Genomic DNA, 55,687 nt, shown 5'->3' with positions numbered 1-55,687 from the left:
GATCCCCGAGGGGGTGTACGTGCAGGTGCTGACGCAGGCGCGCGAGGATCTGATCCAGAAGACCTTCGCCGCGCTGGAGGGCGCGCCGCGCGCGGTGGTGCACGTGTACAACTCCACCAACCCGGCGCAGCGCGAGCAGGTCTTCCGCATGGACCGTGCCGGCATCCGCGGCATCGCCGAGAACGGCGCGCGCTGGGTGCGTGACTATGCGGCGAAGTATCCGCAGACGGACTGGATCTTCCAGTATTCGCCGGAGAGCTTCTCTACCACCGAGCTGGACTACGCGGTCGAGGTCGTGGATGCCGTGAACGCGATCTGGCGCCCGGACCAGGGCCAGAAGGTCGTGATCAACCTGCCGGCCACGGTCGAGTCGGCCACGCCCAACGTCTTTGCCGACCAGGTCGAGTGGTTCTGCGACCACGTGCAGTACCGCGAGCACTTCTGCGTGTCGCTGCATACGCACAATGACCGCGGTACCGGCGTGGCCGCGGCCGAGCTGGGCCTGCTGGCCGGGGCCGACCGCCTGGAGGGCACGCTGTTCGGCAACGGCGAGCGCACCGGCAACATGGACCTGGTCACCGTCGGGATGAACCTGTACTCGCAGGGGATCGACCCGACCATCGACCTGTCCGACATGGAACGGCTGATGGACGTGTACAAGGAGTGCACCGACATGCCCGTCCACCCGCGCCATCCGTGGGCCGGCGAGCTGGTCTACACCGCGTTCTCCGGCAGCCATCAGGATGCGATCCGCAAGGGGCTTGCGCACTACAAGGAACAGGGCGGCCACTGGAACGTGCCGTACCTGCCGATCGACCCGAGCGATCTGGGCCGGCGCTACGAGGAGGTCGTGCGCATCAACAGCCAGTCCGGCAAGGGCGGCGTGGCGCATGTGCTGGAGCGCGATTACGGTATCGAGGTGCCGCGCTGGCTGGCGATCGAGTTTGCCCGCATCGTGCAGAAAGATGCCGAGACCTCGCAGATCGAGGTCTCCTCGAAGCGTATCCACGAGCTGTTCGAGCAGCACTACCTGACGCCGGTCGCCGGCTGGGATCTGGTGCGCTACGAGATCGAGAAGGAAGGCCCGGTGGTGCGGCTGGACGCGACCATGGGCCCGCCCGGGCGCGAGTCGCGCCTGAAGGGCGAGGGCCACGGCGCGGTCGAGGCCCTGACCGCCGCGATGAAGGCCGACCGGGGCGTCGAGGTCAAGGTGAGCCACTTTGACGAGCACGCGATGGAGTCGGGCACCGAGGCGCGCGCCATGGCCGCGGTGGACGTGCAGGTCGACGGCGAGCGCTCCGTCGGTGTCGCGCTGGGCGAGGACACGACCGCCGCTACGCTGCAGGCCGTGCTCAATGCGACCGGCCGCCGCCTGGGCGAACGCGCCGCCGAGCCGGCCGCCGCCAGCGCCTGATCCAGCGGCCCCTGCGCGTTCGAGGACGCGTAGGGTGCGTTGAGCCTCGCGAAACGCACCGGTCGCAGGCGCGACGCGGCTGATCTCATGGGACCCGGGGGGCATATCCCCCCTGTGGGAGCGTGCTCGCACGCGAATCTCGCATGCGTCACCCTCCCCGTCGGCCGCTACTTCACCCGCTTCTCCAGCATGCTCTGCATGCGGATGAGGCGTTCCTGAAGCTTGACCGTCTCCTGCTGTAGCTCGTGGATCTCCGAGTGCAGCGCCTTGTTCTCCTCGTGCACGCTGTCATGGATCATCTGCTGCTCGATCTCGATTGCGCGATCATGCATGCGCTGCATCGCGTCCACGATGATCGCGATGAACAGGTTCAGCACGGTGAAGGTGGCGATCAGGATGAATGGCACAAAAAACGCCCAAGCCCAGGGGTAGATCTCCATCACCGGGCGTGCGATGTCTTCGGACCAGCCTTCCAGTGTCATTACCTGGAACAGGCTGTACATCGAGGCCCCGAGCGTCCCGAATTTTTGCGGGAACGAGTCGCTGAACAGCCCGGTCGCGATGATCGCGAACACGTAGAAGATCAGCACCAGCAGGCCCATGATCGACACGATCCCGGGGATGGCCCGCAGGAGCGCCTCCACGATAAAGCGCAGTTTGGGCACCATCGATACCAGGCGCAGCAGTCGTAGCACGCGCAATACCGAGAACGGTCCGGAGGCCGGGATGAGTGCGATCCCCACCACGAAGAAGTCGAAGACATTCCAGGGGTTGCGCCAGAAACTCAGGCGATAGACAAACAGCTTGGCCAGTACCTCGGCCGTAAAGATCGACAGGATGACGGCGTCTGCCGTGAGGATCACCGGGCCCATCCAGCCCATTACGGTATCGGACGTCTCCAACCCCAGCGTCACGGCGTTCAGCAGGATCAGCGCGATGATTGCGCGCTGGGTGAGACGGGCTTCGATAAAATGCTCGAGGCGCTGGCGTAGCGAGGTCGGTGCGCTCATGGCGGTTCTGGACTCTGGTGGTTCGCTGGTGGTTCGACATTTCGGCGGCGCGGCGGGCTCGCCGTGGACCAGTCCGGAAAGGCGTGCAAGAGTAGGCGAAACTCCGCTTTCCGGCAATTGGCTGGCAGCCGCGAACCCGCCCACAAAGTGGGTGTCCTGTCGGTCGAAGTGGGTGTCCCTTAGCTGCGCAGGGCAGGTGCTCGCCCACAAAGTGGGTGCCTACAAAGTGGGTGTCCTGCACATACTTGAGGGCAAGGAACCAACGGGTGGAGTCGATTGATGTGGGATGAACGGTACGCCACGGATGAGTATGTCTACGGTACTCGGCCGAACGATTTCCTGGCCGAGCAGATCTCGGGGGTTCCGCCTGGGAAAGCTCTTTGCCTGGCCGAAGGTGAGGGACGAAACGCGGTCTTTCTGGCCGAACGTGGGTTCGATGTGCTGGCGGTGGATAGTTCGTCAGTAGGTCTGGAGAAGGCCGAGCGTCTTGCGACGCAACGTCATGTCGCGATCCGGACGGAAGTCGCGGATCTGACCGACTACAGTATCCAGCCGAACCGTTGGGACCTTGTCGTCTCGATTTTCTGCCATCTGCCGCCCGATACTCGGCGTCGGCTACATCGGGAGGCGGTCGCTGGCTTGAGGCCTGGCGGGCGTTTCATTCTGGAGGGGTATACGCCGGCGCAACTGGCCCTGGGAACCGGGGGACCGCCTACCGAGGCGCTCATGATGAATCTGCCAGAGCTGCGTGATGAACTGACCGGCCTTGAGTTCATTCATGCGGTCGAGGTCGAGCGTGACGTGGTTGAAGGTGTTTTTCATACGGGCCGTGGTGCTGTCGTGCAGATTCACGCATGCAAGCCCGCCGAGCCGGGTTGATCCACCGCGGAGGCCTGGGCCTTGGGTTGGGCGCCCCGCAAAGTCCCTGTGCAACTGCTGACGCCCTTTCAGTGACGGTGACTCCGGTTTAGTGTCTATCCACATCTATGGGCAACGGCTTCCGGGGCAATGCGCCAGGCACGTCGCTGCCATGTCCGTCGCCGCACTCTCCCCTGATTCTTCAGCAGAGCTAGGTTAAGCGCATTGCCTGGTGTTCAGCCTGCAATCGAAAGATAAAACAATCGTTGCTCTGTTAGAGGAAGTACCGCTCAGTCGGCGCATAGGGCCGTTCGACGAAAAACGGGAAATACATCTAGAAATTGGCAAACGATGTGCTACTTTCAACCGCGAAGGCAGGGATGCCTTCGCTAGAGCCGCCCAGGAACGGAAGCCCGGGTGGCTCTTTCTTTTGGGGCCCACGCGAGCCCCACTAAGGCCTAACTAGCCAACAGTGCCGCGGAACAACGTGGATCGAACCGGCCGCGAGCGGCCCAAACAACCGAAATTCATCCATGCCAAGTCGACGTCCTGCGCTCGGGTTCAAGCAGCAGGGCGGGCGAACAGCACCCGCGCCATGGAGATTCCTCGGAGGTAGCGGCACTGCCGACGTTCGGCGAGGCTCACCAACTGCTCCGGTGCGCCAATGGCCGAGCCGAACGCGCGCAATAGATGGCTGGATCGCCGGATAAAGGCTTCGGCATCCATGCCCAGCTGGTCGAGCAGGCGAGGGCGGTGCGCGGGAATCGATCCTCGTTTCGTCGGATGTACGCAGCGCCCCAATGCGTCCGTCAGCTCCAGGTAATCCTCGAACGCAAATGGGATCGCCGGTTCGAACTGGCCGCTTGCATCAAACGGCATCAGTGGCGCTCGGGGAAGCGATCGCAGCTCAATTTCGGGGCGTAGCGTCCCCGGTGCACTACATGCCCCGGGACGGTGGGAAATGTTGCTGGGCGCGCACGCCGAATCATCCTCGGCCTCCGGGCGGATACGCCGTTTCAGCGAAGTGTGATCACACTCGTGCAAGGCTTCGGCCATCCCGGCACGGACCGGATTCAAGTCCACGTAGCTCATGGCCGCCAGCACGGCTGCGTCATCCAGCAGGGCCTGACTCTTGAAGCGCCCCTCCCAGAATCGTCCCTTGACGCCTTCCTCCTCGTTGGCCTGTCGTGCGATGGATTCATTCAGCACACGCATGAACCACGACAGATCTGCCAGCCGGTTCCGATACGTTTGGGCGTACTCCTCGACCCGGCGTAACTGTGCGTCGCACATCGCCTTCCGTCGCGGCGACAGATACTGTCTGACCAGTTCGGGGCCAGAGAACAGGCGCGTCCAGCGAAGCAGGACGGACTCGGTGTCCAGTGAGGCTGCGCGTTCAGGGTCCAGCCGTACCACCACATGGTAGTGATTGCTCATCACGGCATAGGCAGCCACATCGATGGCGAAGATCGCGGCCAGCTCCAGGATCCGCGTCTCGATCCATTCGCGGCGATGCTCGAAGTTGTGTCCGGACACGCGATCCTCGCCGCAGAGAAAGGCGCGCCGAACGCAGCGTGAAACGACGTGGTACCAGGGCGTGTCCTCGACGGAGACGAGGGACGAGCGGGGTTGGGTCATTGTGGACTCCTTCCATGGAATCGGACGTTTCAGAACCTAGATGCGATCAGCCGCGATAGCAAGGGCCTGTCTTGAGAAAGTGGGTGTCCTACGATGCCGCAGTTTATTCCATCCAAAAGTACCGCCTATGGCGCAAAAACGACCGTTCGGCGGCCTCTTCGGTGTGTAGCTGGAAATCCACGAGGCTCGTGCTAGATTGTGCCCTGGGGCAAGGAAGCCCCTAAAGGGTCGTCCGGGAAGGGAATCCGCGGGCGGCCCTTTTGCGTTCTGTGCCCCGGCAATATCTGGTCACAAGCCTGGAGCCCCTGGGAGCACCGCAAAGCGGTGTCGTCGTAGTCTCGGTGCCCCGCGAGCGATCGTCTCTGATCATTTCCTGAAGGAGTTGCATCCAGTAGCCATCCCGGAAAGCGCGCAGCGGTTATCCGGGGCCTGAGCGAGGGGCCGTGTAGCGGTGGGGGGAAAGTGGGTGTGCCGCAGATGCCACCGCGATGTCAGTTGGTCATACCATACCGCGGCCGGAGCCGCAGCCGGGCACTAACGACTATTAGACGTCGGGCTATGTTCCTTGAGCCAGTCCTTCAAAGCCGAGTCCATTCGCGTTTGCCAGCCCTTTCCTGTAGCGCGGAATGCCTCCACGACGTCGGGCGACAGACGGATCGTGATGCGCTCTTTAGTCACAGGTAGAGGCGGGCGACCCACGCGTCGCAGGGCTTTCGTCTCGTCTTCGGAAGGTTCCCGGGTCTCTGGGCCCGCATCGATTCCGGCCTGAATGGACGACTCTTCGTCGGCGTCGTTCAAGACGACCCGACGACCGCTACGTAGCGTTAGTGATTTGGACATAACGCACAATCTCCCGGTTGTTGGCTTTGCGCAGGCTGATGATCCGCCGCACGGATGATCGATCGGTGAATACGACGCAATACAAGCGTTCGCCCATCAAGGCGTACCCGAACGTTCGCCGTTCGCCGTAGCTTTTCCGTCGGTCTTCCATGGCCAGGAGCGTATCCCATTCGAGCCCGAGGGCATCGCCGAGTGAGACCCCGTGTTTCGCCAGGTTCGCAGCGTCCTTGTCTGCGTCAAACTCGATCCCTATCAAATTATTGTATGTGCATTAAATTGCGAGTGCATTTGGCGAGGTGGATTAGCCGCGGACCCTCGGGCTATCCCGGTCGTCTGGCAAGGCATAACACGCCACGGCGAACACACCGGCGGAAGGCTTGTGGCCCTAGGGGGAGGGGGCGGAGTGGGAGTATGGAGCCTACCGCCAGTTAGTTGTGTCGCTGGTGTCGGCGAATCGGGCTTATGACAACTGGGAGGAAAGTGGGTGTCCCACGGGTCTGTTCACGGTTTCTCCTAACAAAGTGGGTGTCCCGCAGATATCGGTGGGGAGGAAAGTGGGTGTCCCACAGATGGGTGCACCGCGAAAAAAAAAGCCCCGGCACAAGGCCGGGGCTCGGTACTAACTGGGTGTCCTTACCCGCTTTAACCCGTTACTCGCGGCACCCGCCCGGGAGACGATTTGCAGGAGTCTCGTCATCCCAAGAGCAGACCCAACCTTGAATGCGCTGGTCACCGTCGGCGAAAGTGCCGTCCGAACCCTGCGGAGTTAGAAGCATCACGCCTCCGTTCAGAGCAGAGTCCGCAGTGAAGGTGATCTCGATATCACTACTGTCAGTGAAATCTACCGACGCGACGTATCGTCCAGCGAAGTCATCGGTACCATCATGGCGGGTATCGAACGGGTACTCGTCCAAGTCTCGGCCTTCGGTTACCCACTCGCCGATATCGGTGCGCAGCCCTGCGGTCACAGAGAGCCCCTCAGACGCCTGAGCCCGCGCCGTATAATCCTGATAAGCCGGCAACGCAATCGCCGCCAAAATCCCGATGATCGCAACCACGATCATCAGTTCGATAAGCGTAAAACCCTGTTGGGTGGTTTTCTTCTGCATCTTGTTACTCCCTGGTGTGTGACGGAAGACGGAGCGCCGCCCAGCGGCATCCGTCCTAGCCGATGCAAGGCGGATGCCAACTCGTCCGATTTCATGAAAAGCCCCGTAGTCAGGCGGGTTTGGTCCGCCTGATGCTTTGAGTATGACGGGTTTGGTCACTGTGTGACAGGACGCATGTGACCATTTTTGTCATGTGAACTGACGCACGTTGTCACTTCTGGGGTCTTGCGTTCTGTTGTGTCGGGTGAGTAAGCGCTGGGTTTCTGTTGGGGGTGGAGATCCCGGCTCTTCGCTTCGCTGCGGACGGGATGACTGGGGCCGGCGTTCCGTTCGGAGATGGCCGCGGCCCCTGTGGGGCCTCGCCATGACGGGGTGGGGGCGTGGTGTTGCCCTCGCGGCTGCTAACCGATTTGTAGGGTGCGTTGAGCCGGGCGAAACGCACCATTCCCGCGGCGGGGATAATCCTGATGCGATTCGCTGCGCTCATCGGCATCCTACGGGGGCCGATGAGCGTATCCGTTGGGTGTCAGAGGCCGAGCATGGCGACGGCGACGCCGAAGTAGATCAGGATGCCGACGATGTCGATTACGGAGGTGATCAGCGGGGCGCTGGCCACGGCCGGGTCGATGCCGAAGCGGGTCAGGGCGAACGGCAGGAGCATGCCGAACAGCGAGCCGAAGACGATCACGAAGAACATGCCCAGGGCGATCGCGTTGGCGACCTCGACGGTGCCCAGCCAGTTGCCGGAGACCCAGATGGCGGCGGCGAGGGTGACACCCAGTGCGGTGGCGACCAGGACCTCCTTGCCGCCGAGGCGCCACCAGTCGCGTAGCTGTATGTCGTTCACCGCCAGTGATCGCACGACCAGTGTGGCGGCCTGGGCGCCGGCGTTGCCGCCGGAGGCGATGACCATGGGCAGGAAGAAGACCAGCGCGACCACGGCCTCGATCGCGGCCTCGTAGTAGCCGATGGCGATGCCGGCGAAGATGTTGACCGCGACCAGGATCAGCAGCCAGCCGATGCGCTTGCGGTAGAGCAGGCTCATGCTGGCGTCGCGCAGGGAGAGCACCATGTCGCCGACCGCCGCCATGCGGTGGAAGTCCTCGGTGGTCTCCGCGCGCAGCACGTCCATCACGTCGTCGACGGTGATGATGCCGAGCAGATGGCCGTTGTCGTCGACCACGGGGAGGACGTCGAGGTCGTAATGCCCGATGCGGTGGGCCGCCTCTTCGCGGTCTTCCTCGGCCGCGATGCTGACGACATCGGTGTGCATGCGTTCGCGCACGCTGGTGGTGGGGCGCGACAGCAGCAGTTCCTTCAGGCGCACCCAGCCCAGCAGTTCGCCCTCCGGCGTGGTCACGAAGATGGTGTTGAGGGTCTCCGCCAGTTCGTGGTGTTCGCGCAGGTGGTCCATTGCCTCGCCCACGGACCAGTCCGGCTGCACGGTGGCGTACTCGGGCGTCATCAGGCGCCCGGCGCTTTCTTCCGGGAAGCCGAGCAGGGTCTCCAGCGCCTCCTGGTCGTCGTCCGGCATGGTCTCGAGCAGGGATTCGGCGTGGTCGTCGTGCAGGCCTTCCAGGACCGAGGCGGCATCGTCGTAGGACAGCGCTGACATCAGCCGGCTGGCATGGTCTTCGTCGAGCGCGTGCAGCACGCGCGTCTGGTGGTCGGGCTCCAGGTGCGCGTAGACATCGGCGGTGCAGGACACGTCGAGACGCCGGAAGAAGTCCAGCATGCGGTCTTCCGGCAGGGCCTCCAGCGCGTCCGACAGGTCGGCGCCCGCATGGGCGTCGCAAAGCCCCTGGAGCGCGTCTTCCGTGGGCTGGTCCAGCGCGGTCTTGAGCGTCTGCGGCAGGGTCTGGATGTCGTCGTCGGTCGGGCTCATCGGTCAGTCCCCTACGGAGTCGCCAGGCCGAGCATCGCCACGGCCAGGGAGAAATAGATCATGATGCCGCCGAGGTCCGCGATGGCGGTGATCAGCGGCACGCTGGCGGTGGCCGGGTCCAGCTTCAGGCGGCTGAGGATGAACGGCAGCAGCATGCCCACCATGCTGGCGAACGCGACGATCAGCGTCATCGCGATCGCCACCAGCAGGGCGATATCGGCCCCGCCGCGCCACAGGCCGAGGAGCGATACCGCCAGGCCCATGGTCACGCCGATCCCGACGGCCACGCCGAGCTCCTTGCCCCACAACCGCAGCCAGTCCTTGGACGTGACCTCGCCGGTGGCCAGGGCGCGCACCATCAGCGTGGCGCTCTGGGCACCCGCGTTGCCGCCGGAGTCGATAATCAGCGGCAGGAAGAACACCAGCACCACCAACGCCTCAATGGCCTCCTCGTACTGCGAGATCATCAGCGCGCCGATGGTGTTGAACGCGACCAGACCGATCAGCCAGCCCACGCGCTTGCGGTACAAAAGGAACGGGCTCGCATCCTGTGGCGAAAGCGGGAGGGTCCCGACCGCCCCGATCTTGTGGAAGTCCTCGGTGGACTCCGCCTCCAGCACGTCCATCACGTCGTCGACCGTGATCACCCCCAGTAGCTCGCCATTCTCCCCGACCACTGGGAGGGTCTCGAGGTCGTAGTGCTGGATCTTGCGGGCGGCCTCCACGGCCGACTCGGATACCCCGATGGTGATCGGATCGGATTCGCCCAGCAGTTCGCGCACCGGGCTGTCTGCCGAGGCGCGCAGGAAGTGCCGGATCGGCACTGCGGCGAGCAGTACGCGGTCCTGATCGACCACGAAGATCACGTTGTTCGAGTGTTCGTCCGCGTTGCGGCGGATGAAGGCCAGCGCGCGCTTGAGCGTCCAGTCGGGGTCTACCGCGACGACGTCCGGGGACATCACGCGACCGGCGGAGTCCTCCGGGTAGTTGAGCTGCTTGAGGGCGCGGCGGATGGCGCGAAACGGCAGCAACCGCAGGTAGCTACGCAGAGTCTCCGGATCCAGGGTCTGGAGCAGGCCGGTGAGGTCGTCGGCCTCCATCTCGGAGAGGATGAAGCGGGCGTCGTCCTTCGGCGAGGCCTCGAGCAGCCGGATCTGGTGCGGGGTGTCGAGGTAGGAGAAGACATCCGCCTTGCGCCCGGGCTCCAGCAGGTTGAACACCGCGCACAGGTCGTCGTCGTTCAGCTCCATCAGCGCATGCGCGATGTCCTGCACACGCGTGTAGTCGAGCAGTTCCTGGATGCCGTCGCGGTCGTCCAGACGCAGCAGCTCCTTCAGCTCGATGATGGATTGTTCCAGATGCAAATCCATGCCCTACTCCCGGCTGTCATCCGCGGGCCAGGGGGCTGAATACACAGCCTCACAAGGCGCCGCATGGATGAGGTGTCTTGGTCCGGTCGGGATCGGGCTGGGGCCCGGCCGCTCCCGGCACTCTAGTACTTAGAGGCCCAGCGGGAAGCGTCCGGTTCGGGAAGGAGGCGCTTACCGCGAGGCGCAGATAGATCGACTGCGTGATCGGCGTTTCAAGGCGCGTTCCCGTGTGTGGAGATGCGACTTATTCTAACGGATGTCGGGCCGCAATCAACCGCTTGGGGGCTGTTTTGAAACATTCCTCTCCCGTCAGGGGTCTGTGCAGACACCATGAACGGCCGTGGTTACGGTGGTGTGAACGCCCCTTGAGTGGGAAGTGCGGTGGCTCTTCCGGCAACCAGTGGTAATCGACAAGGAAAACCCGATGCAGGATCAGACGATGCATCCCCAGCGACCGCTCGGCAGCCCGGTGCTCGCCATGAGTGGAGTGGCCTTCGGCTACCCCGGCGAGGGTCGCGTGCTGCATGACGTGGAGCTGGCGCTGGCACCCGGCGAGCGCGTGGCGATCGTCGGCGAGAGTGGCTCCGGCAAATCCACGCTGTTGCACCTGGCGGCCGGGCTGGAGCCGGCCGACACCGGCACGGTGGAACTGGCCGGTCAGGCGCTGGCGGGGCTGGACGAGGCGGCGCGTACGCGGCTGCGCCGAGCGCAGGTTGGGATCGTGTTTCAGTCGTTTCATCTGATCCCGACGCTCACGGCGCTGGAGAACGTGATGCTGCCGCTGGAGCTGGCGACGGATCTGGATGCCGCGCAGCGCCGTGAGCGGGCTGCGGCGCAGCTGGCAGCCGTGGGGCTCGCGGACAAGGGCGGGCGCGAACCGGAGCAGCTATCCGGCGGCGAGCAGCAGCGCGTGGCGATCGCACGGGCGCTGGTGCACCGGCCGGCGCTGATCCTGGCCGACGAGCCGACCGGCAACCTCGACTCGCGCACCGGAGAGGCGGTGTTCGGCCTGCTGCTGGAACAGGTGCGTGCGACCGGCTGCGCGCTGTTGCTGGTTACGCATAGCGATGACCTGGCCGGGCGTCTGGACCGGGTGCTGCGCATGCAGGACGGCCACCTGCAGGATCTCGCCGCGGAAGCCTCGGCGACGTGAGCTCGCTGCTGGTAAAGGCCTGGCTGCGCGACTGGCGCAGGCGCCCGCTGCAGCGGCTGCTGACGCTGGTGGGCGTGGTGATCGCCGTGGCCGTGGTGCTGGCGGTGGATCTGGCCAACCAGTCGGCGCAGCGCGCGTTCGACCGTTCGATGGACGAGGTGGCGGGCACGGCCACGCACCAGATTCTGGGGCCGGCCCGGGGTTTCGACGAGACACATTACCGTGATCTGCGGCTGGCCGGCTGGCGCGATACCGCGCCGATCGTGGAGGGACCCGCGCGGCTGCCGGACGGGCGCACGATCTATGTGCTGGGCGTCGATCCGCTGGCCGAGGGCCCGTTCCGCGGGGCGGCCTCGGATATCGGGGATGCCCCGGTGCAGCGGCTGGTGACCGAGCCGGGCACGATCCTGCCGCCGAGTGGCTGGTGGGTGGGCTCCGGGATGGCGCATGAGGACCGCCTGGCGCTCGAGACCGCCGCCGGGCGCTTCGAGGTCACGCTGCTCGAACGCGAGGCGGAGCGTGACGAACCGGCGGCCGAGTCAGACGACGAGGGTGGCTCGCTGTGGGTCACGGATATCGCCACCGCACAGACGTTGCTCGGCCGGCCGGGACGGCTCGATCGTGTCGACGTACGCCTCGATGATGCCGACATCGGCGCCTTCGCGGAGCGATTGCCGAATGGTCTGGAACTCGTGCCAGTGGCGGCGCGCGACCAGGCCTCGCGCGAGCTGGCGCAGGCCTTCCGCATCAACCTGACGGCGATGAGCCTGCTGGCGCTGCTGATTGCAGCCTTCCTGATCTACAACACCCAGACCTTTGCGGTGCTGCGCCGACGCGAGGTGCTGGCGAGCCTGCGCCTGGTGGGGGCCGGTCGGCGGGCGCTGTTCGGCGTGGTGATGCTGGAGGCCTTGCTGGTCGGTGTGATCGGCACGCTGCTGGGGGTGCTGGTCGGGATCGGTCTGGCGCAGGTGCTGGTCGGCCAGGTCGCGCAGACGGTGACGGATCATTTCTTTGTGGTGGCGGTGACTGAGGTGACGCCGCGCCCGCTGGCGCTGCTGGCGGTGATCGCTTTGGGGGTGGGGCTGTCGCTGCTGGCGGCGCTGGCCCCGGCCTGGGAGGCGGCACGGGCGGCCAGCCCTGGCAGCTTTGGGCGCGGGCGGCTGGAGCGCTGGGCACGGCGCGGCCTGCGCGGCCTGGCCTTGGCGGCGGTCGTGCTGCTGGCGGCGGGTGGCGTGATGCTGCTGCTCGGGACCGGGGGGCTGGTGGGCAGCTTCGTCGCGCTGTTCCTGCTGATCACTGGCTTTGTGCTGCTGCTCCCGCTGGTGCTGGCCGGGGTCCTGCGCGGTCTGGCGCGGCTGGGTCGCGGGCAGACGCTCCCGCGCATCGGGGTGCGCAGTCTGGAGCGGAGCCTGTCGCGCAGCGCGCCGGCGACCTCCGCGCTGACGCTGGCCCTGGCGGCCGCGATCAGCGTGTCGGTAATGGTCGGGAGCTTTCGCGACAGCGTGGAGCAGTGGCTGGGGCAGGCGCTTACCTCGGATGTGTACGTGGTGCCGGTGGCGCCGGCCGCGGCGCGCAGTGGGGCGCGCCTCCCCGCGGACTGGGGGGAGACGCTCGCCCGGATCGCGGAGGCGGAGTCGGTCAGCACCGGCTCCAGCCAGGACACACCGAGTGACGTCGGGATGATCGATCTCTACGTGGTCGAGCCGCACCCGGTCTGGCTGGAGTACCTGCCGCTGCTGGAGGCCGAGGCCACGGGCGAAGCACTCGACCGGCGCCTGCGCGAGACCGATGCGGTACTGGTCACCGAGCCCTTTGCGGCCCATCACGACGTGGGTGTGGGCGACCGGCTGGAGATCCGCGTGGAGGGCGGACGGCGGATGTTCCAGGTGGCGGGCGTGTATCGCGACTACGGCAGTCCGCAGGGCACGGTGCTGATGCTGGGTGAGCGGTTCTACGCGGGCACGCCCGGCGCCGAGGAGGTGGGTTCGTTTGGGCTGCGCCTGCCCGAGGGCGCGGATGCCGACGCGGTGATCGAGCGCCTGGAGACTTGGCTGGCCGAGCGCGAGATGGCGGCCATGGTCACGCGCCCCGGCGATATCGAGCAGGAGTCGATGGCGATCTTCGACCGTACCTTTGCGATCACGCATCTGCTGCGGGTGATCACGCTGCTGGTCGCGTTCATCGCGATCCTCGGGGCGCTGATGGCCCTGCAGATGGAACGCGCGCGTGAATTCGCCACGCTGCGCAGCCTTGGCCTTCTGCCCGGCGGGGTGCGCGGACTGGTGGTGTTTCAGGGCGCGGTGCTGGGCGCCTTCGCAGCGCTGGCCGCGATCCCGTTGGGGCTGGGCATGGGCTGGCTGCTGATCGAGGTGATCAACCGCGAGGCCTTCGGCTGGGGCATGGACCTGCGCTGGGCAGGCCGCGAGATTGCCGAGACCGTCGCCCTGGGCGTGGGGGCCGCGCTGCTGGCGGCGCTGATCCCGGCCTGGCGCATGGCACGCATGCGGCTGGTGCCCGCTTTGCGGGAGGTGCCGTGATGACCTGGTTGAAGGCTGTGGGAGCGGGCATTGTGGGAGCGGGCTTGCCCGCGAAGCCCCTGCCTGCGTCAGGCCCTGGCAAGGTCCTTTCGCGGGCAAGCCCGCTCCCACAGGCACTCTTATGCCAGGTCCTGCGCCTGTTGGTGCTGGTTGGGCTCGTGGTATTGCTGGCGGCCTGTGGCGGGTCGGAGCCGCCGGATGCGCGCGAGGCCGAGGTGTCGGGGCTGCGGGTGGGCGAGGCCCTGGGCGGGGAGGAGACGGAGGGGTTCCGGCGTGCGGATGCGCCGCGGGTGTTCGAGTTTCCGCGTGATCACGGGCCGCACCCGGGGTTTCGTAACGAGTGGTGGTATGTGACCGGCAATCTCGACGGGCCGGAGGGCGAGCGGCTGGGCTTTCACATCACCTTCTTCCGCGTCGGGCTGGCGCCGGAGCTGGCGGGGGACGCCCGCTGGCACGATTCGGCCTGGGCCAGCCCGGATATCTGGATGGCGCATACGGCGGTGGTCGACCGCGAGGCCGGGTACCACGCCTCCGAGGAGCGCTTCGTGCGCGACGGGGCGGGGCTGGCGGGTGCGTCCGATCCGGTCGGTCGGGTGTGGGCCGAGGACTGGCAGCTCGCGGATCTGGACCGGAATCGCTGGACGCTGGACTTCAGCGTGGACGACTACCGGCTGGCGCTGGAACTGGAGCCCCTGCGCGGCCCGGTGCTCCAGGGCGAGGCGGGGCTCAGCCAGAAGGGCCCGGAGCCGGGCAATGCCTCCTATTACTACTCCATGCCCCGCATCGCGGTGAGCGGGGAGGTGGAGCGCGCGGAGCATGGGCCGCTGACAGTGACCGGTCAGGCCTGGATGGACCGCGAGTGGAGCACCAGTGCGCTGTCCGAGGATCAGGTGGGCTGGGACTGGTTCGCGCTGCAGTTCGACGACGGGCTGGACGTGATGTACTACCAGCTGCGCAAGGAGGACGGGGAGCCGCACCCGCTGTCCAAGGGCCGCTGGATGCCGGCAGATGCCGACGACCGATTGCTGGAACCCGACCAGGTCGAACTGGAGCCCCGGCGCTGGGCCACGCAGCCCTCCGGCAACCGCTACCCGGTGGAATGGGCGATGCGCATCGCGCCGCCGGACGGCTCGGGCCCACGCGAATTCACCGTGCGCGCCATCCGCGATGAACAGGAGATGGATACCGTAATCCGCTATTGGGAAGGCGCGGTGGACATCCTGGATAGCGAGGGCCAACCCGTTGGGCGCGGCTTCGTGGAACTGACCGGCTACGACGACGAGTAGGCGGGGGCTTGGGCGGCACATCCTGCGTTGATGCGTTTCGCGGGGCTCAACGCATCCTACGAAGGGGAGGGGATAGCTGTAGGATCTGATGAGCGAAGCGAATCGCATCATTCCGCAACAACGTTGAAGACCATGAACCCAGGGAAGGGGGCTATGGATGACGGACTATCGCCGCGTATACGTGCCCGGCGGCACGTATTTTTTTACCGTGAACGCCGCCTGGCGTCGCAACACCACCCTGCTGACCGATCATATTGATGCCCTGAGGGACGCATTTCGCGAGGTACGGCGACGGCACCCGTTCGTCATAGACGCAATGGTGGTGCTGCCCGAGCACCTGCACTGCATCTGGCGGTTGCCGGAGGGCGATACCGATTTCAGTCGGAGATGGCGACTGATCAAGGCACGCTTTTCGCGTTCGATTGCGCCGATCGAAACCCGAACATACAGCCGGGCTCGGCGAGGCGAGCGCGGCATCTGGCAGCGCCGGTTCTGGGAACGTTGCATACGTGACGAGCGGGATTGGGCGCGGCATGTCGATTACATCCATTACAACCCGGTCAGGCACGGCTGGGTTCGGGCCGTGGCGGATTGGCCATATTCCAGCTTCCACCGGTTCGTGCGGGCCGGGGTGTATCCGGCGGACTGGGGCGGGGTGCCCGAGATGGAGAATTGGCCTTTGGGGGAGAGGGATTGGAGATTCAGGGATTGATGCGATTCGCTTTGCTCATCGCATCCTACGAGGCTACCCCTGCCGCCCCTCGTAGGATGCGTTGAGCCCCGCGAAACGCATCGTTGATAAACGCAGGGTGGCCCATATGGGCCACCCTTCTTTTGGCTACCAGTCCAGTGGGTCGCTGGCGTGGTCGAGGTCGAAGTCGTCCTGCAGGTGGGCGCGCAGGGCGCGTTCTTCCATCATGCGTTCGAGGGCACGGCGGGCGGCGTGTTTGCTCGGGCCGCGGTCGTTGACGAGCGGGTTCTCGAACAGGCCGGTGAGGTCTTCGGTGCTGTCGAAACCGGTATCGAGATTGAGGTCCATGCGGGGTCTCCAGGTATGCCGGCCGGGCCACCCCGGTACTGCGGCATCAGGAAAGCCTTATATAGCGACGGCGGCCGCGCGCAAGCAGAAAATTCTTATGCCTTGTCGCGTTTCCTTATTGTCCACAGTCGGAGCATGACAGCGGCAAAAGTGCCAGGGTTTTCGAACTTGGCGACGGGTTACCGGTCCATCCCGAAGGAGACACTTGGACAGGCACCTGCGGTGCCGCCCTGCAGGGAATGGACTGGCGGTCCGGTTGGTCCCGAATGGTCGAGATGCGAGGTTGTTCATGCTGATTCGTACGCGGCGGCGTTCCGATCCCGCCCGCAGCGAAATTACCCCGAAGGCAATCTACCAGCGACGGCGGGAATTCCTGCGCGCGGGTGTAGGGCTGGGTGCCGGTCTGGCCCTGGGCGGGCTGGGCATGGCGGTCCCGGCGACGGCTGCTTTGCGCGGCTTTGAGCTTGATTTCGAGCCCAGTGATTACTCCACCGACGAGTTGAAGACGCCGTACGAGGAGATCACCAGCTACAACAACTTCTTCGAGATGGGGCCGGGCAAGGGCGATCCCAAGACCTATGCCGACCAGCTGAAGACGGATCCCTGGACCATCAAGGTGGATGGGCTGTGCGACAACCCGGGTGAGTACGCGGTGGAGGACTTCATCAGTCCCTGGTCGCTGGAGGAGCGGATCTACCGCATGCGTTGTGTCGAGGGCTGGTCGATGGTGATCCCGTGGATCGGCTTCGAGCTGAACCGCATCATCGACAAGGCCGAGCCCCGGGGCGATGCCCGCTATGTGGCCTTCGAGAGTATTTACGACCCGGACAACCTGCGCGGCCAGCGCCGACGCCGCGGCAGTGGCGGGCTGCAGTGGCCTTATACCGAGGGCCTGCGCATGGACGAGGCGATGCACCCGCTGACGATCCTCGCCGTAGGGCTGTACGACGAGGTGCTGCCGAACCAGAACGGGGCGCCGATCCGTCTGGTCGTGCCCTGGAAGTATGGTTTCAAGAGCATCAAGTCCATCAAACACATCCGCTTCGTCGAGGACGAGCCGCCGACCCTGTGGAATCAGGCGCAGCCCGATGAATACGGCTTCTACAGCAACGTGAACCCGGACGTGGATCACCCGCGCTGGTCGCAGCGCACCGAGCGGCGCATTGGCGAGTTTCGCCGTCGGCGCACGGAGATGTTCAACGGGTATGGGGATGAAGTCGCCTCGATGTACGAGGGGATGGACCTGACCGAGTATTTCTGACGGGTTCGGCGTGGCGACGACTCAACGCCGCAGAGGGCAGCCCCCGCGAGGCGTCTGGACGGGCGTGCTGCTGCTCTCGCTCGTGCCCGCGGTCTGGATTGGCCTGCGCGCGCTCGGATGGTTCGGCGGGCTGGGGGCGAACCCCATCGAGAAGCTGCTGGAGCTCTCCGGCACCCACGCGATGATCGCGCTGCTGATCGCGCTGGCCGTGACCCCGCTGCGGCAGATGACGGGGCTGGCCTGGATTACCCGGTTGCGCCGGATGCTGGGGCTGGTGGCGTTCGGCTATGTCACCGCGCATGCCCTGACCTGGCTGGGGCTGGACCTGTTCTTCGACTGGGAGCTGGTGCTCTACGACCTGACCGAGCGGCCGTTCGTGATGGTCGGCTTTGCCGCCTGGGTGATCCTGCTCGCCCTGGCGGTAACCTCCACCGACGGGGCACAGCGCTGGCTCCGCAAGAAATGGGTCTGGCTGCACCGCGGGGTGTACGTGGCCGGGGTGCTGGCGATCCTGCATTTTCTCTGGCTGGCGCGGGCGGACTATGGCGAGGTCGCGCTGTACGCCGCGATCCTGGCCTTCCTGCTCGGCTGGCGGGCGGTCCATTCCTGGATCTCGGCGCGAACGGTGCGGGCACGCAGGGCCGCCACCGCTTCCTGAAGCCCCGTCCATAAGCGTCTCCCCAGGCGCGCCGCGATGCTACACTACGCAGGATTTGCGGGCCGCGTGTCCGCCCCATTCCGACCGGAACCACATCATGCACGAGATCGAGACCCTGGAAGGCGAGTTCACGGATGCCGCCAACCATCGCTACGGCCTGCTGCTGGCGCGCTTCAACAGCCTGATCGTCGAGCGCCTGCTGGAAGGCGCGGTCGACACCCTGAAGCGCCACGGCGTGGCGGAGAAGAACCTGACCATCGCACGCGTGCCCGGCGCCTACGAGCTGCCGCTGGCGGCGCAGGCGATGGCGCGCTCCGGCCGTTATGACGCGGTGATCGCGCTGGGCTGCGTGATCCGGGGCTCGACCCCGCACTTTGACTATGTCGCGGGCGAGGCCGCCAAGGGCCTGGCCCAGGTGCAGATGGCCGAGGACCTGCCGATCAGCTTTGGCGTGCTGACGACCGACTCCATCGAGCAGGCCATCGAACGCGCCGGCACCAAGGCCGGCAACAAGGGCGCGGATGCCGCAATGGGCGCGATCGAGATGGTCAGCCTGATGCGCAAGCTGCGCGCCGACTCCTAAGGGAAACACTGATCCATGTACACACTCGCGTTGACACCCCAGGTTTTCCGAGATAAGGCGCGTCGTGCAGCGGGTAGTGGTTCTACCCGCAAGCGGCGCAACGCAAGATCGGGGAACCTGGGGTGCCAACCCCGAAGGGGCTCGGCCGCTTTTGCGCGCGCACGGCGTTGCGGTTCCCTTGTGCAGAATGACTGCACGGCAGTCACCGCGCCTTGTTCGCACGCAAAAGCGACTCGAGCGCGAGCGTGTCCATGGATCAGTGTTTCCCTAAGCGAGTGGGTGCCGTACACGCCGTGAGTGAATCCCATAACCCTTCGCAGCCCGCAGGCAAGAACCCGCGCCAGGGCGGGCGGGGCAAACGCCCGCACAGTACGCCCGAGCAGCGTGCCCGCCACGCACGCTCGGTTGCGCGCCGCCGTGCCATGCAGGCCCTGTATTCCTGGCAGATGACGGCGGCCGAGCCCAAGGACATCCTGGCCGAGTTTCGCGACGACGAGGAACACGCCAAGGCCGACGCCGAATACTTCCGCGAGATCCTGATCGGTGTGACACGCAACCGCGAGGCCCTGGATGCCCGTATGGAGCCGTACCTGGGCCGTCCGCTGGATCAGCTCGACCCGGTCGAGCGGGCCCTGCTGTGGCTCGGCCAGTGGGAGCTCGCCGAGCGCATCGATGTGCCCTATCGCGTAGTGATCAACGAGGCGGTGGACCTGGCCAAGCGTTTCGGCGCCGAGCAGTCGCACCGCTACATCAACGGGGTGCTGGATCGGCTCTCTGCCGACCTGCGCGGCCCCGAGCGTTCCGTTCAACGCTGATTCCGATGGGCCGCCTCTCGCCATGACCGGTCCCGACTCCGAATTCGATCTGATCCGGCGCTACTTTGCCGAACCTGCCGGGACCAGCCCGGACGTGCGCCTGGGCATTGGCGATGACGCCGCGCTGCTTGGGGTGCAGGCCGGCCACGAGCTGGTCGTCAGCGTGGATACGATGGTCGAGGGGACGCACTACTTCCCCGACCACCCGCCGGCCAGCCTGGGGCACAAGGCCCTGGCCGCCAACCTGAGCGATCTTGCTGCGATGGGGGCCGATCCGCTTGGGGCGGTCCTGTCCCTGACCCTGCCTTCCGTCGACCATGACTGGCTGGCGGCCTTCAGCCGCGGCTTTCTGGCATTGGCCGAACAGGCCTCGGTTCCGCTGGTCGGTGGCGATACGACGCGTGGCCCCGGGGCAATCAGCGTGACTGTGCTGGGTCAGGTCCCGGCCGGGCAGGCCCTGCGGCGCGCCGGTGCCCGCCCCGGTGACCGCCTGGTAGTCAGCGGCGCACTGGGCGGGGCGGCCGCGGGCCTCGCCTTTGAGAAGCAGCGCCGGGCGCAGGGCCGGCCACCGGACGAGGAGTCCCCGGACTGCGCCCGCCTGTTCTGGCCGAGTGCGCGCCTGGCACTGGGGCGTGGCTTGCGCAATCGGGCGCGCGCCGTCATCGATATCTCGGACGGGCTGTTGGCGGACCTCGGCCATCTGGCCGCGGCATGCGGCTGCGGTGCCCGGGTCGACTGGTCGCAGCTGCCGGTCGATCCGTTGCTGGAAGGGCAGCCCGAGGAAATGGTTCGCGATTGTGTGCTCGCCGGTGGCGAGGACTACGAACTGCTGTTTGCCTTGCCGCCCACCGAGCCGCTGGAGCTGCTGAGCCTGAGCGTGCGCACCTCGCTGACCGTGATCGGCGAGTTCACCAGCGGCAGCGATATCGAGGTGGTGGACGCCCATGGCGCGCGGCTGGACGTCGCGCGCCGGGGCCACGATCATTTCGCGGGCTAGCCAGAAACACAAAAACAAAAGAACAAAGCCAAGGGACGTCATGGCCAGGAAGAAGACCGGCGCCGGTGCGGCGCCCGCCCAAAGCGCAAAGCCGAAGATGCCGTCGGCGAAGACGGTGTTCACTGATCCGATCCACCTGCTGGCCTTCGGGTTCGGGAGTGGGCTGTCGCGCTGGGCACCGGGGACCACCGGATCGCTCGGGGCGCTGGTGCTCTACTTCGCGATCATGAACTTCCCGGAGTGGGCTTATCTGGCCGTCACCGTGCTCGTGGTGATGGCCGGGTTCCACATCTGCGGGGAGAGCGCACGCCGTCTGGGCGTGCACGACCATCCCGGGATCGTCTGGGACGAATGGGCGGGCATGCTGATTACCCTGGCGTTCGCACCTGCGGGGCTCGTCTGGATCGTGATCGGCTTCCTGCTGTTCCGGCTGTTCGACATCCTCAAGCCGTGGCCGGCCAACTACTTTGACGCCAAGTGGAAGGACGGGCACGGGATCATGATGGATGACGTGGTCGCGGGGCTCTACGCCGGGTTTGCGCTGGTGATTCTCGCGGCGCTGTTCCAGCAGTTCTTCGTGCAGTAGCCGGCTTTCGGTTGTTAAAGCCCTTTGATGGGATTCGCGTTGCTCATCCCATCCTACGAGGTCGGTGGTGCGCTGTAGGATGGGATGAGCCAAGCGAATCCCATCAGCCCTGACGCCGGGTAAAGAGAGGCAATTCGTGGCGCCGCGCATTGGCCGCGATGAAGGTCCCGCGGCCCCCCTGTTCCGTGTCCAGACCGGCGCGTTCGGTCGACGCCTCGCCCAGAATCGTGGCAAGAAACACCTCCAGCTCGCGGCCGTCCACGCGTAGCTCTCCATAGGGTCCGCCATCGGTGGCCGGATACCAGAAAAGACGCGGCTGCCAGTTGCAGCCCTGGATCTTCGGATGCTCGTAGAGCGCGATCAGGCGCTGTTCGAGGGTGTCGCTCATGGGAACCTCTGGCGGGTCAGGGGGACGAAAAACGTACACCACCCCATTTCGGCTATTGCCCGTGGTGCCGGAAAAGGCGCTACTGTAGTGCAAACCGTTCCCCGCGTCAGAGGACCCGACGTATGGCGATTGACTGGAAGCAATACGACCCCAAGCCCTTCTTTGATGAACTGATTGCCAAGCCTGGCAAGCCGCGCAAGCCGGCGAAACCCCTGACCGATTACCTCAGCAGCCTGGACGACGCCGAGATCCAGAGCCGCAAGGCCGCGGCCGACAGCGCGATCCTGGAAATGGGTATCAGCTTCACGGTCTACACCGAAGGCGAGAACATCGACCGCGCCTGGCCGTTCGACATCATCCCGCGGGTGATCACCAAAGCCGAATGGGAGCGGGTGTCGGAGGGGCTGGAGCAGCGCCTGACGGCGCTCAACATGTTCATCAACGATATCTACAACAAGCAGCAGATCTTCAAAGACAAGATCATCCCGCGCTACGTACTGAAACAGTCGAAGAACTTCCGCGAGCAGTGCGTGGGGATCACCCCACCGCACGGCGTCTGGGCGCACATCTGCGGCACCGACCTGGTACGCGACGGCAAGGGCGACTTCTACGTGCTGGAGGACAACCTGCGTGTGCCCTCTGGCGTCTCCTACATGCTGGAAAATCGGCAGGTGACCAAGCGCGTGTTCCCGGAGCTGTTCGAGAACTCGAGCATCCTCCCGGTGGACGAGTACCCGACCCAGCTGTTCGACATGCTGGCCTCGATCTCGCCCCGCCCACAGGACTACCCGGAGATCGCGGTACTGACCCCGGGGATCTACAACTCGGCCTATTTCGAGCACTCGTTCCTGGCCCAGCGCATGGGGGCCGAACTGGTCGAGGGCGCGGACCTGGTGGTCGGTGATGACGACTGCGTGTACATGCGCACCATCGACGGTCTGGAACGGGTGGACGTGATCTACCGCCGGATCGACGACGAGTTCATCGATCCGGAGGTGTTCAATCCGGACTCGATGCTCGGCGTGCCCGGCCTGATGCGCGCCTGGCGCAAGGGCAATGTCGGGCTCGCCAATGCCCCCGGGGCCGGGGTCGCCGACGACAAGGTGATGTACGCCTTTGTACCCGAGGTGATCCGCTACTACCTCGACGAGGAGCCGATCCTGCCCAATGTGCCGACCTACCTGTGCGTGGACGACAAGGACCGCGAGTACGTGCTCGATCACCTGGACGAGCTGGTGGTGAAGCCGGCCAACGAGTCCGGGGGCTACGGGATGCTGGTCGGCCCGCACGCCACCAAGAAGCAGCGCGCGGAGTTCGCCCAGCTGATCCAGAAGGACCCGCGCAACTACATCGCGCAGCCAACCCTGGACCTGTCCGTCGCGCCGACGCTGTGCGGCGACGATATTGAACCGCGCCACCTGGATCTGCGGCCGTTCATCCTGCAGGGCGTGCGCACGGACGTGACCGCGGGCGGGCTAACCCGCGTGGCGATGCGCAAGGGCTCATTGGTGGTGAATTCCTCGCAGGGCGGGGGCAGTAAAGACACCTGGATCGTGGACGAGGAGAACTAAGATGCTCTCGAGAGTCGCGGAACGCGTGTACTGGATGGCGCGTTATGTCGAGCGGGCGGAGAACACCGCGCGCATGGTCACGGCCTTCCATCTGCTGGCGCTGGACATGCCGAAGTCGGTACAGCTCTCCTGGAAGGGCCTGGTCGAGGTGACCGGGAACGACGAGCTGTTCGACAACCACTACCAGCGCGAGGACGAGCGCAATTGCGTGAAGTTCCTGCTGGCCGATGCCGACAACCCCAGCTCGGTGCTCAACTCCCTGCGCTCGGCGCGCGAGAACGTGCGGACCACCCGGGACCTGGTGCCATCCGAGGCCTGGGAGGTGATGAACGAGCTCTACCTGTTTGCGCGTGACGAGATCGACCAGGGCATCGGCAAGCGCGGTCGCTTCGAATTCCTGTCGAGCATCGTTCAGCGCTGCCAGACCCTGACCGGGCTGCTGGCGGGGACGATGAGTCACGATGCCGCCTATGACTTCATCCGCCTCGGGCGCAATCTGGAACGCGCGGACATGGGCACGCGTCAGGTGGATGTCGGCGCGCTGAAGCTCCTGAAGAAGGACCACGACGACCCGGAGCCCTATGAGGGCCTGCTGTGGACCAGCATCCTGCGTTCCGAGAGTGGCTTTCAGATGTACCGCCAGCACGTGAAGCGGCGGATCAATGGCGTGGATGTCGTGCGCTTTCTGTTGCAGGACAGCGCCTTTCCGCGTTCGGTCACCCACGCCCTGAAGCAGGTGCAGGATGCGCTGGAAAGCCTGCCGAACAATGAAGTTCCACTACGGCTGGTCATCCAGGCCCGGCGCCATGCAATGAACGCCAACGTGGACGAACTGCTGGCCGAAGACGGTCTGCACGACTTTGTCGACCGCCTGCAGCAGGACATCGCGGATATCCACGGCGCCAATGCCGAGACCTGGTTCCTGGCCGCCCCTGCACAAGCCGCGTAACCCGCCCCTCTGGGAGCTTGCTTGCAAGCGAACGCCCCTGCCAGCGTTCGGCACGGGCAGGGGCTTCGCCGGCAAGCCGGCTCCTACGGCGCTGTGGTCAGCGGCGGGGCTTTTTGGGCTTGCTGGTGCTTGCCTTGGTGGTGCCGGCCTTGCTGCCGCCGGTGGTTTTGCTGGATCCACGGCTGACCCGCGTCCCGCGCTGCTTGCGCCCGTGCGTGCCTTCCCAGTCGAAGCGGGGGAGGTCGGTAAAGGCACGCTTGATGTTTTCGTCCCAGGCCTGAGTGAGGGAACGCAGGTATTCGTCGTCGGCCTCCATGCACAGGTAGTGGTCGAAGTCGAGGGTGCCGCGCTCGTAGACGAGGACCTCGATCGGCGGCCCGACGGTCAGGTTGGAGCGGATGGTGGAATCGATCGACACCAGCGCACAGCGGGCCGCATCGCCGAGCCCAGTGTCGTGCTCGATGATGCGATCCAGGATCGGTTTGCCGTACTTGCTCTCGCCGATCTGCAGGAACCGCGTCTGCTGCGACGTGGTGATGTAGTTACCCTGGGGGTAGATCAGGTAGACGCCAGGGGGGGCCTCCCCGATCTGGCCGCCGATGATCATCGTTGCCTCGGCCTGCATGCCGGAACGGGACAGGGCCTCCGAGTGTTTCTCGGTCTCCTCGCGATTCAGGCGCCCCAGGTACTCGGCGGCGTCCGACATGCGCTCCACGGTCGCCAGGCTCTCCTCGGCGTTGTCCTCCATGTCGCGCTTGAGCCGGTGCACCACGGCCTGCGTGGTGGCCAGGTTGCCGGCGGTCAGCACGACAAACATGCGCTGACCCTCGACCTCGAAGGTGTGCATCTTGCTGTAGGTGCTGACCTGGTCGACACCGGCATTGGTACGCGAGTCGGAGGCGAACACGAGGCCGTCGTCCAGATCGATGGCGACACAGTAGGTCATGCGGGAGCGGGATTCCGGGCTGGGGAGAACGGAATACTAGGGCCGAGATGGGGGGGCGTCAACGATCGGGTATGGCGAACCTCGGGTGGTACGGTTGGTCTGAACCGACTGGATGTCGGGTGGGAAACGTGAGGGCATAACGCATGTGGCGCATGGCTTTTATTCTGATTGCGACTCTTCTCGTACCGGCGGTGGGCCACGCCGATGCCGAGTTGGCTCCCGAGGCGCTGATCGAGCGCATGCAGGAGGGTGGGCTGGTGATCTACTGGCGCCACGCGGCGACCGACCGCAGCCAGCGTGACCGCGACCTGTCGGACATGTCCCGCTGCGAGCTGCAGCGCAACCTCAATGATCAGGGCAAGGACGAGGCGCGCAAGGTAGGCGAGGGTTTCGAGCGTCACGCCATTCCGGTCGAGTCGATCCTGAGTTCGGCGTTCTGCCGCAACGTGGATAGCGCCCGGATCGCTTTTGGCGAGGGCGCCTACGAGATCCGCGAGGATCTGTTCAACGTGCCGCCGGTACGCGATCGCGGGCGTCAGGACGAGCTGGTTCGCGCCTTGCAGCGTTATCTGAATACACCCCCCGAAGATGCCGACCAGAACGTCGTAATCGTGGGGCACAATATCAACCTGCAGCGGGCGGCCCGGGTGCAGATCGACGAGGGCGAGATCGCGGTGTTCGAACCCGGAGAGGAACGCCCGCGGCTATTGGGGGTGCTGACGCCCGACGACTTCTGAGCCGGTCCGCCCGGGCGCGCCCTCGATATTTCGTCTACGCATTAAGTATTGGATAGACGAAGCATGGGGAGCAGAGGCGATGGCGAGGCGGATGTTCGGGTTCTTTGGGGCGCTGCTGATCGGCCTCGTCCCCTTGGGGCTTGGGGCTGATGAGCTGAGCGCGGAACAATTGATCGAACGCCTGCAGGGCGGCGGGCTGGTCGTCTTCTGGCGCCATGCGGAGACCGACCGCTCGCACGATGACTACGACATCAGCGACATGGATGACTGCGCGGGGCAGCGCAATCTCAGCACCCTTGGGCGCAATCACTCGCGGCGGGTGGGTGACGGCTTCCGCGCGCTGGAGATCCCGGTCGAGCAAGTGTTGACCAGTCCCTTCTGCCGAAACTGGGAGACCGCCTCGCTGGCCTTCGAGGAATACGAGATCCGCTATGACCTCTTCAATCTCCCATGGGTGCGGGACGAGGACCGCCGTGCCCATCTGATCGATGGCCTTGCGCGCCACCTCCATACGCCCCCGGAGGATCCGTCTTCCAACATCGTGGTCGTGGGCCACGACCTGAACCTGCGCCAGGCGGTGGATCTGGAAATCCAGGAGGCCGAACTGGCGATCTTCGTGCCCGCACACGACGGCCCCAAGCTCCTCGGGGTGCTCGCCCCGAGTGACTTCCCCGAGCCCGATGCCGACCGTATCGCACCCGTCCCCGGGACTCCCGAACGCGAGGCATCCGATCCGCGCTAGCGACGTCACCTGGGCGGTCCCCGGGTACAATGGCCGTTTTGGGGAGAATCCGCATGCGTCCTTGCAGGGGTGTTGGCCTGCCAGGGCTGTTGCTCGGGTTATGGATCGCGGGTCCTGCATTCGCGGCCTGCCCGGAGGGCAGTGCCCATGAGGGCGAGGCTCTCGCAGCCGCCTGGCTGGATCGGGAGCCCGTAGCTCGGGTCCAACCGGAGGACATGGCCGATGCCCTGTGCATTCAGGGCGCCTTGGTGGCGGATCTGGATGCGGCGGTGGGGCCGCATGTGGGGTGGAAGGTCGGTCTGACCTCCGAGAGCATGCAAGAGCGCTTCGGCGCCGATGCCCCGGTGGCGGGCCCCATGCTGGTCGGGATGATCTGGCCGTCGGAGGTTCCGGTCGAACGGGATTTCGGCGCGCGCCCCATGGTCGAGGCCGATCTGGCCGTGCGCGTGGCGGACCCGGCCATCATGCAGGCATCGGACCATGCCGAGGTGCTCGCGGCCATCGACTGGGTGCTGCCATTCATTGAGCTCGTGGATCTGATGGTCGCGGACCCCTCCACCCTGGATGCCCGGAGCATTACCGCGATCAACGTGGGCGCTCGGGGAGGTGTCCTGGGCGAGCCGTTGCCCGTGAACCCGGAGATGGGTGAGACGCTGGCCGCGATGACGGTGGTCATCGAGAACGAGGATGGCGAGGTGCTGGGCGAGTATCCGGGTAGCGCCATCCTCGGACACCCACTGGACGCCGTACTCTGGCTGGTGGATGAACTGGCGGCCCGCGGCGAGACCCTCGAGGCCGGCGAACTGCTGAGCCTGGGGAGTTTCGGGCCCTTGTTTTCGGTGGATGAACACGACGCCTTCCGGGTGCGTTACGAGGGCCTGGTTCCGGGCCAGGCCCCGGAAGTCGAAGTGCGGTTCGAGTAAAAACGGGCCCGATCAAAAAAGGGGCCCGCGCTGGGCGGGCCCTTGTCGAGCAAGGTCAGTGGCTTAGTAGAGGAAGTCCGGCAGGTGACTGCGCAGGGCGGCCGGGTCCTGGATCTTGGAAACGTTCTTGGCAATCTGGGCGGTTACGATCTGCGCGACCTGCGGGTCCAGCAGTTCGCGCAGGGCCCCCAGGAATTGTGGCGCGGCAAGGATGACCAGCCGCTGATAGCTGCCGCTGTGATAGCCCCCCCTGAGACGGTCGGCGACTTCGCGGGCGAAACGGTTGCGTTCATTGACACTTGGGTCGGTGGTCTCCTGCATGGCGTGGCGGCCGTCACCTCCGGCGCTGCTCCAGCTGCGGCCGGGGCGGTCCGTGACCAGATCCCGGGGATGTACGCGGGACTCGGTGTGCGTCAGGGTTTCGATTTCGTGCAGACCCTGGCAGGCACGACCTTCACAACTGAGGATGCGCGCGCGGGCGGCGTCGGCCACAACGATCCATACGGTATCCATACAGTGCCTCCTGTTGGACAGGCGTGAATGCCCCGAAGGGCGAAATGAACGCGCGATCCACGAGCGGGCCCGGTACTGCGATCGGGTCCGCGCGGGATGTTGCATCCTTTCTTCTTGAGTGTAGATCGTTGTGGCTGAGTTTCCTGGTTCCAGGGGCATCGAATCGGCCCCTTTGATCTGTGTCACAGGACGTACAAATAAAGGAGGCGGGAGTGAATTTCACGGTGGAACGTGGCACGGGCCTTGAGCCGCACCTGGAGGCCATCGCGCGCCTGCGTATCGAGGTCTTTCGCGAGTGGCCCTACCTGTACGAAGGCTCCGTCGAGTACGAGCGGGACTACCTGGCCGACTATGTCCGCTGTCCGCAAAGCGCGGTGGTGCTCGCCTGGGATAGAGGAGAACTCGTGGGGGCGTCGACCTCGCTGCCGCTGGCGGCGGCCGACGCCGATTTTCAGGCCCCTTTCGCTCAGAACGGACTGGACCCCGAGCGGTATTTCTATCTCGCGGAGTCGGTCCTGCAGCGGCCTTATCGGGGACAGGGGGCCGGCCATCGCTTCTTTGATGCCCGCGAGGCCGCAGCGCGCGAGTCGGGCTATACGCAGGCGACCTTCTGTGCCGTCATCCGTCCGGACAAACATCCGGCACGCCCGGCGGACTATCGCCCGCTGGACGGTTTCTGGCGCAAGCGCGGCTACGAGCCCGCCGACGGGCTCGTGTGCCACTACCACTGGCCGGATCTGGGCGAGGACGAGGAGACCTGGAAGCCGCTCCAGTTCTGGTGGCGGTTACTGTAAGCAAGTCCTCGGGACGCCTGCCCCGCAGGCCTTACTTCGAGTCGTCGTCCCGGTTCAGCAGGTCGGCGAGCCCGGCGAAGGGATTGTGGGTCGCCGTGGTTTCGGCGCTCTTGCCGCTTCCCGGGGTCGCGTCGGTATAGCGCTGGTGTTCGTTGTCGTGGCAGTACAGGCACAGCAGCTCCCAGTTGCTGCCATCGGGGGGGTTGTTGTCGTGGTTGTGGTCGCGGTGGTGCACCGTCAGTTCCTGCAGGTTGGCGCGCGTGAACTCGCGCCCGCAGCGCCCGCAGACCCACGGGTACATCTTCAGCGCCTGTTCGCGATAGCCCCGCTCGCGTTCGGTCCTGGATTGATGGCTTTGCGCGACCAGCGCGTCCAGCCGTTCGGAAGACCCCTTGCCCTTTTGTCCCATCGTGCCTCCGGCCGCTTTGTCAGCCACAGCGTAGCGGTATCCCACGATAAAACAGCGTGGGCCGTCAGGCGAGGCCGTTCAGTGGCGGGTCTCGCCATTCCCGGGACCGGGCAGCGGTCCGGGGCCGGGGTGGCCAACATGAAAGCCCTGGGCGTAGTGGATGCCGATGGACTTGACCGCTTCCAGGATCTCGGCGTCCTCCACGTACTCGGCGATGGTGCGCACGTTCAGGTCGCGCGCCAGCGCCGCGATCGAGCGGACAAATGCCTGGTCGCGCGCGTCGTGGACCATGTTGCGCACAAAGTCGCCCTCGATCTTCACGAAGTCGATGGGGAAGCGCTTGAGGTAGTGGAACGAGGAGAAGCCCGAGCCGAAGTCGTCGACTGCGAACTGGAATCCCTGCTGCTTCAGGTCGAGTACGAACTGTTCCAGCACGGCCATGTTCTTCACCGTGTCGCGCTCGGTGATCTCGAAGACCACCTTGGCCGGCTCGATGCCGTGGTCGTGCGCCAACTGGCGGACCTTGCCGATGAACTCGCCGATGATCAGGGCGCGCGGCGAGAGGTTGATGAACAACAGCCCCGAGTAGCCGGAGCGGCTGACCTCGATAAAGGCCTGCTCGATCAGCACGTAGTCGAGCTGGTGCATCACCCCCATGGTGTCGGCGACCTCGACGAACTGGCCCGCCGGGATCAACTCGTCGCCCACACGGATGCGCATCAGCAGCTCGTGGATATGGGCCTCGCCGGTGGCGGTGTCCATGATCGGCTGGAAGTAGGGGACGATGCGGCGGTCCTCCAGCGCCTCCATGATCATGATGCCGGTCTCGCCCGCCTCGCGGAACACTGCGGCCACTTCTTCGTCACTCGGCACGCAGACCGCGTTTTTCCCCTCGCGCTTGGCCTTGTACATCATGTTGTCGGCCACCAGGAACAGGTCGCGCGTGTCCTTGCCGTGGCGCGGATAGGCGGCGATGCCAATGCAGGTGGTGGCCTTGACCCGCGAGCCGTCCGGGGCCGGGAGCGACAGGCCATCGGTGGCCTCGGCCATGTGCGCGGCCAGCTGCCAGGCGGAGTGCTGGTCGGTCTCGGGGAGGATCAGGGCGAACTCGTCGCCGCCGTAGCGCGCCAGGATGTCCTCGTTGCGGATCGCGCCCTGGATCGTCTCCGCATAGGCCTGCAGGAAGCGGTCCCCAAAGGCATGGCCGTAGCGGTCGTTGATGGTCTTGAAGTTGTCCAGATCCACGACCATCACCGCAAAGGAATAGCCATGCCCCTCGGCGCGCTTGATCTCGTAGTTGAACAGCTCCCAGAACACCCGCTGGTTGTAAAGATTGGTCAGCGGGTCACGCGTCGCGTAGTACTCGAGGTCTTGGGTGTACTTGTAGATCGCCTTCACCGAGCCGACCAGGTTCAGCAGGGTCGACAGGATGCTCTCGATCACGACATGGCGTACCGGGTCGCGCACCAGATCGGACTGCACGCCGATTCCGACCACCCCGCCAATGCGCGGGGTGTCCAGTACCAGTGACTTGGTCGCCAGCTCGATCTGGCGGGGCGAGAGTTCCGGCAGATGACTGGAGGCATCGGCGATGTTGTGCCGCACGCTGATATTGGCGTCCCGCACGAACTCCTCGGATGCCCGGATGCGATGCGTGGCCAGGCGTTCCACAGTGCGCCGGGTGGCCTCCGTGGGTTCCGCGCGCCAGAAGATCTCCAGCTCGTAGACGTCGTCGTTGGCCTTGAACAGGGTGAACAGGGTGTAGGCGTCGATGATCGTGTTGATCTCGGTCAGCAGTACCCCGATGTATTCGCGCCAGTCACGCACCACATCCGACGTGATGATGAACTTGTCCAGTAGCTTCAATTCGAACTCGAGGATGTCCTTGTCCACCGCGACCGCGCGCAGCTTGCGCACCAGGTCATCCACCTGGTCGACCACCTGATTGAGCTCCACGAACCCGGTGTCGATCGCCTGCGTCTCGACGTGGTTGAGGTCCTTGATCGCATTGACGCGGGTTACCTGGTCCTGGAAACGGCGCACCGAGCGGGTGATGGGCGCCGTTGCCCAGGCTGCGATCAGGGAGCCCAGCAAGAGCGTGCCCAGCCCGGTCCCGAGGAAGGTCCAGACCTGCTGGTTACGCGCCTCGCTGATGGCCGTGCCCAGGTCCTGGCGCACCTCCATCACCCCGAGCACATCGCCGCTGGACGCGTTGCCATGACAGGCGAGGCATTCGTTGCGGGCGCGCAGAGGGAAGGTGTAGCGCAGCTCGCCGTTGTCCTGGCGGCTTTCGATGGCGCCGGTCTCGAACGCATGCTCGATGCGCTCGTGCCACGCGGGCTGATCCACGTCGCCGTACAGTGCCGAGACCTTCTCGCCGCGATAGAAATCCAGCTGCAGCGGCGTATCCGCCAGCGATTCCTCGATCCCCGCCGAGAACGCCTCCAGCTGCTCGCGAGTCCAGCCCTCGCGCATGATCTGGAACATCGAGGCGAAGGTCTGGTGGGCGATGCCGCTGGCCGTCTGTTCTGCCTGGCGCGCCATCGTCCGTTCGTAGATCAGCGTGGAGGTGATATGGACTGTCAGGAACACGAGCAGGGCCACGCCCATGATCGCGGCGACGATGAACAGCCGCAGTCGCAGGGCCCGGCGCGGGGATGCGGGGCGTTCAGCGGACATGAAGACCTCGCGGGTCCAGGCAAAAGGCCTCTGAGTATTAGATACCTCATGCCCCGGGATCTTGATCTGGATCACATGCGCAAGCGATGCAACTTTTGTGGCCCTTTCGCCGGGGTGGGCCGGTCGGCGCGAATCAGCGTTGCGTGTTGAGTTCTTGCAGGTTCTGCACCATGGTCTCGGGCGCGCGTTCGTGGCCGGAGGGAAGGTTGGGCTCGGGGTCCAGCATCCAGGCAACGAGATCGCCAAAGGTGTCCGCGGAACGGGTGTAGCGCGTGAGCATGTGGTAGCCCTCGGGATAGAGCACCATGCGGTGGCCGGGGTCGCCGGTCGCGGCCAGGTGTTCGGCCAGCACCGCCGTAGGCCCGGGTGGCACGAGGTCGTCTTTCGCGCCGTAGAGCAGCAGGCTTGGGGCGGGGAGAGCATCTCCGGCACTCAGCGCGCGGCCCATCAGCGTGGTCAGTCCGTCCAGGGCGTCGATGCGGGCATCGCGCAGGACCAGCGGATCATCGCGCATCTGCTCCAGGACCGCCGGGTCGTCGGTGGGCCGGATATCGAATTCCGCCGCCATCTCGCCGGTCAGGCGCATGCCGGGGGCAATGCGGGCGCCAACCCAGAGGCCGAAGCGCTGGTACCAGGGCATTTGATCGCGGCTCCAGACGGCCGGGCTGATCAGCGCCGTCCCGCGCATGGGCGGCGGGTCTTCGCCGGTGGCGGCCACCAGGGCCACGGCCCCGCCCATGCTCTTGCCGATCAGGTAGGGCGGGTTGTCGGGATAGCGCTCGGCGAGGATGCGCAGCCCGGTGCGTGCGTCCTCGGCCATCGTCTGATAGCCCGCCCAGCGGCCGATATCGCGGTTGGCGCCAAAGCCGCGCTGATCAAAGGCGTAGACGGCGATCTCGTGCTCGGCAAGGGCCTCGCCCAGGGCCGCCATGCTGCCGCCGTGGTCGTTGAAGCCGTGCAGGGCCAGGGCGACCCGGCGGGGCTCTTCCGGTCCCCAGCGGTGTAGCGGGAGGCGGGTCCCGTCTGCGGCTTCCAGCACCTCGGCGTCCGGGCGTTCATCCGGGGCATCGTCCACGGCCGGCTGCGGCGGACTGCCGGCACAGGAGGCCAGCCAGAAGGCGGCGAGGACGATCCACCAGACGCGCATCATGCCGGCTTCACCTGGGCGGCGCCTCGTCACCTTCCTGTGCCTCGCCACCTCGTGGTGGGAGCAGGAATTGCGTCGGGTGTCGGCGCAGGTGTCGGCCGTAGGCCTTCAGCACGCGGTCGAAGGCCCCGATGCGGACGCCGCGGGCACGCAGGGCGACGTACAGGGCCAGGCCGAAGCTGACCCACAGGTTCACCGCGCCGATCAGCAGCACGAACACCAGGAACAGCAGGAAGGTGAACACGCCGATCGACTCGCTGGCGGTCACGTAGCCGAGGTTGGCGGAGGCGAAGGCCACATGCTGGATGTCCAGCGGCAGGTTCAGCAGGTAGCCGACAAAGCCGGTCATGCCGAGCAGCATGCCGAACAGGAAATTGCCCAGCACCGCGCCGTAGTTGTATCCGACCCAGTCGGCGAGACGGTGACGGGTGGTGGTTGGCAGCAGCCGCTGCAGCAGCGGGTGCTCGCGCAGGCGCCCGGGCAGGTCGAGATAGGCGCAGCGGTTGTCGAAGAACCCGGCGATCAGGCCAGAGACGAACAGCCAGACCCCGGCGATGGCCGCGAAAAACAGCGCCAGGCCCAGGATCGGGCGCAGGCCGTCCAGCAGGTAATCCGTCTCGGTGCCCGACAGGATCGGTGTGCCGAAACCCCAGGCCGCGAAGATTCCGATCAGTAGGGCCGTGGGGAGTGCCACGCCGACATTGCCCAACACGGCCGCGAACTGAGAGCGGCCCACCCGTACCAGCAGCTCTGCAAGCTTCGAGGCGTCGGCCGTGCCGCGTTCGTTCTCCTCGATCGCGGCCGCGAGGCGCGCGGCGGTCATCGCCGGCTGCTTTGTCGCCACGGTGAAGTGCAGGATGTGGATCAGCACAAAGCCCAGACCGTAGTTCAGGCTGACCCACAAGGCGTTCCAGCCCTCGGACAGGCCCAGGGATTCCACCTGGATCTTGATCAGCGCCATGAAGGCGATGATCAGGCCCGCACCGGCGCCCGAGCGCAGCATCGTCAGGTACTCGCCGCGATCACGGGTGATGTAGTGCTCGCCGGTGTCGGAGACATGCTGCGTGATGCTGCGCGAGACCAGCCGGATGTTGTCCTGCCACAGCGCGCGCAGCCCGTGGCGGCGGGCACTGGCCGTGACCAGCTCGCGGAACACGCCCACCGCGGTGGTGCGTGTGTGTGCCTCCTCGCGCGGCTCGAGCAGGTCCAGCAGCTTGTGGATGCGCGACAGCGTCTGGTCCAGGCGCTCCAGCAGATGGGTCAGTGACAGGCTGCTGCCATGCGTGATCGCCCGCCGGCGCAGGCGCAGGATCTGATCCCCGCACTGTTCCAGCAGCACGCGGGCATGGGCGTCGTCCATGCGCTCGTGGCCGGGGTCCTGCAGCCAGGCACGGTAGTCGCGCACATAGGCGGAGATCTCGCGCTCCTGCGCGACGAAGGCGGAATTGCGCTCGGCAATCGACGGATCCAGCCGCAGCAGCTCCGGTTCCAGTTCCTCGGCGGCGATCCAGATCGAGAGCATCTCCAGGGCGTAGAGCGTCTCGCTGCGGGCGCGGTCCAGCACGCCGGGGTGTTCGCCGGACAGGCAGCCCAGCGCCCCGAGCAGCCGGGACCAGGCATCGTCCGGCAGCGCCGATACCCAGATCGCGTCATCGGGGTTGTGGAAGACGTGGTAGAGCACGTCCCGAAGATCCGCGCGGTCCATCGGGTGCGGATTGATGCGCTCGTACAGGAGTTCCGCGGCCTCGCGGAAGAAGCCCTTGCGGGAGAACAGCCCCACGCCGGTGTACAGCGTCAGGTGACGGGCGTCCTCCAGGCCGGTCTCCAGACGTTCGCGCAGGCGTTCGCGAACCATGGGCTGTTCCTGGAGCGCCAGCGTCAGGCTCTCGATCCGGGCAATGACCGGCGCGACGTTGCGGGGGTTGTCTGGGCGCAGCCAGTCCACGATACGGCGCAGGGTCTCGGCGAGATCGCACGGACTGTCATCCTGCAGGGCGTCCAGCAACTGTGCGGCATCGTCCGGGGTCTGCATAACGCTCCCTGCGCAATCGGAATGTCCCCATTATACGGACAGCCGGTGCCCGGTCAGCGGCCCCCGGGTTCGCCCGGAACCGTGGTCAGGCCGAATACGAGAAACGAACAAATCCCGTGTAGCAAGGGCCGATCTCGGCGCATGCGCACCTCCCGTTGCGGCAATGCGGGTCGACGCGCGCGATATATTGAACATAGCAGGTGCCGGCTCGGCCGGTGCTGTTGATGAGGGCAGTGGCTGCATGAAGGCAACAGTAAGCAGGATGGGTGGGTTCCGGAGTGCGAGCCTCTGGGTATGGGTCTGCTGGTTGTTGCTTATGGGGTCGGCAGCCGCCCAGGCCGACCCCGAATCACGGGTGGTCACGGACGACTCCGGCGCCGCCTTCGACGTGACGTTGTATCCGGCCGAGGGCCAGCGTCTGTATCTGTGGCTGCTGCCTCAGGCAGGGCAACACGAGAACCATGATCGGCTGGCGCGCGAACTGGTCGCCTCGGGTATCGAGGTGTGGATGGTTGACCTGCTGGACGCGTATTTCCTGCCCCGTACCAATGAGAGCATGCGCAGCCTGGATGGTGAGGGCGTGGCCGCACTGATCCGGGAGGCGCACCACGAGACGGGCAAGGAGGTGATGGTGGTGGCCTCCGGACGCCCGTCGATCGTCGCGCTGCGCGGCATGCGCCACTGGCAGCTCGGCGAACCCGGCAGCGCCTACCTGATAGGCGCGACGCTGGGCTCCCCCAACTTGATGGTCGACACACCCGTGGCCGGGGCGCCGGCCGAGTACGTGGACGTGGCACGTGCCACCAACCTGCCGGTCTTCATCCTGCAGCCGGAACTGGGGGTCTATCGCTGGTATCTCGACGAGATCCTCGGCGCCCTGCGCGGGGGCGGCAGCCCGGTGTTCGTGCAGATGGTCCCCGAGGTGCGCGACTTCTACTACCTGCGTCGCGGCGACCCCAGTGCCGAGGAGCGCGCCGCTACCGATCAGCTGGCGCGTCAGCTACGTCGGGCGGGCAACCTGCTGGCGACCATGCCGCGCCCGCTCGCGGCAAGTCCGCTCCCGGAGCGCGAGTCGACCGTGGAGGCCCACCGCGGTCTGGTGGAACGCGATCACACCCCGCCGATGGAGGACTTCACGCTGACGGATCACCTGGGGGACGAGCAGTCCCTGAGCGACTATGCCGGGGACGTGATCCTGCTGAACTTCTGGGCGACCTGGTGTCCGCCCTGCGTACACGAGATCCCGTCGATGAACCGCATGGCGGAGAAGCTGGGCGAGGGCTTCGAGATCGTCTCGGTCAACTACCAGGAAAGCGCGGAACACATCGCCGAGTTCATGGACGAGGTGCAGGTCGACTTTCCGGTGCTGATGGATTTCGACGGCCGGGTGGCGGCGGGCTGGCGGGTATTCGCCTTCCCCAGCTCGTTCATCCTCGACCGCGAGGGGCGCATCCGCTATTCGGTTAACAGCGCCATTGAGTGGGATGATCCGGAGGTCATCGACACGGTACGCGAGTTGATGCAATAACGCGGCGAACGGAGCGCACCCGCGGGATCAGGAGATTTCGGCCTCCCGCGAGCGCAGCCTTGCGTTATTGCCCCTGCTGGTGGTTCTCGACCGCCTGCATCAGGAAGCCCGAGAGGTCCGGAAGGCCAAGATCGGGGATCCAGTTACCGGCCTCGGCCCAGGTCCACAGACCGATCAGCAGGAACATGCCGGAGGCGACAAAGCGCATCGGCGCGGCGGGGATGCGCGCGGCAAAGCGCTTGCCCAGGATCAGGGCCGGGGTGGTGATCAGCAGAATGCCCACGGTGGCGCCCAGTACGACGGGCAGCAGGGCGCCGGAGGCCCCGGCCAGGGTGACGACCGCCAGCTGGGTCTTGTCCAGCATCTCGAACAGGAAGAAGGCGACCGCGGCGGCGAAGAAGGCGCTGCGCGCCTTGGGCGCCTGCTCGTCTTCCTCGTCCTCCGGGAACAGGACCCAGATCGCCATGATCAGGAAGGCCGCGCCGACCACCCACAGGTGCCAGTCGGTGGCAATCACCGCGAACAGCCAGATCCCGACCACGGCGGACAACAACTGGTTCAGGAAGAGGCCGGTGGCCATACCCCAGAATACGGCCCAGGCACTGCGGCAGCGCATGCCGAACACGGCCGCCAGGAACATCGAGCGGTCGCCGATCTCCGCGATGGCCACGGCCACGATGGACAGCAGAAAGAGTTCCATGAATGCAATTCCGGGGCGGGCGGCGCAACGCAGAGCCGGTGACATCGCCATCCGCCGCCCGCCCACGGGCTGTCCTCGCGATCACGCGAGGCGGATATCGATGCCACAGGTCTCGTCAGGCCGCTTGTCGGAGGCGCACCGGGGCGCCTTCGGACGGGCTGCATACGCCATGGCCCGAGGGCCAAGGATGTTGACGCATGCCTCCGGCGCTGCCGGAGCGACTACTCCCCTGAGGGTGCGCGAACTATAACCAATGCGTTTAGGGTCTGTCTATCGTGTTTTTGGCGGACGTTGCCCTTGCGGGATTGGCGCGGCGGGCGACGTTCAGGATGGGGCCGGCGCAGCGTCGTCCGGCGTGGCGAACCGCGACTGGTTGCGGCCCTCGTCCTTGGCCCGGTACAAGGCCCGGTCCGCGCGCCGGAGCAGGCCTTCCGCTGTTTCCATCGGCTCGGCGAAGGCGATACCAGCGGAGCAGGTCTGCTGGTTCGGGGTGCGCTGACGGAGGCGCTCGATGACCGTGCGCGCCTGATCCGGACCGGTGTGAGGGAGCACCACCACAAACTCCTCGCCCCCGTAGCGGGCGACCGTGTCGCTGGGGCGCAGTTCCTGATGCCAGGCGGCGACCAGGTCGCGCAACAGGCGATCACCCTGCGCGTGGCCGTGCTGGTCGTTGTACTGCTTGAAGTAATCCAGATCGATGAAGGCTAGGGTGAGCGGTGTGTCCAGACGCCGGGCACGCGCAAGTTCTTCCTCGAGAACGGTTTCCAGCTGTCGGCGGTTCGCCGCGCCGGTGAGAGGATCGGTGCGCGAGAGTTGCTCCAGCGCCTGGGCCTGGCGTTGGGTCTCCCGGATCAGGCCGCTCATGCGAACCAGAACCAGCAGGAAGATCAGGATGGAGGCACCGGCGGCGACGCGCACCGTGTCGGTATCCACCCCGGCGGTGAACAGGATGATCCCCGGCACCAGTACCGCCGCAGAACCCAGGATGTAGAGCCTGCGGCGGGAGAGCTCATGGCTGCCGGTGCGGTCCTCCGGATTTACCTGGGTCGAGGGGTGCCAGGCGGCTGCGGCGAACAGGGTATAGGCGATCAGCCAGCCGGCATCGGTCAGTCCGCCGGGCTGATACCAGCCGGTGGAGTTCCCATGGGCGTAGAGCAGGTCGGCGCTCAGATAGGCCAGAACGCCGAGCAGCAGCAACAGCTGGCCATCAATGTGCGTGTTGTAGCGAAACACCAGGCGCAGTACCAGTGGCAGCAGCATCAGGTCGAACACTGGGTAGCCGGCCGACACCAGCAGCTGGAGGCTGGTCAGTTCCGGATCGTACACATAGGGCTGGATCAGCAGCGCCCAGGCGAGCACCGCCGCGGAGATGCCGACGATCAGGGCGTCGCCCAGGGCACCATCGTGCCGGTCCGTGGGGCCGCCCAGTCGCCACAGGGCGACAATGAATAGCGGATACACCGCCAGGTACAGGAAGTCCGGCGCCGCCGGAAACGGCTCAAGGCCCTGCAGATCCAGGACATACCAGATCAGGTGCCCGGTACCTCCGAGGAGCAGGGCGGTCGCGATCAGGATCCAGGCCGAACGGCACCAGGGGCCCCGGTCACGAAACAGCGAGGCCGCAACCACGGCGGCGGCGCCAAGGCTTGCCGCTACATACAAGGCCGCGGCAGTGTGGCCGTAAGGCATGGCCACATAGGCAATGGTGGCCACAAGCCCGATCGCCAGCCACACAAGCCATTGGCGTCGGCCGGATCCAGGCGTCATGGCCTGGGTGTGCGGATTATCTGAATCGGTCATTGATTCCCCCTGAGCCCTGATGTTGGCAGAAGCGACACGTTTTCGCGCGTGCCGCGTTGGGGATGGCAATCGCCGTGTTTCTGTCATAGGGTAGAACGAACGTTCGTTCTAGGGTGCGACATGTCGGCTGCGGTACAGGAGAATCTGCGCGGGGATGCGCTGCGCCAGCGTGTGCTGGAAACGGCGCTGGAGCTGTTCGGCACGGCCGGGTATTTCAACACCTCGATTCACGACATTCGGCGCGAGGCCGGGGTCTCGATCGGCTCGATCTACCACCACTTCGGCAACAAGGAGTCGCTGGCCAAGGCCCTGTACGACGACCTGCTGGAGCGGATGGATAGCGGGCTGCGCGAGGTGATGGAGCAGCAGCGGACGTGCCGCGCGCGCTGCGACGGCATCATCGCCTTCATGTTTCGGGCGGCGACCGACGATCCCCGAACCATGCGCTTCGTGCTCGAGGCGCGCCATCGGGAGTTTCTGCCAAACGAGCCGCCCGTTTGTTCGTCGCGGCCCTTCCTGCGGATGCGCGAGTGCATCGAGCAGGGCATTGCCTCCGGCGAGGTTCGCCCTATCGAAGTCCCGGTCGCTGCCACCGTGGCGTTTGGCGGGGCGATCCGCCTGCTCCACCTTCATCTGGACGGCGTCCTCGAAGAGCCCCTGTCGTGCTACCTCGCGTCGATGCAGGACGCGGCCTGGCGGGCGATTGCGAGTGATCCGCCTGCGGCCACAAGCCACCCCACCTAGGAGACCGAAGAATGAAAATGCTGGCTGTTCTTTCCCTGATCTTGACGCTGTCCGTGGTGTCACTGTCCGCGCATGCGGAACCGACGGATACCCGGGCCCTGGAGGGTGTCGACCAGGGCCGGGTCGTGTTTGACCTGAACAACAATGACCCAGAGCTGCTTGCGCTGTATCTGATGGTAATCCGCGAGACCTTCAACGACCTGACCGATCAGGGCGTCGAGCCGGACATGATCCTTGCCTTTCGTGGTCGGGCGGTGACGATGGTCAGCGAGGATCGCGAGCGCTTCGAGCTGACCGAGTTCGACCATCTGGATGCGATCGAGGAACACATTGCCGCGCTGAAGGAGAAGGGCGTGCGGATGGAGTCGTGCGCCGTTGCCACCCGCCTGTTCGGGGTGGATCACGGCGAACTGCTGCCGGGCATCGAGCCAGTGCGCAACACCTTCGTCTCGCTGACCGGCTACCAGGCCCAGGGCTACGCAGTGATCCCGATCTACTGAGCCGCCTAATGCGGCCACACCGGGCCCGAAAACAAGACAAGCGGGCCCCAACCCCAAAGGAGACATAGCTCATGCGAAACCGAATCCTGATCCTGCTGCTGGCCGCCTTGCTGCCTCTCGGGTTGATCTCGAAGGCGAATGCAGAAGGCCTGGACAACCGCGAGGCCACCCAGGGCATCGAGACCATGCGCGCGGTCTACGACATGCGCAAGTCCGACCCCGACGTGATGCTCGCCTACCTCCGTGGCATCGCCACCAATCACGAGAATCTGGTGAAGGAAGGCGTGGAACCGGACCTGCGCATGGTGTTCATCGCCGAGGCGGTCAAGTTCATCACCACCGACCCCGAGCCCGAGATCGCGATGGACCACGGCGACACGCTGGAGGAGATCGCGAAGGCCGTCGAACGCCTGGACGAGCTGGGCGTGCGCATGGAGGTCTGTGCCGCGGCCACGCGTGCCTATGGGGTGGACAACGACAAGGTCCTCGATGCGATCAAGCCGGTCCGCAGCGGCTTCATCGCCGTGATGGGCTACCAGAATCAGGGCTACGCGCTGGTTCCGGTCTACTGAGCACCTCCGGGACCTCTCACACGGTCCCTTTTTCGGCCGTCACAGGGATGTGACGGCCTTTTTTGTGCCCATGCCGCGTCAGGCGATGCGGTAGGCCGAGGCCAGGTCCCGCACGCGGGCGGCGATGCCGGCGACGTCCTGGCTGGCCGTGGAGGTCTGTTGCGCGCCACGGGAGGTGTCGCCGGTGAGGTCGTTGATGGTGGCGATATTGCGGTTAATCTCCTCGGCCACCGCATTCTGTTCCTCGGCCGCGCTGGCGATTTGGGTCGTCATGTCACTGATGCGTCCCACCGCCTGAACGATCGATTCCAGTGCCTCGCCGGCCCGTTCCGCGTCGTGGCTGGTCGATTCCGCCATTTCGCGCCCGCGCCCCATCGCGCTGACGGCCTCCCGTGTGCCGGCCTGCAGGGCCTCGATCATGGCCTGGATGTCCGCGGTGGAGTCCTGGGTGCGGGAGGCGAGGGTACGCACCTCGTCGGCGACCACCGCGAAGCCGCGACCCTGTTCACCCGCGCGGGCGGCCTCGATCGCGGCGTTCAGCGCCAGCAGGTTGGTCTGCTCGGCAATCCCGCGGATTACATCCAGCACCGAGCCGATCTGCTGGCCCTTTTCGTCCAGGCTGCGGACGGTGCCCTCGATGGTCGCGACCTCGCCGGACAGTCGGCCGATCTCCTTGACCACCGAGCGCACGACCTCGCCCCCGTCCCGGGATTCCTGATCCGCTTCCTGGCTGGACGAGGCGGCATCGGAGGCATTGCGTGCGACCTCCTGCACGGTGGCGGCCATCTCGTTCATCGCCGTGGAGACCTGCTCGGTCTGCGATTGCTGCTGGTCGACGTTGCTGTTGGTCTGGCTGCTGACGGCAGAGAGCTGCTCCGCGGCGGAGGCCATCTGGTCGGTCAGGCCCCGCAGTTCCCGGATCGATCCCTCGAACTGCTCGAGCATGCCGTTCAGGGCTCGGGCAGTGGCCCCGATCTCGTCGTCGTTCCCGATCTCGACCCGTTGTGACAAGTCGTGATTCTCTACGATTGCAGAAAGGGTCTCGCGCATCCGCGACACCGGGGTGGCGATCGCGCGGTAGGTCCATGTGCCGATCACGACGACCGCAATCAGCACGATCAGCAGCACGATGCCGGTGCGCAGGAGTACCTGGCCGTAGACCTCCGATACACGCTCCGCCTCCACGCCGGCAACCTCGATCTGCAGGTCGACCAGTTCGGTAATGCGGTCGCTGATTGGGTCGATGGTGTCGTACAGCGGGCCGTTGAACGCGCCCAGCTCGCCCTCGACGTTGCCGGTCATCCCGGACAGGGCCTGTTCCAGGCGGTCGAGATCGGCATTGGCTGCCTGGAATTCCTCGATGGCGGCGGTGGCCAGCTCTTCCTCTCGGGGGGTGAGCGTCGTGGCCATGTAGCGCTCCCAGATTTCGTCGATCTCGGCGCGGGCGGTCTGGACCCCGTCGAGGGCTTCCTCGGCCGACATCAGGCCGTTGTCGGCCTTGTTCACCGCGTCGATCACTAGAATCGCGTAGTTGTCCGCGATCGTCTTGAGCTGCTGCAGCGGCACTACGCGGTCGTCGTAGATGCTCTGCACCCCATCCTCGATGGTCGCGATGCCGCGTCCTGCCATCAGCGCGACCACGAGCAGTGCCAGCACAGGGACGATGATCGTGATCGCCAGTCGGGAGCGAATATTCAGCGAGCGGGGCATGGGCAAGTCCTTTCGTTAGAGCTTCTATCCCGGGCGTTTGTGCTCGGGGCAAAGAGTGTAACGGCAGGGTCAAGCCCGTTTTTAGGGAGTGGTCAGGGAAGGGGGCGATCCGCATGTGCCGGGCGGAAGGACATGCGGGTGTGTGTCGCGGCTTCAGGTTTTGTTGTTGAGCAGGTCGGCGAAGCCGTGGTTGACGTCGCGATGGCCGGCCTCGTCTTCGCGTACGGCGCGTATGACATCGGATAGCCGCGCGTCCTCTGGCAAGCCCCAGTACTGGATGGCGCGATCCGGTGCCGGGATGTTCTCGATCGCACCGGTTTCCACTTCCTCCAGGTAATCGGTATAGCTGATCACGGCCTCCTCCTCGAAGTAGCCGACGATCCGGTGCGCGGTGCGCGAGGAGACGACGTAGATCAGGAAATACAGCGTGTAGAAAAACCCCTGCGCCAGGATGATCAGGAGCCGCTCCAGCCAGTTGGGCGAGGCGATCTCGATGAAGGTGAGCAGGTGCATCCGCTCGTTCTCGGCCTCGTCCATCAGCGTGCGGATCCAGCCGTGGTCATCCTCCATGCGGCGCAGCGAGCGCAGATGCTGCAGTGTGGCGCCGACCATGCCGGGGACCCCCGCGACGGTTTCCAGCACCACGGCGCGGTGGCCGTAGCGGCGGGCAAAGAAGGTGTAGGCGAACCGACGCATCATGGATGTGAAGGCGCGTGCGACACGGTCGGAGAAATCGCGCGGTTCGTGATGGCGACTCAGGTCCGTTTCCTGGTTGATGCTCATACAGGCTCCCGGGCAGGGCGCAAAAACATGAATGTCCTGTCTCGAGAGTAGAGCCAGCCACCCTCACTGTCGTTCCGCCGTGTCACAAAAATTCGCCGTTTCGCGGGGCGCAGGGGCGTCTGGCGTTGAGGTTCGGGGCCGCTGCGTTCACAATATGCCCCTCTATTCTCCCGTGTGCGCGAACAAGCCGGCGGTTTTCTGGCGGCTCAAATTCGTGTGTGCGGATTCCCGCGCGGGCCCGGGCCGCGCCGCGCGGGGGTTAACGTGGTGTTGCCCCGGCTCAGAGCGAATCGATGATCAAGCTGCGCACCTACGTCTACATGGATTCCCTTCAGCCTCAGCTGGCGGAATACATGGCCACCGTCTCCCAGGGCTTTCTGCCCGTACCGGGAGACGCGTGCCTGTGGGTGGAGGTGTCGCCGGGCATGGCGGTGCACCGGCTGACCGACGTCGCGTTGAAGGCCACCCGGGTGCACCTCGCGCAGCAGGTCGTGGAGCGCGAGTTCGGTTCCATGGTGATCCACCATCGCGACCAGAGCGATGTGCAGGAGGCCGGTCGCGTGCTGTTGCAGCGCCTGGGGGCGGATCAGTCCGATCGCCAGCCCTGCCGCATCCCGTGGCAGGAGACGATCCGCGGCATGACGCCGGATCACACGGTGCTGATCAACCGCCAGAACCGGCGCGGCAACATGATCCTGCCCGACCAGAGCATGTTCATCCTCGAGGCGGAGCCGGCCGGCTACATCATCTATGCGGCCAACCAAGCCCTGAAGGCCTCCCACGTCTCGCTGATCGACGTGCGCGCGGTGGGTGCGTTCGGCCGCCTGACGCTGGCCGGCTCCGAGGCGGACATCGACGAGGCGGCGCGGGCGGCGATCCACGCCCTGCACAACCCCGCCGGTACATAAGATGCACCGCGCGCAACTGGTCGAGCTGCTGGCCCACCACCAGACCCCGTTCATCGAGGAAGCCGGCTTTGTGCGCCGCGCGCTGGACTTCGTGCAGGCCCATCCGGACTGCTTCCACTGCGATCTCCTGCCGGCACACGTGACTGGCTCGGCCTGGGTGGTCAGCCCGGATCGCGAGCGCGCGCTGCTCCTGCTGCACGGGAAGCACCACCGCTGGTTCCAGCCGGGCGGGCATGCCGACGGCCAGTCGGACATCCTGCAGGTCGCCCTGCGCGAGATCCACGAAGAAACGGGCCTGGCACGCGAACATATCCACCTGGTAGCCGAGGATGTCTTTGACCTCGACATCCACACCATCCCGGCGAGCCCGCACTTCCCGATGCACGAGCACATCGACGTGCGTTTTCTGCTGGAGATCGACGACCGCCTTCCGGTCCCCGGCAGCCACGAATCGCACGACATCCTCTGGGTCCCGCTGCAGCATGTCTCGCGCTACAACAACAGCCGTTCCCTCTGGCGCATGGTCGAGAAGACCCGCCGCATGCGCACCTGGCTGCACACGCATCCACGCTGATCACGCGGCAGCGAGCCCGCTCAGTGTTTCCCTCAGCGGGGCTTGACCGGCGCATAGTCCTCGAATCCGCAGCTCATGCAGTGAAAGCGTGCCTCGTAGCCCGCCCCGTCATCGCGTGCGCGCATCGAGCCGGGCTGAAAGTTGAACGAATGCAGCGTGCAGCGCGGGCATCTCAAATTGGTCTCCCGGGGTACCCGCAACTCGCCTGAATGGTCCGCCTGGCTGGTTCCCGGGGCGGGCTTTCCGCCATCTGACCGTGCCGCCAGTTCTCCCTTCAGCTCGTCGGCGAGCGTGCGTGCCGCAGCCGCATGTTCATCGGCGGCCATCCCGGCCAGTTGATCGATCCGTTCCTTGAGTCGCGCCAGCTCGGCGGCGTCTGTCATGGTGGTTTCTCCTGTACCCCTTGGGCTGGGCGTTCCGTTGCCGGGCGCTGTTATGGAAGCTCGCGCCGTGGCTGTCTATGTTCAGGGAATCACATCCGGCAACAACAGGACACCCCGATGCGTACATCATGGCTGGCTTTGGCCCTGTTCGCGGCGGCAAGCGTCGCACAGGGAGACGAGATCACCGCGGATTCCCTGGTCGAGGATGCCCGCGCCGAGGTCACCGATATCGACCAGGAGGCCCTGCGCGAACTGATCGCGAACGAGCCGGACCATGTCCTGATCGACGTCCGCTCGCACCAGGAGATCGAGCTGGGCGGCGGCCAGATCCGCTCGCACCTCACGCTCAACATCCCGCGGGGCGAGCTGGAGTTTCGCATCCCGGGTGCGGTGTCCGACAAGGCCACGCCGATCGTCGTCTACAGCGACGAGAACCGCCGCTCCGCGCTCGCGGCGCAGACGCTCGAGCGCATGGGGTACACCAACGTGCACAACTACGCCGGCGGCTTCCCCGAGTGGAAGGAGGCCGAGTTGCCGCTGTACGTGCTCGACAAGGCGCTGGATTCCTTCCTCTACGCCATGCCGCAGGAAGTGACCGATGGCGTGTGGTCCGCGATCGGTGCCACCCAGCCCTCGACCTACGAGAACTCGGGCCACAACAACAACCTGTCGTTCATCATCACCGACGATGGCGTGGTGGTGATGAACGCCGGCGACAACTATCTGCTGGCTCAGTCCCTGCACGAGGAGATCAAGAAGCGCACGGACCAGCCGGTGAAGTACGTGGTGCTGGAAAACGCCCAGGGACATGCGATGCTCGGCATGACCTACTGGCAGGAGCAGGGCGCCACCGTCATCGCGCATGAGGACGCCGCGCGCGAGATCGAGCAGAACGGCCAGCGCAGCCTGCAGGGCGCGCCGAACCGCACCCGTGACAAGGCGTTCCTGACCGAGCTTGGCACGCCGGACAAGATCTTCGAGGACCGCGTCGAGCTGGACATGGGGGGCGAGATCATCGAGGTGCTCTACCTCGGTCCTGCGCATGCCCCGGGGGACATCGCCCTGTGGGCCCCGGAACGCAAGACGCTGATCACCGGCGACCTCGCCTTCCACGAGCGCATGCTGCCGATCTTCGAGTACACCGACACCGCCGGCTGGATCGAGACCTGGGACAAGCTGGAGGCGATCGAGGCCGACTACATCATCCCCGGCCACGGCGGCCCGGTGACCGACTTCGAGCAGCTGCGCAAGTACACCCGCGACTACCTCGTGTTCCTGCGCGAGGAGGTGCAGGAGATCCTCGATACCGGTGGCACGCTGAACGATGCCTACAACATCGACCAGTCGGCCTACCGCCACCTGGACACCTACGACGAGCTCCACCGGCAAAACGCCGGCCGCGTCTTCCGCACCATGGAGTTCGAGGACTTCTGATGCCAACTGGCGGCGGGGGCTCCCTCGCCGCTACTTCGACTTCAGCAGGTCGCGGATCTCCGCGAGCAGCTTTTCCTCGTTGCTGGGGGCGGGCGGCTCGGCGGGCGCGGCATCTTTTTTGCGCTGCAGCCGGCCAATCATCTTGATCGCGGCGAACACCACCATCGCGATGATCAGAAAGTCCACCACGCGCTTGATGAAGATGCCGTAATTGATCGTCACCGCGGCCACGCCGTTCTCCGCCTCGCGCAGCACGATCATCAGCTCCGAGAAGTCGACCCCGCCGACCAGCAGGCCGATGGGCGGCATCAGCACGTCCGACACCAGCGACGACACGATCTGCCCGAACGCCAGCCCCACGATCACGCCTACGGCCATGTCGATGACATTGCCGCGCGCCACAAACTGTTTGAACTCCTCGACGATGCCCATGACCGTTCTCCTTTCCGGGAGGTAAAGAAGTTCCTATAGGCCAGCGCTAAGGCCGTTTCCATGGGCGGTGACGGGCCGTATTCAAGGCAATTATCGGTAGCCCCATGGGCGCGTGACTTGCGCAACTTCGTTCCGAGCGTCTAGAAATAGGTATATAGGCAATACAGGTTTGTATGGGGTGCCGTGCACGCGGCCCGGGGGAAAGCGCCATGAAACACACAGAAGCAGCATCTTCGACCATGGGTTACCGCCATCGGGGTATGCACCTCGTGGTCTGGTGCGTGATCGGACTGTTCTGGTGGCTGGCCTCCGCGGCGCAGGCGTCGCCGGGGCCGGATTTCAGCGAGCTGTTCGGTGACAGCGACTTCATCGAGATCATCGAGCGCGACGAGGGGCTGGAGACGCGGCCGACCGGGTACGCCTCGCAGGATGTCGAACCGGACCACGTGCTCCGGATCGACCTCAACGAGGGCCAGGTGCCGATCGGGCAGGGTGTGGTCTACGACGGCTTTCTGATCGACGGCCAATTGCCGGGCCCGACCCTGCGCGTGACCGAGGGCGACATCGTGCGCATGGAGATCACCAATAGCGGGGCGGTGATGCATGGGGCGTCGTTCCATGCCGCCTACACCCAGACCTCCAAGCATGTCGGTTCCATCATGCCCGGGCAGACCAAGTCGATCACCTTCCGCGCCACCACGCCGGGGGTCTTCATGTATCACTGTGCGCCGGGCGGCCATGCGATCCCCATGCACGTGATGTTCGGCCAGTACGGGATGATGGTGGTCGAGCCGCGCGACAAGCCGTACCAGCTGGAAGAGGACCTGGGCCAGGAACCCGATCTGAAGCTCTACATGCTGCAGCACGAGCTGTACGCCAGTGGCAAGGAAGCGGTGGAGGGCGATCCCAGCTACACCGCCTTCAATGGCGAGCTGTTCCGCTACGTGGAAAACCCCATCCCCGTGCGCCCGGGCGACTACGTGCGTATGTACTTCCTGAACGTGGGGCCCAACCTGCTCTCGACCTTCCATATCGTCGGCATCGTCTGGGACTACGTGTACTGGCAGGGCCACCCCGAGGCCATGTGGCCCGGCGGGCAGACGGTCACCGCGGGCCCCTCGGACTCCTGGGTGATCGAGTTCCGGATACCCCCGGAGGAGGGCGTCTACACCATGCTGGATCATGGCGTGGGGGGCACCAGTCGCGGTGCCATCGGGCTGCTGGATGCCCGTGCGGACGCCGATACGCCTTCCGAGATCCTGGCCGAGGGCCCGAGCTACGAGCCGGCGGAACTGGAAGAGCGGATTGGCGAAGCGCGGCGAATTCTTTCGCCATTCGGCATCCCGGACGCCGATGCTAACCCGGTACCCGCGCGGGCCGATCGGCCGGTTCGGTTCAGCTCGGATATCGAGGAAGTCGTGATCGAGATGAAGGGCAATGCCTTCTACCCGAAGATCGTCGAGGTGGCGCCCGGCACCAAGATCACCTGGGTTAACGAGGATGTCTTCACCTACGGACACGGCGAGACCTCCGGTGCGCACAACGCGGTGGCCCTGAGCGGTCCGCAGTCGTTCGCCACTGAGTTGCTGGCACACGCCGAGAGCGACAGCGTCACCCTGACCGAGCCGGGCACCTACGACTACATCTGCGCCCCGCACCCCTACATGCAGGGCCGCATCATCGTGCGCGACAGCGACTGACTCCGGCCCGAGCGGGACAGCGCCCGCAACAGGCGGCGGTGATCGCCGCGCCGCAGGCAGGCTTCAGGAGCCGTGGGCGGCGCGGGAGTCGGAGGGGGCCTGGTCGCGGTCGTGCATGCCGTAGTCGCGCACGACCTCGGCCACGCGCAGGCGATAGTCGACAAAGATGTCGCCGCGCCCGGCCGCCTGCACCTGACGGTGTTCCTCCAGATTGCGCCACTGGCGCACCGCATCTTCGTCGCGCCAGAACGACAGCGACAGCACCTTGCCCGGCTGGCTCAGACTCTCGAAACGTTCGATGGAGATGAACCCGTCCACATCCTTCAGGTGCTCGCGCAACTGCGCGGCCGCATCCAGGTAGTCCTGTTTGCGCTCGGCATGCGGTTCCACTTCAAAGATCACGGCAATCATGGCGGCTTCGCTATCGGCGGGATGAGGCGCCGATTAAAGCACGCCAAAGCCCATTGTGCGGAAGCCGCGGCGCACCTGTGACCCACGGCGCACCCGTCACCCAGCACCCGCTAGTCATCCCGGAAACCGCGCAGCGGTTATCCGGGATCTCCGCTCGCGGGACGGGTGCGGTCGGTGGGGCTTGCCGGTGCATGAGATCCCGGCTCTACGCTTCGCTTCGGCCGGGATGACCAGGTGTGGCGACCGCCGCTCGAGGCAGGGCCCCGAGCGATGACAGGCGGGTTCAGGCCGTCTCGGCCTCCCCGCTGGGGGAAGCCTCGCGGCGGATCAGGTAATCCACGTAGAGGAAGCCGAACGGCACGACGCCGAGGAACAGGACCAGTAGCCACTTCCACACCGGCCAGCCGCTAAGGTGGCTGGCGATCAGGGAAGTCGCGCCGTAGATGATGAACAGGATGCCGTGCACCCAGCCGACATAGGTGACGGCCAGCGGCATATCCGCATAGGTGCGTAGAGGCATCGCGATAAACAGCAGGGTAATGAGCGACAAACCCTCGAGAACGCTGATCAGGCGGAAAAATTTCATGGGAGGGACCGGAGGAACGGGAAACGCGGCGGAGGGTAGCACGAAGTGCGACGGGCGCCACGAAATGGACCAGGCAATGTGGCCGGTTTAATCCTTGCGCCGGTTGCGCACCGACTGGGCGTAGCCCTTGGCCCGGGCGCGGATTTCCTCGAAGAACAGCGCCTCCCAGCGTGTGTTGTGCTCGTCGGGCGAGAGGCTTCCGTCGGCCGGCTCGTTCTTCAGGCGTGTATCGGCTGCCGCCTCGGCCTCGTTCAGGATCTTGCTGAACACCTCCTGGGCAGCGGCGGCCGTAGGGTCGATCCCGTTGCGCTTGAGCACGTCGGCCAGCAGCGCACCGCCTTTTTTCCACTTCGACCAAAGCCTCACGCATCCTCCTCGGGCAGGGTGCAAGGAATTGGTGGCGGCCCCGCTATGGAATGATTGTGCCCAAAGCCTCTCGCGAAGATGAAGAGGCAGCACACGGACACGGTATTCTGCCTGCCGGGGCGTGAACCTCCGGCAGGCATGTATGGATTATTGGTCGGGATTGTGCCCCGGTGCCAGTATCTCGATCACCAGGAATCGCAGTCGGCTACGGAGCAGCGTGATCTCGGCCAGCGAGTTCTTGCGCAGCCCCAGCAGACGCGAGCCCAGAGGGGACAGGATCGATATCTTGCCGCGCTCGGGCTGGGCATGCTCCGGCTCGCAAAGCTCGACCAGATAGGTTTCCTCGGTCTGCAGGTCCAGTAACCGGACGCAGCAGCCAGCCTGGATGACTTTCCCGCACTGGGGAGCTGTGTCCGTATGGGGTGTCTCGCTCTCGATCTTCTCGAGTAGCGAGGCCAGGTCGACTGGTGTGCCAATCGCGCCCCAGTAGTCCTGGCGGACCCAGCGATTGACCTGGGAATCGTAGGCTTGACGAAGGTAAGACGAATTCTTGCGCGCCACGGTCGCATCTCCTGTTCAGGTGTTAGAAGAAGGCATGGGCCGGGCGCGGAACATTCGGCGCCCGGCCTAAGTGAGGGTTCCCGTCATCGTGAGCTCCATCGTTTGATAAGTGTCTGTTAGAATTAAAGAAATAAGGATGCTACCCAGGCACCCCGAAAAAGGCAAATCCATGTGAATCGTGGCATTTTTAGTGTGCCTAATCCCGATTTTTTCGATCCCGAGTGCAAAGGAGCCTTCATGGCGAACGAGACGAACGACCCGCAACTGGAAATCAGCGTCAGTTCGGCGCGCGAACTGGTCGATATCGGCCTGGCCGTGTTGCTGGATATCCGCCAGCCCTTCGAGCTGGAGCTGGAGGGCGAGGTAGAAGGCGCGGTGTCGGTGCCGCTGTTCCGGCTGAAACAGCTGCTGGGGCGCGAGATCTCGGAGGAGGAGCAGGAACTGCTGGACGCGGACGAGCCGGATGATCGCGACTTTCAGCACTTCCTCTCGCTGATCAATCGCTACCACGTGACGCAGGACCAGATCCTGCTGTGCCTGTGCAACAGCGGTCGGCGCAGCCTGCGCGCCGCCGAACTGCTGCGGGAGCTGGGCTATGCACGCTGTCTCTCGGTACGTGAGGGCTTTCGCGGCTGGAAGGACTAGGGGCCTGTCGTATTTTGGCGATTCGTTGACTGTCCGGCGATTCCGGGCCTTGTCGGGAACCCGTGGGCGTGCGTGGCTGTCGCTGGTGCAGCACGTAACGGGAGACAGGCATGCAGTCCACGGGTGAGCGGTTGGCGAATCACTGGATCACGAAGCGGCGCAGGTCGCCTGCGGCCATCGCGTTGAGCGTGTCGCTGGCGTTGTTCGCCGTACCGGCCGTTGGCGCTGCCGAGACCGAGGTCGAGGCCGAACTCGTGGAGGGTAACGAAGGCCCGTGGGCCGAGGGCGAGGCGCCGCCGCTGCTCGAGCTGGAGCAGTTCTTCCGCGATCCGCAGCATGCCGCCGGGCGCATCTCGCCGGATGGCGACTACGTGGCACTGGTGAGCGCCCACGAGGGTGCGATGAACCTGCACCTGATGGAGCGGGGCGAGCCCCTGGAGTCGGCGCGTCCGCTGACCGAGGAGCCGCGTTCCATCATGGGCTTTTTCTGGTCGCGCGACGGGCGGCACCTGATTTTCGTGCGCGATCGCGACGGCGACGAGAACCTGGAACTGCGCGTGATCGCGCTGGAGGACGCCGCCGGGCAGGATGGCATCCCCGAGTCGCGCCGGCTCGCCGGGGGTGATGGCGTGCAGGCGCGGGTTCAGCATGTCCCGCGCTCGACCCCGGAGTACATCTTCGTCGGGCTGAACGAACGCGACCCGCGCCTGCACGATGTCTATCGTGTATCGCTCGAGACCGGCGAGAAGACGCTTGTGGCGAAGAACACCGCCGAGATCGAGGGCTGGGGCTTCCACGAAGGCGAGCTGCGCAAGGCGGTGCGCACCACGGACGACGCGGGCACCGAGATCCTGCGCGTGAAGTCGCAGGACGAGTTCGAGTCCATCTACACCTGCGCGTTCGGCGAGACCTGCTCCATCGCCAACTTCCACCCCGACGGCGAGCGGCTCTATATGCGCACCAACGCGGGGGACGAGCGTGACTTGGTCGAGCTGGTCCTGTTTGACCCGGCCACCGGCAAAGAAGAGCTGGTGCACCGCGACCCGGAGGGCGCAGTCGACCTCGGTGGCGCGAAGTTCTCCGACCGGGACCATCGCCTACTGGCCACCGTGTACACCGGGGATCGCCAGCGCATCTATGCCCATGACGAGGACTTCGAGTCGCACCTGGAGTGGCTGCGCGAAGAGCTGGGCGAGGGCGAGCTGGAGATCACCTCGCGCACCCGTGACGAGTCCCTGTGGACGGTCGGGGTCATCCGGGACACCGACCCGGGCAGCGTGTATCTCGCGAACACTGAGGCGCGCGAGATCGAACTACTGTACGAGGGGCGCCCGGATCTGCCGCGCGAGCACCTCGCGCCGATGGAGCCGATCCGCTACACCGCGCGCGACGGCCAGGAGATCCCCGGCTACCTGACGCTGCCACATGGCGTGGAGCCGGAAGGCCTGCCGCTGGTGGTGATGCCGCACGGCGGCCCGTGGATTCGCGATACCTGGGGCTACAGCGGCACCGTGCAGTTCCTCGCCAACCGCGGCTATGCGGTATTTCAGCCCAACTTCCGTGGCTCCTCCGGTTTCGGCAAGGAATTCCTCAACGCCGGCAACCAGGAGTGGGGCACGGGCGTGATGCAGCACGACGTCACCGACGGCGTGAAATACCTGATCGACCAGGGCATCGCCGATCCCGACCGCGTCGCGATCTTTGGGGCCTCCTACGGGGGCTACTCCGCCCTGGCCGGGCTCACCTGGACGCCCGAGCTGTACGCCGCCGGCGTCTCCATGGTGGGGCCGTCCAACCTGATTACGCTGATGGAGTCCATCCCGCCGTACTGGGAGGCCGGCATCCGCCGCATGCACGGCCGCGTCGGTGACCCGGAAGACGCCGAAGACCGCGAGCGCCTCAAGGCCCAGTCGCCGCTGTTCCACGTCGAGAACATCCAGGTCCCGCTGATGGTCGGGCAGGGCGCGAATGACCCACGCGTGAAGCAGCAGGAATCCGACCAGATCGTCGCCGCCCTGCGCGAGGCCGGGCACCCGGTCGAATACCTGCTGGCCCCGGACGAGGGCCACGGCCTGGTCGACCAGACCAACCGGCTCGCCTTCTTCGCCGGGCTGGAGACCTTCCTGGCCGAACACCTGGGCGGCCGCCACCAGGCGGACTACCCCGAGGCCGTGCAGGAGCGCCTGGACCTGCTGCGCCAGGACGTCGACGAGGTGGAGGCTCCGTAAGGGTCTAGCGCGCCCTGCCCGAGGAGGATGCGTGCAGCTTCGGTGAAGGTGAAACAGCGATGTGCTGTGGGTCGGCAAGCTCAAGCTGCATTCAGAGGAGGTTGTGCGCGACTACGTTATGCGCCAGCGCGGCCAGGCGGCGCTCGACTTCCCCGCTGTCCACGGGCGATGTAGGTCGCCCAGTATTCCGGCAGGCCGTGCAGTGTCCCGCACGGCTGCGGGGTCAGAACAGTTCGATCTCGCCCGCCTCGATTGGCGTGGGCTTGATTGCACCTTCCTCGACCAGCCGGTCATACAGGCAGACTCGGTTCTTGCCGTGCGCCTTGGCGTGGTACAGGGCCTGGTCGGCCTCGTCGAGTGCCGCGCTGGCGGTCTTGTAGGGTGCCAGCCGCGTCACGCCGATACTGGTGGTGAGCCGCCCTACCCGTGGTAGTGGGTACTCGGCTACAGCGCGGCGCAGCCGGTCAAAGGTGGCAAGGGCCTGGCTGGCGTCGGCGAACTCGGCCAGTACCACGAATTCCTCGCCGCCGAAGCGGTAGACCAGGTCGTTCTCGCGGAAGCTTTGTTTCAGCAGGCGCGCGAGCAGGATCAGTACTTCATCGCCATACACATGGCCGAAACCGTCGTTGATCTTCTTGAAGTCGTCGGCGTCGATCACGCCCAGCCAGACGCCGGTCTGCCCCGGCTCTTGCAGCTGGCGGCGGTCTTCCGGCAATCCCGGCATCGGGCTGATCCGCTCGAGCGTTGTCAGATCATGGAAATTGTCATCGAAGGTCTTGCGGTTGAGCAGCCCGGTGAGCGCGTCGGTCTGGGCATCATCAATCAGATTGACGAAATTGCGATAGACCAGGAGAAAGCTTTCCACTAGGCGCTGGTCCACTCGCTTGCTGCCCAGGTGCCGGTCAAAGGCGAATACCAGGCAGATGCTGAATTCTTTGAGTCCCGACATCGGGAAGATCGATATCGCGCGACCCGCTTCGTCCTGATCCGCGACCCAGTGTCCGCTGGCCAGTGCCTGATCCAGCAGCCCCGCAGGTACAAAGGGATGTTCGGGGTCGAAGGGCACGCTCATCACCGCGTCGCGCTTGCGATCGTAGAAGTGCAGGCTCCGGGGGCGGCCTTCGGCATCGAACCGGATGGTCCGGGTGCAGGCGGACTCGTAGATGTCGTCCAGGGTCTTGAGCAGACTGTGTTCCAGTCGCTGGGCATCACGTATGCCCGTCAGTTGGGCTAGTCCGTCCAGCAGGTCTCGACCGCTGTTCATGGCATTGTTCTCGTGGCGGCGAAGGCGCTGTGTGGTTCTTCGCAGATGCTTTCAGGGTACCAGCGAAAAGACAAGCTCGAGCTATGTGATGCTGGGATTTCCCTGCCGGGCTCGTTTCACCGGGTTACGCAGATGGATCCATTCCGCAGACGCCGAGAAGGGACCCGAAGTGGAGGGCCGTAATGCCCAGCCGGTTGCTCGCCAGGTTTGGAGTCGAAAACAACAGGGCCCTCCGAAGAGGGCCCTGACGTGATCCTGCGCGGGGGATCAGTTGGAGAAGAAGCGCACGCTCGGGTCGGCCATGTAGGCGCCGACTTCTTCCGGATCGGCGGGGGTGATGCCGTCCAGCAGGTCCGCCTCGGTGTAGTCAGTGTTGGGCAGGAAGATCGCGCAGGTTTCCACCTTGGCACCGTTGTTGATGAGGTTCATCAGCAGCTGCTGGGCGTTGCGACCGGCGGGCTCCATGGTCGGGCCGTCGAAGTCTTCGGTGGCCATGGTAGCGGCCGGGCCGCACAGCAGCACGCGGATCTCCTGACCCTGACTCATGGTCTGGTTCGCCAGCACCATGGACATGAACTGGGTGTGGTCGTCGGCCGAGGTCAGGCTTACGAACAGCTTGTTGGGTTCGGCAGCCTGAGCTGCACCACTGGCACCGGCAATGGCGAGAACGGCGGAAGCGGCGAGCGTCTTGAGGGTTCGCATAGAATCTCCTTCGGTCTTCGTATGAGCGAATCATAAGATAAGCACATGCTAATGGATAGGGCAAGGGCTACTCGCAAGGCTGGGGCCATACAAAGCACGCACCTTCGAAATTGGTTTCCCTACGCACTTTTCGAAAGTGGGTGTCCCTTCGCAGTTCCGAGGCGGGGGCCGAGCTGGTTGGCCTCTGCTTTCTCGGGCCGGCTCCGTCATCGCGAGGCGCGCTGCGCCGTGGCGATCGCTGAAGGGATGCCCGGCCGCTGATCGAGGCGGAGGTCCGGGGTTGCGTT

The 55,687-nt window shown here is 65.5% G+C and carries 55 protein-coding genes and 1 riboswitch (1 of these 56 only partly in view); of the genes, 28 read left to right on the top strand and 27 right to left on the bottom strand.

The features are described from left to right. Window positions 1–1,414: the 3' portion of a 2-isopropylmalate synthase gene (locus F467_RS0110480; RefSeq protein WP_018137933.1), read on the top strand. 272 nt of this gene lie to the left of the window's left edge; the window shows 1,414 of its 1,686 coding nt (coding positions 273–1,686); its start codon lies beyond the left edge, outside the window; its stop codon occupies window positions 1,412–1,414. A 167-nt stretch (window positions 1,415–1,581) separates the two neighbouring features. Here the strand turns inward: F467_RS0110480 and F467_RS0110475 are convergent, their stop codons facing one another. Then, a complete protein-coding gene (locus F467_RS0110475; RefSeq protein ID WP_018137932.1) occupies window positions 1,582–2,424 on the bottom strand; it encodes an ion transporter in 843 nt (280 codons plus the stop codon). 279 nt (window positions 2,425–2,703) lie between these two features. On the opposite strand from F467_RS0110475, the gene F467_RS0110470 reads away from it, so the two are divergent. Further along, window positions 2,704–3,303: a bifunctional 2-polyprenyl-6-hydroxyphenol methylase/3-demethylubiquinol 3-O-methyltransferase UbiG gene (locus F467_RS0110470; RefSeq protein ID WP_012983066.1), complete on the top strand. Its 600-nt coding sequence runs from the start codon at window positions 2,704–2,706 to the stop codon at window positions 3,301–3,303. A 540-nt stretch (window positions 3,304–3,843) separates the two neighbouring features. On the opposite strand, the gene F467_RS0110465 is transcribed toward F467_RS0110470, so the two are convergent. The 6 genes from F467_RS0110465 to mgtE (F467_RS0110445) form a co-directional block, all read right to left on the bottom strand. After that, entirely contained in the window at window positions 3,844–4,920 is a 1,077-nt protein-coding gene (locus tag F467_RS0110465) for a transposase (protein WP_018137931.1), read from the bottom strand. 534 nt (window positions 4,921–5,454) lie between these two features. Next, window positions 5,455–5,760, bottom strand: a complete 306-nt coding sequence (locus F467_RS13550) for a BrnA antitoxin family protein (protein ID WP_081601192.1) — start codon at window positions 5,758–5,760, stop codon at window positions 5,455–5,457. After that, on the bottom strand, window positions 5,735–6,013 hold the full coding sequence (locus F467_RS0110460; RefSeq protein WP_026182176.1) for a BrnT family toxin: 279 nt from the start codon (window positions 6,011–6,013) through the stop codon (window positions 5,735–5,737). The genes F467_RS13550 and F467_RS0110460 overlap by 26 nt, the downstream gene beginning before the upstream one ends. A gap of 397 nt (window positions 6,014–6,410) precedes the next feature. Continuing rightward, a complete protein-coding gene (locus F467_RS0110455) occupies window positions 6,411–6,869 on the bottom strand; it encodes a pilin (RefSeq protein ID WP_018137929.1) in 459 nt (152 codons plus the stop codon). A gap of 526 nt (window positions 6,870–7,395) precedes the next feature. Then, the gene (mgtE, locus tag F467_RS0110450) at window positions 7,396–8,754 is read right to left on the bottom strand and encodes a magnesium transporter (protein WP_018137928.1); all 1,359 of its coding nucleotides are present in this window, start codon (window positions 8,752–8,754) and stop codon (window positions 7,396–7,398) included. An 11-nt stretch (window positions 8,755–8,765) separates the two neighbouring features. Further along, window positions 8,766–10,124: a magnesium transporter gene (gene mgtE / locus F467_RS0110445; RefSeq protein ID WP_018137927.1), complete on the bottom strand. Its 1,359-nt coding sequence runs from the start codon at window positions 10,122–10,124 to the stop codon at window positions 8,766–8,768. Between the two features lie 424 nt (window positions 10,125–10,548). On the opposite strand from mgtE (F467_RS0110445), the gene F467_RS0110440 reads away from it, so the two are divergent. From F467_RS0110440 to F467_RS0110425, 4 genes are all read left to right on the top strand, one after another. Next, the gene (locus tag F467_RS0110440; protein WP_018137926.1) at window positions 10,549–11,277 is read left to right on the top strand and encodes an ABC transporter ATP-binding protein; all 729 of its coding nucleotides are present in this window, start codon (window positions 10,549–10,551) and stop codon (window positions 11,275–11,277) included. Further along, the gene (locus F467_RS0110435) at window positions 11,274–13,814 is read left to right on the top strand and encodes an FtsX-like permease family protein (protein ID WP_018137925.1); all 2,541 of its coding nucleotides are present in this window, start codon (window positions 11,274–11,276) and stop codon (window positions 13,812–13,814) included. Before F467_RS0110440 ends, F467_RS0110435 begins: the two co-directional genes overlap by 4 nt. A 140-nt stretch (window positions 13,815–13,954) precedes the next feature. After that, window positions 13,955–15,100 carry a lipocalin-like domain-containing protein gene (locus F467_RS0110430; RefSeq protein WP_018137924.1) on the top strand — a complete coding sequence of 382 codons (1,146 nt, stop codon included), beginning with the start codon at window positions 13,955–13,957 and terminating at the stop codon, window positions 15,098–15,100. Between the two features lie 157 nt (window positions 15,101–15,257). Then, window positions 15,258–15,812 carry a transposase gene (locus F467_RS0110425; protein ID WP_018137923.1) on the top strand — a complete coding sequence of 185 codons (555 nt, stop codon included), beginning with the start codon at window positions 15,258–15,260 and terminating at the stop codon, window positions 15,810–15,812. 126 nt (window positions 15,813–15,938) lie between these two features. Here the strand turns inward: F467_RS0110425 and F467_RS0110420 are convergent, their stop codons facing one another. Continuing rightward, window positions 15,939–16,139 carry a PA3496 family putative envelope integrity protein gene (locus F467_RS0110420; RefSeq protein WP_012983058.1) on the bottom strand — a complete coding sequence of 67 codons (201 nt, stop codon included), beginning with the start codon at window positions 16,137–16,139 and terminating at the stop codon, window positions 15,939–15,941. Between the two features lie 289 nt (window positions 16,140–16,428). Between F467_RS0110420 and msrP the strand changes: the two genes are divergently transcribed. The 6 genes from msrP to F467_RS0110390 all read left to right on the top strand — a co-directional run bounded on the left by msrP (window position 16,429) and on the right by F467_RS0110390 (window position 21,039). After that, the gene (msrP, locus tag F467_RS0110415) at window positions 16,429–17,400 is read left to right on the top strand and encodes a protein-methionine-sulfoxide reductase catalytic subunit MsrP (protein WP_018137922.1); all 972 of its coding nucleotides are present in this window, start codon (window positions 16,429–16,431) and stop codon (window positions 17,398–17,400) included. A gap of 64 nt (window positions 17,401–17,464) precedes the next feature. Next, a complete protein-coding gene (locus tag F467_RS0110410; RefSeq protein WP_018137921.1) occupies window positions 17,465–18,058 on the top strand; it encodes a sulfite oxidase heme-binding subunit YedZ in 594 nt (197 codons plus the stop codon). A 97-nt stretch (window positions 18,059–18,155) separates the two neighbouring features. Continuing rightward, window positions 18,156–18,641 (top strand): 6,7-dimethyl-8-ribityllumazine synthase, encoded by a 486-nt coding sequence (gene ribE, locus F467_RS0110405; RefSeq protein WP_018137920.1) that lies wholly within the window; start codon window positions 18,156–18,158, stop codon window positions 18,639–18,641. Window positions 18,642–18,892: 251 nt separating this feature from the next. Next, complete coding sequence (gene nusB / locus F467_RS0110400; protein WP_081601189.1) at window positions 18,893–19,456, top strand: transcription antitermination factor NusB; 564 nt, start codon at window positions 18,893–18,895, stop codon at window positions 19,454–19,456. 22 nt (window positions 19,457–19,478) lie between these two features. Next, window positions 19,479–20,453, top strand: coding sequence for a thiamine-phosphate kinase (gene thiL, locus F467_RS0110395; protein ID WP_012983053.1), 975 nt, complete (start codon window positions 19,479–19,481; stop codon window positions 20,451–20,453). 40 nt (window positions 20,454–20,493) lie between these two features. After that, window positions 20,494–21,039, top strand: coding sequence for a phosphatidylglycerophosphatase A (locus F467_RS0110390; protein ID WP_012983052.1), 546 nt, complete (start codon window positions 20,494–20,496; stop codon window positions 21,037–21,039). Window positions 21,040–21,142: 103 nt separating this feature from the next. Here the strand turns inward: F467_RS0110390 and F467_RS0110385 are convergent, their stop codons facing one another. Then, window positions 21,143–21,427, bottom strand: a complete 285-nt coding sequence (locus tag F467_RS0110385) for a hypothetical protein (protein ID WP_018137846.1) — start codon at window positions 21,425–21,427, stop codon at window positions 21,143–21,145. Between the two features lie 122 nt (window positions 21,428–21,549). On the opposite strand from F467_RS0110385, the gene F467_RS0110380 reads away from it, so the two are divergent. Next, window positions 21,550–22,998: a circularly permuted type 2 ATP-grasp protein gene (locus F467_RS0110380; protein WP_012983050.1), complete on the top strand. Its 1,449-nt coding sequence runs from the start codon at window positions 21,550–21,552 to the stop codon at window positions 22,996–22,998. A gap of 1 nt (window position 22,999) precedes the next feature. After that, on the top strand, window positions 23,000–23,947 hold the full coding sequence (locus tag F467_RS0110375) for an alpha-E domain-containing protein (RefSeq protein ID WP_018137847.1): 948 nt from the start codon (window positions 23,000–23,002) through the stop codon (window positions 23,945–23,947). 97 nt (window positions 23,948–24,044) lie between these two features. Here F467_RS0110375 and F467_RS0110370 read toward each other — a convergent pair whose 3' ends face one another. After that, window positions 24,045–24,893 (bottom strand): proteasome-type protease, encoded by an 849-nt coding sequence (locus F467_RS0110370; RefSeq protein ID WP_018137848.1) that lies wholly within the window; start codon window positions 24,891–24,893, stop codon window positions 24,045–24,047. Between the two features lie 143 nt (window positions 24,894–25,036). Here F467_RS0110370 and F467_RS0110365 point away from each other — a divergent pair, with 143 nt between their 5' ends. The 3 genes from F467_RS0110365 to F467_RS0110355 all read left to right on the top strand — a co-directional run bounded on the left by F467_RS0110365 (window position 25,037) and on the right by F467_RS0110355 (window position 27,295). Next, on the top strand, window positions 25,037–25,630 hold the full coding sequence (locus F467_RS0110365; RefSeq protein ID WP_018137849.1) for a histidine phosphatase family protein: 594 nt from the start codon (window positions 25,037–25,039) through the stop codon (window positions 25,628–25,630). Window positions 25,631–25,721: 91 nt separating this feature from the next. Then, complete coding sequence (locus tag F467_RS0110360) at window positions 25,722–26,372, top strand: histidine phosphatase family protein (RefSeq protein ID WP_018137850.1); 651 nt, start codon at window positions 25,722–25,724, stop codon at window positions 26,370–26,372. A 215-nt stretch (window positions 26,373–26,587) separates the two neighbouring features. Continuing rightward, window positions 26,588–27,295 carry a 2-keto-4-pentenoate hydratase gene (locus F467_RS0110355; protein WP_018137851.1) on the top strand — a complete coding sequence of 236 codons (708 nt, stop codon included), beginning with the start codon at window positions 26,588–26,590 and terminating at the stop codon, window positions 27,293–27,295. Window positions 27,296–27,358: 63 nt separating this feature from the next. On the opposite strand, the gene F467_RS0110350 is transcribed toward F467_RS0110355, so the two are convergent. Beyond that, window positions 27,359–27,808 carry a host attachment protein gene (locus tag F467_RS0110350; RefSeq protein ID WP_018137852.1) on the bottom strand — a complete coding sequence of 150 codons (450 nt, stop codon included), beginning with the start codon at window positions 27,806–27,808 and terminating at the stop codon, window positions 27,359–27,361. A gap of 212 nt (window positions 27,809–28,020) precedes the next feature. Between F467_RS0110350 and F467_RS0110345 the strand changes: the two genes are divergently transcribed. Further along, entirely contained in the window at window positions 28,021–28,602 is a 582-nt protein-coding gene (locus F467_RS0110345; RefSeq protein ID WP_018137853.1) for a GNAT family N-acetyltransferase, read from the top strand. Between the two features lie 31 nt (window positions 28,603–28,633). On the opposite strand, the gene F467_RS0110340 is transcribed toward F467_RS0110345, so the two are convergent. The 4 genes from F467_RS0110340 to F467_RS0110325 all read right to left on the bottom strand — a co-directional run bounded on the left by F467_RS0110340 (window position 28,634) and on the right by F467_RS0110325 (window position 34,869). Further along, on the bottom strand, window positions 28,634–29,011 hold the full coding sequence (locus F467_RS0110340; protein WP_018137854.1) for a YajD family HNH nuclease: 378 nt from the start codon (window positions 29,009–29,011) through the stop codon (window positions 28,634–28,636). 78 nt (window positions 29,012–29,089) lie between these two features. Continuing rightward, window positions 29,090–31,690 (bottom strand): bifunctional diguanylate cyclase/phosphodiesterase, encoded by a 2,601-nt coding sequence (locus F467_RS0110335; RefSeq protein WP_018137855.1) that lies wholly within the window; start codon window positions 31,688–31,690, stop codon window positions 29,090–29,092. Between the two features lie 133 nt (window positions 31,691–31,823). Beyond that, window positions 31,824–32,840: an alpha/beta fold hydrolase gene (locus F467_RS0110330; protein WP_018137856.1), complete on the bottom strand. Its 1,017-nt coding sequence runs from the start codon at window positions 32,838–32,840 to the stop codon at window positions 31,824–31,826. A 7-nt stretch (window positions 32,841–32,847) separates the two neighbouring features. After that, complete coding sequence (locus tag F467_RS0110325; protein ID WP_018137857.1) at window positions 32,848–34,869, bottom strand: site-specific recombinase; 2,022 nt, start codon at window positions 34,867–34,869, stop codon at window positions 32,848–32,850. A gap of 355 nt (window positions 34,870–35,224) precedes the next feature. On the opposite strand from F467_RS0110325, the gene F467_RS0110320 reads away from it, so the two are divergent. Then, the gene (locus tag F467_RS0110320) at window positions 35,225–36,397 is read left to right on the top strand and encodes a TlpA disulfide reductase family protein (RefSeq protein WP_018137858.1); all 1,173 of its coding nucleotides are present in this window, start codon (window positions 35,225–35,227) and stop codon (window positions 36,395–36,397) included. Between the two features lie 64 nt (window positions 36,398–36,461). Here the strand turns inward: F467_RS0110320 and F467_RS0110315 are convergent, their stop codons facing one another. Next, entirely contained in the window at window positions 36,462–37,097 is a 636-nt protein-coding gene (locus tag F467_RS0110315; protein WP_018137859.1) for a TMEM165/GDT1 family protein, read from the bottom strand. A gap of 117 nt (window positions 37,098–37,214) precedes the next feature. Then, window positions 37,215–37,332: riboswitch (yybP-ykoY riboswitch) on the bottom strand. Window positions 37,333–37,421: 89 nt separating this feature from the next. Further along, window positions 37,422–38,831 (bottom strand): diguanylate cyclase, encoded by a 1,410-nt coding sequence (locus F467_RS0110310; protein WP_018137860.1) that lies wholly within the window; start codon window positions 38,829–38,831, stop codon window positions 37,422–37,424. 186 nt (window positions 38,832–39,017) lie between these two features. Between F467_RS0110310 and F467_RS0110305 the strand changes: the two genes are divergently transcribed. From F467_RS0110305 to F467_RS0110295, 3 genes are all read left to right on the top strand, one after another. After that, window positions 39,018–39,641 (top strand): TetR/AcrR family transcriptional regulator, encoded by a 624-nt coding sequence (locus F467_RS0110305; RefSeq protein WP_018137861.1) that lies wholly within the window; start codon window positions 39,018–39,020, stop codon window positions 39,639–39,641. Between the two features lie 11 nt (window positions 39,642–39,652). Then, the gene (locus tag F467_RS0110300; RefSeq protein ID WP_018137862.1) at window positions 39,653–40,141 is read left to right on the top strand and encodes a DsrE family protein; all 489 of its coding nucleotides are present in this window, start codon (window positions 39,653–39,655) and stop codon (window positions 40,139–40,141) included. Window positions 40,142–40,212: 71 nt separating this feature from the next. Next, window positions 40,213–40,713, top strand: a complete 501-nt coding sequence (locus F467_RS0110295; protein ID WP_018137863.1) for a DsrE family protein — start codon at window positions 40,213–40,215, stop codon at window positions 40,711–40,713. A gap of 78 nt (window positions 40,714–40,791) precedes the next feature. Here the strand turns inward: F467_RS0110295 and F467_RS0110290 are convergent, their stop codons facing one another. Together F467_RS0110290 and F467_RS0110285 are read right to left on the bottom strand one after the other, a co-directional pair. Then, a complete protein-coding gene (locus F467_RS0110290) occupies window positions 40,792–42,423 on the bottom strand; it encodes a methyl-accepting chemotaxis protein (RefSeq protein WP_018137864.1) in 1,632 nt (543 codons plus the stop codon). A 153-nt stretch (window positions 42,424–42,576) separates the two neighbouring features. Beyond that, window positions 42,577–43,206, bottom strand: a complete 630-nt coding sequence (locus tag F467_RS0110285) for an alternative oxidase (RefSeq protein WP_018137865.1) — start codon at window positions 43,204–43,206, stop codon at window positions 42,577–42,579. A 293-nt stretch (window positions 43,207–43,499) separates the two neighbouring features. Between F467_RS0110285 and F467_RS0110280 the strand changes: the two genes are divergently transcribed. Continuing rightward, entirely contained in the window at window positions 43,500–44,114 is a 615-nt protein-coding gene (locus tag F467_RS0110280; RefSeq protein ID WP_018137866.1) for a microcompartments protein, read from the top strand. A 1-nt stretch (window position 44,115) separates the two neighbouring features. Beyond that, the gene (locus F467_RS0110275; protein ID WP_018137867.1) at window positions 44,116–44,688 is read left to right on the top strand and encodes an NUDIX hydrolase; all 573 of its coding nucleotides are present in this window, start codon (window positions 44,116–44,118) and stop codon (window positions 44,686–44,688) included. Between the two features lie 32 nt (window positions 44,689–44,720). On the opposite strand, the gene F467_RS0110270 is transcribed toward F467_RS0110275, so the two are convergent. Beyond that, on the bottom strand, window positions 44,721–45,071 hold the full coding sequence (locus tag F467_RS0110270; protein ID WP_018137868.1) for a hypothetical protein: 351 nt from the start codon (window positions 45,069–45,071) through the stop codon (window positions 44,721–44,723). Between the two features lie 117 nt (window positions 45,072–45,188). On the opposite strand from F467_RS0110270, the gene F467_RS0110265 reads away from it, so the two are divergent. After that, a complete protein-coding gene (locus tag F467_RS0110265) occupies window positions 45,189–46,505 on the top strand; it encodes a rhodanese-like domain-containing protein (protein ID WP_018137869.1) in 1,317 nt (438 codons plus the stop codon). Window positions 46,506–46,535: 30 nt separating this feature from the next. On the opposite strand, the gene mscL is transcribed toward F467_RS0110265, so the two are convergent. Next, a complete protein-coding gene (mscL, locus tag F467_RS0110260; RefSeq protein ID WP_018137870.1) occupies window positions 46,536–46,937 on the bottom strand; it encodes a large-conductance mechanosensitive channel protein MscL in 402 nt (133 codons plus the stop codon). Window positions 46,938–47,176: 239 nt separating this feature from the next. Here mscL and F467_RS0110255 point away from each other — a divergent pair, with 239 nt between their 5' ends. Continuing rightward, entirely contained in the window at window positions 47,177–48,637 is a 1,461-nt protein-coding gene (locus F467_RS0110255) for a plastocyanin/azurin family copper-binding protein (RefSeq protein ID WP_018137871.1), read from the top strand. Between the two features lie 63 nt (window positions 48,638–48,700). Here F467_RS0110255 and F467_RS0110250 read toward each other — a convergent pair whose 3' ends face one another. The 4 genes from F467_RS0110250 to F467_RS0110235 form a co-directional block, all read right to left on the bottom strand. Continuing rightward, window positions 48,701–49,048: an antibiotic biosynthesis monooxygenase gene (locus tag F467_RS0110250; protein ID WP_018137872.1), complete on the bottom strand. Its 348-nt coding sequence runs from the start codon at window positions 49,046–49,048 to the stop codon at window positions 48,701–48,703. A gap of 283 nt (window positions 49,049–49,331) precedes the next feature. Then, on the bottom strand, window positions 49,332–49,634 hold the full coding sequence (locus F467_RS0110245; RefSeq protein ID WP_018137873.1) for a DUF3817 domain-containing protein: 303 nt from the start codon (window positions 49,632–49,634) through the stop codon (window positions 49,332–49,334). Between the two features lie 87 nt (window positions 49,635–49,721). After that, window positions 49,722–50,000, bottom strand: coding sequence for a hypothetical protein (locus tag F467_RS0110240; protein WP_018137874.1), 279 nt, complete (start codon window positions 49,998–50,000; stop codon window positions 49,722–49,724). Window positions 50,001–50,147: 147 nt separating this feature from the next. Continuing rightward, window positions 50,148–50,561 carry a GreA/GreB family elongation factor gene (locus F467_RS0110235; protein WP_018137875.1) on the bottom strand — a complete coding sequence of 138 codons (414 nt, stop codon included), beginning with the start codon at window positions 50,559–50,561 and terminating at the stop codon, window positions 50,148–50,150. Between the two features lie 237 nt (window positions 50,562–50,798). On the opposite strand from F467_RS0110235, the gene F467_RS0110230 reads away from it, so the two are divergent. Both F467_RS0110230 and F467_RS0110225 read left to right on the top strand, forming a co-directional pair. Then, window positions 50,799–51,206, top strand: coding sequence for a rhodanese-like domain-containing protein (locus F467_RS0110230; RefSeq protein ID WP_018137876.1), 408 nt, complete (start codon window positions 50,799–50,801; stop codon window positions 51,204–51,206). Window positions 51,207–51,316: 110 nt separating this feature from the next. Next, window positions 51,317–53,434, top strand: coding sequence for a S9 family peptidase (locus tag F467_RS0110225; protein ID WP_018137877.1), 2,118 nt, complete (start codon window positions 51,317–51,319; stop codon window positions 53,432–53,434). Between the two features lie 223 nt (window positions 53,435–53,657). Here the strand turns inward: F467_RS0110225 and F467_RS0110220 are convergent, their stop codons facing one another. Beyond that, complete coding sequence (locus F467_RS0110220) at window positions 53,658–54,698, bottom strand: diguanylate cyclase (RefSeq protein ID WP_018137878.1); 1,041 nt, start codon at window positions 54,696–54,698, stop codon at window positions 53,658–53,660. Between the two features lie 267 nt (window positions 54,699–54,965). After that, on the bottom strand, window positions 54,966–55,400 hold the full coding sequence (locus F467_RS0110215) for a DsrE family protein (RefSeq protein WP_018137879.1): 435 nt from the start codon (window positions 55,398–55,400) through the stop codon (window positions 54,966–54,968). Window positions 55,401–55,687 lie beyond the last annotated feature (287 nt).

Origin of the sequence: Thioalkalivibrio sp. ALJ12 (assembly GCF_000378305.1) — a bacterium.
Taxonomy (GTDB): Bacteria; Pseudomonadota; Gammaproteobacteria; order Ectothiorhodospirales; family Ectothiorhodospiraceae; genus Thioalkalivibrio.
This window is presented reverse-complemented; position numbering and strand designations above follow the sequence as displayed.

Bases quoted from the DNA above. Each gene is read 5' to 3' on its own strand.
- F467_RS0110370 (WP_018137848.1), bottom strand. From the start codon at position 24,893: ATGACCTACTGTGTCGCCATCGATCTGGACGACGGCCTCGTGTTCGCC.
- F467_RS0110365 (WP_018137849.1), top strand. From the start codon at position 25,037: ATGTGGCGCATGGCTTTTATTCTGATTGCGACTCTTCTCGTACCGGCG.
- F467_RS0110420 (WP_012983058.1), bottom strand. From the start codon at position 16,139: ATGGACCTCAATCTCGATACCGGTTTCGACAGCACCGAAGACCTCACC.
- mgtE (WP_018137927.1), bottom strand. From the start codon at position 10,124: ATGGATTTGCATCTGGAACAATCCATCATCGAGCTGAAGGAGCTGCTG.
- F467_RS0110305 (WP_018137861.1), top strand. From the start codon at position 39,018: ATGTCGGCTGCGGTACAGGAGAATCTGCGCGGGGATGCGCTGCGCCAG.
- mgtE (WP_018137928.1), bottom strand. From the start codon at position 8,754: ATGAGCCCGACCGACGACGACATCCAGACCCTGCCGCAGACGCTCAAG.
- thiL (WP_012983053.1), top strand. From the start codon at position 19,479: ATGACCGGTCCCGACTCCGAATTCGATCTGATCCGGCGCTACTTTGCC.
- F467_RS0110215 (WP_018137879.1), bottom strand. From the start codon at position 55,400: ATGCGAACCCTCAAGACGCTCGCCGCTTCCGCCGTTCTCGCCATTGCC.
- F467_RS0110295 (WP_018137863.1), top strand. From the start codon at position 40,213: ATGCGAAACCGAATCCTGATCCTGCTGCTGGCCGCCTTGCTGCCTCTC.
- F467_RS0110245 (WP_018137873.1), bottom strand. From the start codon at position 49,634: ATGAAATTTTTCCGCCTGATCAGCGTTCTCGAGGGTTTGTCGCTCATT.
- F467_RS0110275 (WP_018137867.1), top strand. From the start codon at position 44,116: ATGCACCGCGCGCAACTGGTCGAGCTGCTGGCCCACCACCAGACCCCG.
- F467_RS0110360 (WP_018137850.1), top strand. From the start codon at position 25,722: ATGTTCGGGTTCTTTGGGGCGCTGCTGATCGGCCTCGTCCCCTTGGGG.
- F467_RS0110465 (WP_018137931.1), bottom strand. From the start codon at position 4,920: ATGACCCAACCCCGCTCGTCCCTCGTCTCCGTCGAGGACACGCCCTGG.
- F467_RS0110280 (WP_018137866.1), top strand. From the start codon at position 43,500: ATGATCAAGCTGCGCACCTACGTCTACATGGATTCCCTTCAGCCTCAG.
- F467_RS0110350 (WP_018137852.1), bottom strand. From the start codon at position 27,808: ATGGATACCGTATGGATCGTTGTGGCCGACGCCGCCCGCGCGCGCATC.
- F467_RS0110425 (WP_018137923.1), top strand. From the start codon at position 15,258: ATGACGGACTATCGCCGCGTATACGTGCCCGGCGGCACGTATTTTTTT.
- F467_RS0110315 (WP_018137859.1), bottom strand. From the start codon at position 37,097: ATGGAACTCTTTCTGCTGTCCATCGTGGCCGTGGCCATCGCGGAGATC.
- F467_RS0110285 (WP_018137865.1), bottom strand. From the start codon at position 43,206: ATGAGCATCAACCAGGAAACGGACCTGAGTCGCCATCACGAACCGCGC.
- F467_RS0110250 (WP_018137872.1), bottom strand. From the start codon at position 49,048: ATGATTGCCGTGATCTTTGAAGTGGAACCGCATGCCGAGCGCAAACAG.
- F467_RS0110330 (WP_018137856.1), bottom strand. From the start codon at position 32,840: ATGATGCGCGTCTGGTGGATCGTCCTCGCCGCCTTCTGGCTGGCCTCC.
- F467_RS0110290 (WP_018137864.1), bottom strand. From the start codon at position 42,423: ATGCCCCGCTCGCTGAATATTCGCTCCCGACTGGCGATCACGATCATC.
- F467_RS0110265 (WP_018137869.1), top strand. From the start codon at position 45,189: ATGCGTACATCATGGCTGGCTTTGGCCCTGTTCGCGGCGGCAAGCGTC.
- F467_RS0110270 (WP_018137868.1), bottom strand. From the start codon at position 45,071: ATGACAGACGCCGCCGAGCTGGCGCGACTCAAGGAACGGATCGATCAA.
- F467_RS0110355 (WP_018137851.1), top strand. From the start codon at position 26,588: ATGGCCGATGCCCTGTGCATTCAGGGCGCCTTGGTGGCGGATCTGGAT.
- ribE (WP_018137920.1), top strand. From the start codon at position 18,156: ATGCACGAGATCGAGACCCTGGAAGGCGAGTTCACGGATGCCGCCAAC.
- msrP (WP_018137922.1), top strand. From the start codon at position 16,429: ATGCTGATTCGTACGCGGCGGCGTTCCGATCCCGCCCGCAGCGAAATT.
- F467_RS0110470 (WP_012983066.1), top strand. From the start codon at position 2,704: ATGTGGGATGAACGGTACGCCACGGATGAGTATGTCTACGGTACTCGG.
- F467_RS0110385 (WP_018137846.1), bottom strand. From the start codon at position 21,427: ATGAGCGACACCCTCGAACAGCGCCTGATCGCGCTCTACGAGCATCCG.
- F467_RS0110475 (WP_018137932.1), bottom strand. From the start codon at position 2,424: ATGAGCGCACCGACCTCGCTACGCCAGCGCCTCGAGCATTTTATCGAA.
- F467_RS0110220 (WP_018137878.1), bottom strand. From the start codon at position 54,698: ATGAACAGCGGTCGAGACCTGCTGGACGGACTAGCCCAACTGACGGGC.
- F467_RS0110225 (WP_018137877.1), top strand. From the start codon at position 51,317: ATGCAGTCCACGGGTGAGCGGTTGGCGAATCACTGGATCACGAAGCGG.
- F467_RS13550 (WP_081601192.1), bottom strand. From the start codon at position 5,760: ATGTCCAAATCACTAACGCTACGTAGCGGTCGTCGGGTCGTCTTGAAC.
- nusB (WP_081601189.1), top strand. From the start codon at position 18,893: ATGGATCAGTGTTTCCCTAAGCGAGTGGGTGCCGTACACGCCGTGAGT.
- F467_RS0110230 (WP_018137876.1), top strand. From the start codon at position 50,799: ATGGCGAACGAGACGAACGACCCGCAACTGGAAATCAGCGTCAGTTCG.
- F467_RS0110375 (WP_018137847.1), top strand. From the start codon at position 23,000: ATGCTCTCGAGAGTCGCGGAACGCGTGTACTGGATGGCGCGTTATGTC.
- F467_RS0110440 (WP_018137926.1), top strand. From the start codon at position 10,549: ATGCAGGATCAGACGATGCATCCCCAGCGACCGCTCGGCAGCCCGGTG.
- F467_RS0110380 (WP_012983050.1), top strand. From the start codon at position 21,550: ATGGCGATTGACTGGAAGCAATACGACCCCAAGCCCTTCTTTGATGAA.
- F467_RS0110340 (WP_018137854.1), bottom strand. From the start codon at position 29,011: ATGGGACAAAAGGGCAAGGGGTCTTCCGAACGGCTGGACGCGCTGGTC.
- F467_RS0110390 (WP_012983052.1), top strand. From the start codon at position 20,494: ATGGCCAGGAAGAAGACCGGCGCCGGTGCGGCGCCCGCCCAAAGCGCA.
- F467_RS0110300 (WP_018137862.1), top strand. From the start codon at position 39,653: ATGAAAATGCTGGCTGTTCTTTCCCTGATCTTGACGCTGTCCGTGGTG.
- F467_RS0110335 (WP_018137855.1), bottom strand. From the start codon at position 31,690: ATGTCCGCTGAACGCCCCGCATCCCCGCGCCGGGCCCTGCGACTGCGG.
- F467_RS0110255 (WP_018137871.1), top strand. From the start codon at position 47,177: ATGGGTTACCGCCATCGGGGTATGCACCTCGTGGTCTGGTGCGTGATC.
- mscL (WP_018137870.1), bottom strand. From the start codon at position 46,937: ATGGGCATCGTCGAGGAGTTCAAACAGTTTGTGGCGCGCGGCAATGTC.
- F467_RS0110455 (WP_018137929.1), bottom strand. From the start codon at position 6,869: ATGCAGAAGAAAACCACCCAACAGGGTTTTACGCTTATCGAACTGATG.
- F467_RS0110325 (WP_018137857.1), bottom strand. From the start codon at position 34,869: ATGCAGACCCCGGACGATGCCGCACAGTTGCTGGACGCCCTGCAGGAT.